The following is a 57,671-nucleotide window of genomic DNA, read 5'->3' as shown; positions in this document are numbered from 1 at the left end:
ACCGAGAAGCGCAGGCGCAGCGGGCGCTCGACGGTGATGCGCCGGTAGCCGAAGTCGGTGGTGGCGAAGATCTTGCTGTTCGGGCCTTCCCCGAAGGCTTCGTGCAGCTTGGCGATCTCGGCGATCTGCTCGTCGGACAGGTACTTGCGCTTGCTGCCCAGGCTCTTGCGCATCGGCGCATGCATGGCACTGGCGTCGATCAGCTGGACCTTGCCCTTGCGCAGCGCGTCCTTGTGGTTGGAGAGAATCCACACGTAGGTGCCGATGCCGGTGTTGTAGAACAGGTCGGTGGGCAGCGCGATGATTGCCTCCAGCCAGTCGTTCTCCAGAATCCAGCGGCGGATCTCCGACTCGCCGGAGCCAGCGCCGCCGTTGAACAGCGGCGAGCCGGACAACACGATGCCGATGCGGGTGCCGCCCTGCTCGGCCGGCTTACGCTTGGACAGCAGGTGCATCAGGAACAGCAGCGAGCCGTCGCCGACCCGTGGCAGGCCGGGACCGAAGCGGCCAGCGAAGCCCTGCTGGGTGTGCTCGTCCTGCACCTGCTTCTGCACCTTCTCCCACTTCACGCCGAACGGCGGGTTGGCCAGGCAGTAGTCGAACTGCTCATGGGGCAGCTGGTCGTTGGACAGGGTGTTGCCGAGCTTGATGTTCTGCGTCGAGAAGCCCTGGATCAGCTTGTCGGCCACAGAGATGGCGTAGGTCTCGGGGTTCAGCTCCTGGGCGTAGGGCACCAGCCGGGCATTGGGGTTCCACTCGCTGACCTGCTCGATGGCCGAGGACAGGAAGCCGCCGGTGCCGGCCGCGCAGTCGTAGACGGTGCGCACTACGCCTTCGCCATTGAGTGCCTGGTGGTCGGGGGCGAACACCAGGGTGGTGGCCAGGCGCACCACGTCGCGCGGGGTGAAGAACTCCCCGGCGGTGTCGTTGGCCGACTCGGCGAACTTGCGGATCAGGTGCTCGAACACCAGGCCCATCTCGTGGTTGCTGATGGCGTCCGGGTGCAGGTCGATGGCGGCGAACTTCTGGGTCACCAGGTACAGCAGGTTGGCCTTGTCCAGTTTCTCTAGCCAACCGTCGAAGGCGAAGTGCTCGAACACCTGGCGTGCGTTGGCAGAGAACTTGGCGATGTAGTCCTCCAGGTTGGCCCGCGTGCTGGTGGAGCCGAGGCTAGCCAGGGAGAACTGCGAGACGTTGTAGAAGGTCGCGCCGGCGGTGCCGGGCAGCAGCAGGTCGAGATCCACGCCGCTGTCCTTGAGCAGGCTGTGCTGGGTGCGTACCGACTCGCGGGTTGGCTCCAGCACGCACTCCAGGCGACGCAGTACGGTGAACGGCAGGATGATGCGGCCGAACTCGGACTGCTTGAAGTCGCCACGCAGCACGTCGGCCACGTTCCAGATGAAGTCGGCGAGGGTTTGCTGGTTCACAGGCGGATCCTTACGGAAATCGGGAACGCGCCTGAATGCCGCGTCCCTGCAGGGTGTCTTGATAGGTTGAGAACCTTAACTGCTTGGCCAAGCAGGAGCCAGTAGCCGGCCGTGCCTACACCGCCTTGGCACGGCTCCGGGCAGTTTCGGGGAGGCTACCTGGAGCGCGCGACAAGATGTGTCGCAGCCGAATTTATGCTCGCTTTTCGATCAGTTCAGGAGGGCCAAGCGTATCCGCTGCTTCCAGTCGAACACCCTGGCATGGTTGACCCCAGATGAGCTTTCTTTAGGGTGATGCACAGAGTGCAAAGGCTCACAGTACTTCGCCATGGTGCCTGGCCAGCGCAACGAGCCTTTCACTGTCTCCCTCAAGATCCTGTCTATGCATTTTTCTGCCTCAACACCGGCTTTGAAGCCCATGATCCGCGTTGACATGGTCTTCCGGTTGTCTGAGGTATCTATTTCTAGAAGGTAGCGTTGATCGCCGTTTTGTAGTTTGAACCTTGCCAGCAGATAACAGCGTGATTTTTCGTGATCGATCATGTGGTAGCTGCAACGTGGAACGGGCGGCAGAGGCCTCACCTCCAGTGCTACCAGCGCAACTCCAGACTCTTGGGTGATTTGTTCAAGAATCTCTCGGAGTAGCGAGAAACGATCTGCAAGCCGTTCATGCTCGTCCCCATCACGCTCTCCCTCACCCAATTGTTGGAATTCTCCTGACGCTATGCTGCCCTCGCTCACAGGATCAGCCACGCCGAAGAGTTGTCTTTCTCTGCTCGGGCATTGCTCGTCGTCGACCTTCTTGCCATGACCGTTGGCACGCTCCCCGTTGTAGGCGATCTTGGTGCGCAGCTGAGCATCAAACGTGATCCCCTCAACAGGCAGATGAATCAACCTCTGCTCCTTGGCAGCAGTCGGCTCTTCGTCAGCATCCACCTCCACTTCTTCTGCTCCCGATGGCACAGATACACAGCCTGTTTTTTCACCCCTGACGGGTAACTTGAGAGCAGGGTGATGGAAAAAAATATCACCGCGATGGCTAAACCGGAGCCCCTGAAGCTTTTCGATCTCCCAGGCCAGCAATTCGTTGCTTTCCGGATCAAAGGGGCCTCGCACATCCATGGTGCTACCCGCGAGGGAAGGGGGTGCCATGAAGTCGAACTGCCACCTTGCATACGCCGAACCTTGCGGTACCTGCTCTTGCCCTTGGTTGAGGCTTTGCCAGATTGACTCGAAGGATCGCTTCACATCCTGATTCAGCAGCAGCCAACTGAAATGGTCTCTGTATCCCTTGATTTTGAGAAGCTGACTTGGCGCACCTGTCTTCGGGGGCGTATGGATATGAACAACATCGCCCTCTCTGTAGACCGTGAAGGCCATGTCCAAGCCATTCGGTGCGAAGGCTGCACGGACGATGAAGGCAGCGTGGAAGAACATTTTTCGCGCCAGCTCGAATTTCGGCAGCCAGACGGTCAGACCATCGACCTCGAACACAACGCATCGCTGTCCAGATATCTCAGGATTTGCAGCAAGCCTTCTGGCCAGACGTGGGCACTCACCCAACTGCCGTTCCCGCCAGGTATCTATTGCAGGAAGCACCACCGTCTTCTTGAAACCACTGGGACGATAAGGAGCCCCTTCTTCGCCAAGAAACTCGCGACCAACGGCCAAGACACACGACATCTCCTGTGCGAACCGCTGCAGCTGCAGCTGACCGTTACGCTCAAAGAGAGCCGCCAAGCGCCACTCGGCTGCCGGAGTCGGAGCCCTGAAAAAATTTCCAACGGCCAGCAACCTGGATCCGTTCGGGATCTGACGAAATACTGTCCTATTCAATCCATCTTCCTATCAATCGAATGAACGCAGTGGTCAGTGGTGCCATCCTGCTTTTTTCCAATCCACAACGCCTTTCCAGCTCCCAGCGCCTGGACGTTATGCCTGTCTGTACATCCTCCAGCATCGCTGCAGTCAGGCGACGGATCTGATACTCGCCGACGGACTCGGCATAGCGATCCAGGAAGGTGTGGCACAGAGGCAGTTGATCGAGATGGTGCTCGACTGATGCCCGATGGGGTAGCTGCTGCAGGAACCAGTTGCGGCTCCTGCGCGGAAGGCCCAGGTCTTCTTCGCTACCTCTGCCAATCCGGATCAGTAGGCGCACCAGCTTCCTGTCACGCACTCGCCAGTCGACGTGGCTGTTGTTGCCCTGTCGGTGCTGCCTGGCCTGGTTCGCAGCCATCAGCCAGTGTCGGTCATGACGATAGAGCCAGGCGTAACATGCCCCCCCTCCGTTTTGCCTGGCTGCCTTAGCGCCACCGTGATTAGCCAGTGCTTGCAGCCAAACGGCTCGGTATTGCTGCTTTTGTTCAAACTCAGCGGGGAGCAACTGTACTGACCGGTCGGAGGCAAGGTCGACCTGGCGAGTCTTCGCCTCGCTGATCAGCTCGCCAGCAGGCTGGCCAGGGCGCAGGCTGGTCCAGACGATCAGATGCTGCAGCGCACTGAATCCCTTGCGGTGCTTCCTGAACATTGCCAACAGCCAGGGCGGAGGCTCCCAGGATGTCAGCAGACCGTTCGCAGCAAGCCAATCCCTGCGATGGGATGCCAGGATCTTCTCCCAGATGACTTCAGCCCTGACCTGCCGGCCGCGCCTGGCGCCGTACTCTGTAGCCAGGTACCGGTACAAATTGGTCCAGCGTCCGTAGCCAGGCGATTGCACCTCTTCGCACGCCAGCAGCTGCATGGCAGCCTTGGCGAGCCTGATAGCCTCTTCGCCCACGGGACTCACGCGAAGATCGCGAGGCAGAAACAGTGGCGAGGCTGGATGAAACTCATGCCGCTGCGCTCGACGAAACGGGATGGGTGAGTCCAAGAGCTGGCAGCCATGCTCTGGGCAGGCATCTATCCCTTGGATCTGCCAGCTACGCTGCCAGTAGGGCTCACCGAAACGATCCGCCATGTCCTCGAAGCAGACCGGGCAGTAACGCAGCCACTCGGGCCATTTGACCAAGGCCGTCGATGCCCCAGACAGGCCAATCGTCGGCCGGTCGGAAGCGAGCATGGCCTGAAAAAGTTCGGTACGACGCTCCGGCGGAATGAAAGGGGCATAGAGCGGGAACAGCGTGTGATTCAGGATCATGCCTTCCGCATCCAAGCCCGTGTTGTTCGCCAACGCAGTCAGGTGTGTGGGCAGATCGGTGATCGCGGCAACCTTGCTGTCACCGAACAGCATGTGCAGCAAGGTCTTGTGGTTGCCTATCCCCAGATGTACCCGGCACCGGGCAATACCGCTGTAAAGCAGTTCGTCCGGGTAGAGCCTGGGGAAGTACATGTCAGCTCGCTCTCAGCAGAGGCCGCAGATCGAGGATCAAGCCAGCCTGCTTGAATCTGTCATAGGCCTCGCTTTCAGGCCCATCGGCATAACGTCGGCGCAGATCCTCCTCGGATAGGCACCCCCACTCCGTCCGCTTAACTCTGGAAATGCCGGGCCTCTTGGGAGCGTCCTGCGCGAGGTAGGCCGTGGCCTTGTGAATCAGGGCCGCCAGCGGGATGTCCGGATTCTCCGCCAACAATTCATCGGCCATGGGAATGGCGATGTCCCTCGGGATTTCCATACCTTCGAGCAGGGCGGCCAGCCTCTTCGCCTTGTCATCAGCCGGAGGGGCCGGCGGTTTCGGTTGGGCGACGCTATCCAGAGAGCGAGTCAGGGTCAGCAACCGTCCCTCGATCTCTGGCATAAGCAGGTCGTCATATTTGGCGATCAGCTCGGACCTACCGCTCCGCAAGGCCGCCAGCATCGGATGGACCGGTTTGAACTCGTCCTCGAAAACCCTGCGCAGCAACAGCGGCTTGATGCACTCGACGCCCGTCACTATCGCCCGGATCTGCGCCAGCGCGAACAGCTTGATGACGATGTCCATGACCCCTTGGGTGAGGTCGTACATCGTAGCCTCCAGTTCGTCATCCAATGGCGCCGCATTTCGCAGCCACTGGTACTTCCAGAGCCGCTTCAACAGACGCTTCCAATGCTCGTCCCGAGGCAACCTATCCCAGCGGATGCTGCCCAACCCGGAGACCCGCCGAGCAGCCCGGAACGTGCGCTGGAAGAACTTGCTGGCCCGGTGGGTGCCGACCTGAATGATCGGAACACCGATGGTGTTCACCAGCGACACGAAGAAATTGTGCATTTTCTCGGCACCACCGGAGCGTGCCTCGTTGAGGTTCTGAACCTCGTCGATGATCAGCACTCCGAGCGCGTGCAGATTGGCCACCTGGCACATGGATGCCAGCAGACGTTTGGTACCCAGCTTCTTGCGTCCGTGGCTACGGCTGTAGTGGGTACCCAGGATCTTGTCTACTTCGTTGAAGAAGCTCAGGCACAGCTCATCCAAATCACCATCAATTGGGCAGTCGATCTTCAGGTAGACCAGTTGGGTGATGTTGTAATCAGGGTGATGGAGAGCTTGGGGGTACATGCCCAGAATCCGCTCCAGCGTGCGCGTCTTGCCGCAACCGGAGCAGCCGAACAGCGACAGGCTGTTGGCCGTAGAGGAGACACTCTGGTACACCGCCGCATCCAGATCCTCCTCCTCGACACGGCGATAGCCATTCTGCAGGTGCGCATACCAGGCACCGCTGGCCGGATTCCGACCGATGTACCCTTGACGGATCATCAGGCTGATCTTGCTCTCCAGCTCCAAGTGATGGCTCAGCGGCTGGAAGAAGCCGTGCAACAGGCGGGCAATCGCATGTGCCCTGAGCCGACCATCCAGAAGCGCCTCCTGCGGCTCGAAACCGGGAAGCTGCTGCAATAGACCGACCACCTCCTGCAGATCAGGAATCGGAGGCAATGCGCCGATGAGCGGATTGTCCTGATACTCGGGAAGCTGCTGCTCCTGGTAACGCGCCAGGGGAATGACTCCACGCTGGAATTCTTCAGTCATCCTCTTCCTCCTTGAATATCAGGTCACTGAGATCTGGGAAGGCATAATCTTCCTGCTTCTCGCCCCGCAGTGGGATCACCTCGGCTGGCTTTTCCTGCTGTTCTTTCTCCGGTTTGAATGCTGTTTTCTGGCGTTCCTGGCGCTTTTCCTGCTGCTTGTTCTCGCGGATCTGGGTTCCCAGATCCTTCGTGGTCATACCCGTTTTGACCGGACTGGCATCCTCTGCCTGGGCAACGATGGACTCGATTTGCTTCAGAAGATTGCCTCTCTCTACCAAGGCTTCCGCCGCCGCGTTGGTATCGCTACGCCGTTCCTCTCTGGACAGCAGCCAGACATCCCAGAAGGTCATCCCCCTGAAGCGTCGACTGCGGTCGGCAAGCTCGCAAACCCAGTAGTCCTTGAGACTATTGGACGGCCGCAGGTAGATGTGGTCGGCGCTACGCGGATCGTATGCGACCGTTACCCCTGTCGGCCGGCGCCCCTGGCCTCGGTGAAACCAACCCTCCCTGATTGCTTCCTGGCAGGTGTAGAAGCAGCCGAACAGCCTGATTCCCAGCTCCGAAACCGTGGCCGACTCATGGGGCAAAAGATTGATCCGCACCAGCTCCTCGGGCGCAGTACGTAACCGGCCGGTCAGGTTGGCCAAGCCCCAGTTCCATAGCATGACTGGGATGGCTGGCAGATCGCCTGGCATACCAGAGGTCCTGTCGTATTTGCTCAAGGTGTGAAAGTTGTTGTGGTAGAGGATGCCGGCAATGATGATCTGGGTGAACTCGGGCAAGGTCAGACTGGCATCAAGCCTGTAGTCGTGGCCACCCCGCTTCCGGCTGGTGGCGTGCTCGACCACACCGCTGGCATAGGGCTTGAAACGCTCCTGCACCGTCCGGAAATAACGTTCGACGATCCCCTTGGCATCTCCTCGCCTGGCCGGTGCATTCTCGATGCGAACGCCGAAGGCTTGGGAAAATGCTTCCACCTTGGTGCCATTCAGTTCGCCCTTATCAGCCAGCACCACATCCGGCAAGCCTTTGACCGGCCAGTCGCTGGCATCGATCTCCACGCCATACTGACGGCAATACTCAACCTTGTCGGCGACCGTATTGGCCAATGCCACCATGGCACTGACCCAGGAAGGCCCCTCAAATCCGACGTACATACCAACGACCATGCGGCTGAACACGTCGATCACCATGTAAACGACAGGCCTGCCGACGATGAGGCTGCGATCATGCTCTGAAACCAGATAGATATCGGCGATGGTGGCATCTATCTGGTAGCGGTATCCGGGCCCCAGTGCCTCGGTCGTCGATGTACTGCTGAGCGGTCGGAAGTCCTTGGCAAAATCCACTGCGGACACCCTGCATGGCAAGGTGTCGGTGAAGTGATATTCGCGCCCATAGAAGTAACGGAACTGACCCAATGTAGGCAGTTCGGAGGTCGGCAGCTCCGGCAGAACAGCACGGAGCAAGTTCAGCCCGGAGGCGTAGGCATCAGGAATGGACGGATGCTTTTCCTTGAGCAAGCGTTTCTCGATGACCCGGCGAAAAATGCGCTCGATGTCCGGCGTGACATTGCTCCCTTTCCCCTCCATCACCACTCTGGGCCTGCCCAGCTTGGCCTGGTTCGGCTTTCTGCGCTTGCCACGGGCGCCCGAGTTGACATAGTCCGGCAAGAGAGCATTCCTGCACATGCCCCGCTGCCAGTAGCGCCTCAGTAACCTGTACACCGTCTGATTGGTGACACCATGGCGCTCCATGATGCCTCTGACAATGAGCCCTCTGGGGTGCCGCACGTAAAGCTGGGGATCGTGCACAAAATCCGCCAGCATTGCCCAAGCTTCATCACGCTTCTGCTGATCAAGAGAACCTTCCTCAACCTCCCGTAGGACTGTCTCCTCGAAGGGATCGGCAATGCTCTCCAGCTCCCGCTCCATGAGCAGACGCTCCAGCTCTGCAACCGATATCGGTTCGGGCAACGCCGTGTCCGAATCGATATCGATCCAGATGGCCTGCTCGGTACCGGACCAGAGCAGGCGCTTTCGCAGTTCCCCCATCCGGAACACCTGATTAACGGGCAACACTGCTCAGCTCCTGATGCATTTGATGAGCGTTGGCAACCAGGTCTTTCGGCTTCAGCTCCCGGTAAGGAGTGTCAAGATCGAACAGGAAACAGTGCCGGGCCAGCAACTGGCGTAGCCAATAGAGCGCCTGACCGGCCTCCAGCTGGCCGGAGGTATCCAGTCCTTGGGCAATAGCGGTCAGCTTCTGGTCTGGGTGACGCTGAAACTCGAGCATAAACAGCTGCTGGTAATGGGCGAGATCGTCCTGAGCGATGTCGTCTTCAGCATGGGCAGGATAGAGCCATTGGATATTGGCAAATGCCTCCCTGGATACCTCACGTTCCGTGACGATGACCCAGGGAATACCTTTTTCCTGCCAGTAGCGCCTTTCAAGCTCAAGCCTCTCGATGACTTCTGGCTTCTGCAGGTCGGCACTGTACTTGGCCTGAATCGCGATGCTCGGGCGCTGAGGATCTTCGAAATCCACCAGGAAGTCGCTGGTCAGTACCTGCGGAGTACCCTTGTAACGCCCGTGGGGCAGGCCAAGCTCCTCTGCGATGCGCACCGTATCTTCGACCCGCATCGGGAACTGTTCACGGATATCGGTGACATGGGGAGACCGATCCAAGGTCAGGAAGATGGCCAGTTCAAGATCGGATAGAAGATGGTGTAAACGCCGGGTCTTGCTGCCAGGCAGACGGTGGGAGCGCCCCAGCGAGGATACGTCCCTGGTGTAGATGAACGGCTTGTAGTCCGATCCCTGGCCTTGGCCACGCCCGTCCTTGAGCCTTCTATCGATCTGGGCTTGGGTCAGCCCCTTGAATGCTCCAGACATGAGAAAGCCTGCCCCCTGTGTCGATGACCTCAACATAGCGGATGCAGGCTCAGGATGAAACTTTATTTGTAAGGATGATACTTTATTTGTACGGATGAAACTTTATTTGCATCCCACACACGCGCGAAGCACTCCCCGCACCATCATTCCACCGTCACACTTTTCGCAAGATTACGGGGCTGATCGACGTCCGTGCCCTTGAGCACCGCCACATGGTAGGACAACAGCTGCAGCGGCACGGTGTAGAGGATCGGCGCCAACAGCGGGTGGATATGCGGCACCTGCACCACATGCACGCCCTCGCCGTTCTCAAGCCCCGCCTCGCGATCGGCAAACACCACCAGCTGCCCGCCACGCGCGCGCACTTCCTGCAGGTTGGACTTGAGCTTTTCCAGCAGGGCATTGTTCGGCGCCACGGTCACCACCGGCATGTCGCTGTCCACCAGCGCCAGCGGGCCATGCTTGAGCTCACCGGCCGGATAGGCCTCGGCGTGAATGTAGGAAATTTCCTTGAGCTTGAGCGCCCCCTCCATCGCCACCGGGTACTGCGCACCGCGCCCCAGGAACAGGGTGTGATGCTTTTCCGCGAACAGCGCCGAGATCTGCTCCACGGCCTTGTCCATGCCCAGCACCGCCTGCAGATCCCCCGGCAGCGCGCGCAGCGCGGCAACCAGTTCGGCCTCACGCGCAGGATCCAGGGTGCCGCGAGCCCGACCCAGCGCCAGCGTCAGCAGCAGCAGGGCAACCAGCTGGGTGGTGAAGGCCTTGGTCGAGGCCACCCCGATCTCCGGGCCGGCATTGGTCAGCAACACCAGATCCGACTCCCGCACCAGCGAGCTGGTACCGACGTTGCAGATCGCCAGGCTGGCCAGATAGCCGCTGGAGCGGGCGTCGCGCAGCGCCGCCAGGGTATCGGCGGTTTCACCGGACTGGGAAATGGTCACGAACAGGCTGTCCGGATGCACCGCCACCGTGCGATAGCGGAACTCGCTGGCCACCTCGACCTGGCAGGGAATCCCGGTCAGCTCCTCCAGCCAGTAACGAGCAACCATCCCGGCGTGATAACTGGTGCCACAGGCCACAATCTGCACCTGGCGCACCCGGGCAAACAGCTCGACCGCTTGCGGACCGAACGCCGCCACCAGCACCTGCGTCGCGCCCAGACGCCCTTCCAGGGTGCGCTGCACCACACGGGGCTGCTCGAAGATTTCTTTGAGCATGTAATGACGGTACTCACCCTTTTCGGCCGCCTCGGCGCTTTCGTGGAACTGCACCGTCTCGCGCTGCACCGTCGTACCGGCGGCATTCCAGATCTGCAAGCTGTCGCGGCGAATGTCGGCAATATCGCCTTCTTCCAGGTAGATGAAACGATCCGTCACCTGACGCAGCGCCAGCGGGTCGGAGGCAATGAAGTTCTCGCCAAGCCCCAGGCCCACCACCAGCGGACTGCCGCTGCGCGCTGCGAGAATGCGATCCGGCTGCGCGCGGCTGATCACCGCCAGCCCATAGGCACCATGCAGCTCGCCCACCACGGCCTTGAGCGCATCTGCGAGGTCCGGCAGGCGCTTGAGGGTATGGTGCAGCAGATGGACGATGGTCTCGGTATCGGTCTGCGAGGTGAACACATACCCCAGCCGCTCCAGACGCTGACGCAGCTCGTCATGGTTCTCGATGATGCCGTTGTGCACCACCGCCAGGCTTTCTCCGGAGAAGTGTGGATGGGCGTTGGCCTCGCTGGGCACGCCGTGGGTCGCCCAGCGCGTGTGGGCAATGCCCAGATGCCCCGGTAGCGGCTCCTCGCCCAGCGCCTGCTCAAGGGCCGCCACCTTGCCGATCCGCCGGCTACGGCGCAGCTCGCCGGCCAGGTTACAGATCGCCACGCCCGCACTGTCATACCCGCGGTATTCCAGACGCTTGAGCCCCTCGATGAGGATGGCGCTGACATTACGCTCGGCAATCGCGCCGACAATTCCACACATGGGATTCTCCTTGTTCGGTTCAGGCACCGACCGCCACACAGATCAGCCGCACGCCGTGCGCCTCGATCCGTGCACGCGCCTCGGCCTCGAGGCGCTCGTCAGTGATCAGGGTATGAATGCTGTGCCACGGCAGCTCGAGATTGGGCATACGCCGGCCGACCTTGTCCGCTTCTGCCATGACGATCACCTCCCGGGCCACTTCTGCCATGACCCGGGACAGCCCCAGCAGCTCATTGAAGGTGGTGGTGCCACGCGCCAGATCGATGCCGTCGGCACCGATGAACAGCTGATCGAAATCATAGGAGCGCAGCACCTGCTCGGCGACCTGGCCCTGGAAGGATTCCGAATGCGGATCCCAGGTGCCGCCGGTCATCAGCAGCACAGGCTCCTGCTCCAGCTCGCGCAAGGCGTTGGCCACCTCCAGCGAGTTGGTCATCACCACCAGGCCCGGGCGGCGATCCAGCTCGGGAATCAGCGCGGCGGTGGTGCTGCCACTGTCGATCAGGATGCGCGCATGTTCGCGCAGGCACGCAGCAGCCGCACGGGCAATCGCCTGCTTGTAGGGGGAAATCAGCGGCGCAGGCTCGGCCACCAGCTCCTGCGGCACCGGTACTGCGCCACCATAGCGGCGTAGCAGCAGGCCATTGCTCTCCAGGGCGGCCAGATCCTTGCGGATGGTCACCTCCGAGGTCTCGAAGCGGCGGGCCAGCGCCTCGACCTGCACCTCGCCCTGCTCGGCCAGCAGCGCAAGGATGGCGTGGCGACGCTGCGGGGTATTGCGTTTGGACATGCGCAAGTTTCGATTCGTAAGTTACAGAAGGCGAATCAAAACCCAGTACAACAGCGACGTCAAGCTGACAGGGCCAAAACGATTCACAGCCTCCGTCCATGCCGGGCAATACCGCTGTGGATAATGCTCATCTGCGGTTATTCACAGGCCGGGCTGCCGCCAGAACCACAACGCTCTGTGGATAACGGAAACTCGCCATTATCCACAGAGCGTACGGCTACTTTTATCCACAGCGGCCGGAGACTCAGCCCTTGGGCTGCTTCAGCGGACGCTGCCAGCCGTCGATGTTGCGCTGGCGCGCGCGGCCAACGGCCAAGGCCCGCTCCGGCACTGCGCTGGTGATCACCGAGCCGGCGGCGGTGGTCGCTCCGTCGCCGATGCTGACCGGCGCGACCAGCGAGTTGTTGGTACCGATGAAGGCATCCGCGCCGATCAGCGTGCGGTGCTTGTTGGCCCCATCGTAGTTGCAGGTGATCACCCCGGCGCCGATATTGCTCTGCGCACCGATCTCGGCATCCCCCAGATAGCTCAGGTGGCCAGCCTTGGCGCCCGCACCCAGCACCGCGTTCTTCAGCTCCACGAAGTTGCCAACGTGCGCACCAGCGCCCAGCACACTGCCGGGGCGCAGACGGGCGAACGGCCCGCAGTCGGCCCCCTCGCCCAGCTCGGCGCCCTCCAGGTGGCTGTTGGCCTTGACCACCGCGCCGCGGCGCAGGGTGCTGTTGCGGATCACGCAGTTCGGGCCGATCTCGACACCGTCCTCGATCACCACCCGGCCCTCGAGGATCACGTTGATGTCGATCAGCACATCGCGGCCCACCGTGACCTCGCCGCGCACGTCAAAGCGCGCCGGATCGAGCAGGGTCACGCCCTGGGCCATCAGCCGGCGGGCGGCACGCTGCTGGTAGTGGCGCTCGAGCTGGGACAGCTGCAGGCGGTCGTTGGCACCCTGCACCTCCATGGCCTCCTCGGGGTGCGCGGTGGCAATCCGCAGACCGTCGTTCACCGCCATGGCGATCACATCGGTCAGGTAGTACTCGCCCTGGGCATTGCTATTCGATAGCCGGCCCAGCCAATCGGCCAGACGCGCGCCGGGCAGGGCGAGGATGCCGGTATTACCTTCGCGGATCGCCCGCTGTTCGGCGCTCGCATCCTTCTGCTCGACAATCGCCTGCACCTCGCCCGCCGCATTGCGCACGATCCGCCCGTAGCCGGTGGGATCGTCCAGCTCGACGGTCAACAGAGCCAGCTGCGTCGGCGTGGCCTGCTCCAGCAGACGCTGCAAGGTCGGCGCCTCGATCAGCGGCACATCGCCGTAGAGCACCAGCACCCGTTCAGCCTGGATGAACGGCAGCGCCTGGGCCAGCGCATGACCGGTGCCAAGCTGCTGCTCCTGCAGCACGAAATTCAGATCATCCGCCGCCAGGCGCTCGCGTACCACCTCGGCGCCGTGGCCGATCACCACATGAATGCGCTGCGGCTGCAAGGCGCGGGCGGTATCGATGACATGCGCCAGCATCGGCTTGCCGGCGACGGGATGAAGAACCTTGGGCAGGGCCGAGCGCATGCGCATGCCCTGACCGGCGGCAAGAATGACGACTTCCAGACTCATCAGAAAACTTCCCTTGCAGTGGCGCGCACCCGGGGCGGCGCCATGATCGTTCTGCCCGCAGCCCAAGGCGCGGTTCTGCAGATGCAAAAAAGGGGCAGCCCGCAAGGCCGCCCCTTTCCAACGTGAACCCCTCCAGTGAATGCCTTGGCACTCAGTGGATAGGGCCACCAAACTTCTTGCGCAGCTCCTGGATGGTCCGCAGCTGAGCAGCCGCTTCGGCCAGACGGGCCGCCGCGGTGGTGTAGTCGAACTCGGCACCCTTCTCGTTGATCGCCTTCTCGGCGGCCTTCTTGGCCTCGAGCGCAGCGGCTTCATCGAGATCGGCGGCACGCACAGCGGTATCCGCCAGCACCTTGACCATGTTCGGCTGCACTTCGAGGAAACCGCCGGAGATGTAATACACCTCCTCCTCGCCACCCTGCTTGATCACGCGCACAGGACCCGGCTTGAGGTCGGTCAGCAGCGGGGTGTGCCCCATCAGGATCCCCAGGTCACCCTGGTTACCGTGAGCCACGACCATTTCCACCAGCCCCGAGAACAGCTCTTCTTCTGCACTGACGATATCGCAATGGACTGTCATAGCCATATTCACGCCTCGGTTGTCAGCTCAGGCGGGAAGCACTCCCGCCCTAGCCGGGTAACGCCCGCAAGCGGGCGCACCAGTTACAGTTTCTTGGCTTTCTCGATGGCTTCGTCGATGCTGCCGACCATGTAGAACGCCTGCTCCGGCAGGTGATCGAAGTCACCGTTGAGGATACCGGCGAAACCACGGATGGTTTCTTTCAGCGGCACGTACTTGCCCGGAGCGCCGGTGAAGACTTCGGCGACGAAGAACGGCTGGGACAGGAAGCGCTGGATCTTACGGGCGCGGGACACCAGCTGCTTGTCGGACTCGGACAGCTCGTCCATACCGAGGATCGCGATGATGTCCTTCAGCTCCTTGTAGCGCTGCAGCACATACTGCACGCCGCGTGCGGTGTCGTAGTGCTCCTGGCCGATCACCAGCGGATCCAGCTGACGGGAGGTGGAGTCCAGCGGATCGACGGCCGGGTAGATACCCAGGGAGGCGATGTCACGGGACAGAACCACGGTGGCATCAAGGTGGGCGAAGGTGGTCGCCGGGCTCGGGTCGGTCAGGTCGTCCGCGGGAACGTAGACAGCCTGCACCGAGGTGATCGAGCCATTCTTGGTGGAGGTGATGCGCTCCTGCAGGACACCCATCTCCTCGGCCAGGGTCGGCTGGTAGCCCACCGCAGACGGCATACGACCCAGCAGCGCGGACACTTCGGTACCGGCCAGGGTGTAACGGTAGATGTTGTCGACGAACAGCAGCACGTCGCGGCCTTCATCACGGAACTTCTCAGCCATGGTCAGGCCGGTCAGGGCCACGCGCAGACGGTTACCCGGCGGCTCGTTCATCTGGCCGTAGACCAGAGCAACCTTGTCCAGAACGTTGGAGTCCTTCATCTCGTGATAGAAGTCGTTACCTTCACGAGTACGCTCACCCACGCCAGCAAACACGGAGTAACCGCTGTGCTCCATGGCGATGTTGCGGATCAGCTCCATCATGTTCACGGTCTTGCCGACGCCGGCGCCGCCGAACAGGCCGACCTTACCGCCTTTGGCGAACGGGCAGACCAGGTCGATCACCTTGATGCCGGTTTCCAGCAGATCGTTACCGCCCGCCTGCTCGGCGTAGGACGGTGCAGCGCGGTGGATGGTCCAGCGCTCTTCTTCGCCGATCGGGCCGGCTTCGTCGATCGGGTTACCCAGCACGTCCATGATACGGCCGAGGGTGGCCTTGCCGACCGGCACGGCGATGCCGGCACCGGTGTTGTTCACGGTCAGGCCACGCTTGAGGCCTTCGGTGGAACCCATGGCGATGGTACGGACAATGCCGTCGCCCAGCTGCTGCTGGACTTCCAGGGTGGTCTCGGCGCCTTCGACTTTCAGCGCGTCATAGACGTTCGGCACCTGATCGCGCGGGAATTCCACGTCGATAACGGCGCCGATGATTTGAACGATACGTCCGCTACTCATATCTGGTTCCTCTGAATATTTGAACCGGTCTTAAACCGCGGCAGCGCCGCCGACGATTTCCGAGATTTCCTGGGTGATCGCAGCCTGACGCGCCTTGTTGTAGATCAGCTGCAGATCCTTGATCAGCTGACCGGCGTTGTCGGTGGCGTTCTTCATGGCGATCATCCGCGCCGCCTGTTCGCAGGCGTTGTTCTCGACCACGGACTGGTAGACCTGCGATTCGACATAGCGAACCAGCAGGGCATCCAGCAGCTGCTGGGCGTCGGGTTCGTACAGGTAGTCCCAGGTCCCCTGCTTGGCGCCACTTTGCGCCTCGGCAGACGGGGCCAGGGGAAGCAATTGCTCGACCACCGGCTTCTGGGTCATGGTGTTGACGAACTGGTTGGAGGCCACATAGAGGCGATCCAGCTTGCCTTCGTCGAAACGATCCAGCATGACCTTGACGCTACCGACCAGGTCAGTGACCGACGGTGCTTCGCCCAGGTGGCTGACAGCGGCGATGACATTGCCACCGTAGCTGCGGAAGAAGCTGGCGCCCTTGCTGCCGATGACGCAGAAATCCGCCTCGACGCCGGCATCGCGCCAGTCCTTCATGTTTTTGATCAGGGCCTTGAACAGGTTGATGTTCAGACCGCCGCAGAGGCCACGATCACTGGAGACCAGGATGTAACCGACACGCTTGACCGGACGCTCCACCATGTACGGGTGGCGATATTCCGGGTTGGCTTTGGCCAGGTGACCGATCACTTCACGGATACGCACGGCGTAGGGACGGCTGGCTGCCATGCGCTGCTGTGCCTTGCGCATCTTGCTGACCGCGACCTTTTCCATGGCGCTGGTGATCTTCTGCGTGCTCTTGATGCTCGCAATCTTGCTGCGAATCTCTTTTGCGCCTGCCATTTGACACCTTCCGGGTTAGCAGGCGGGAGCCTTGCGGCTCCCGCTGCGGCTTACCAGCTCTGAGTGGCCTTGAACTTCTCGATACCGGCCTTGAGGCCTGCATCGATCTCGTCGTTGAAATCGCCCTTCACGTTGATTTTCGCCATCAGGTCGGCGTATTCACGGTTGAAGAAGGCGATCAGGGCCTGCTCGAAGGCGCCCACCTTGGCCACTTCCACATCGGTCAGGAAGCCACGCTCGGCGGCGTACAGCGATACCGACATGTCCGCGATGGACATCGGCGCATACTGCTTCTGCTTCATCAGCTCGGTGACGCGCTGACCATGCTCGAGCTGCTTGCGGGTGGCTTCGTCCAGGTCCGAGGCGAACTGGGCGAAGGCTGCCAGTTCACGGTACTGGGCCAGCGCGGTACGGATACCGCCGGAGAGCTTCTTGATGATCTTGGTCTGGGCCGCACCACCGACGCGGGATACCGAGATACCGGCGTTGACCGCCGGACGGATGCCCGAGTTGAACATGGCGGATTCCAAGAAGATCTGGCCGTCAGTGATCGAGATCACGTTGGTCGGAACGAACGCGGACACGTCGCCGGCCTGGGTCTCGATGATCGGCAGCGCGGTCAGCGAACCGGTCTTGCCCTTCACTTCGCCCTTGGTGAACTGCTCCACGTACTCTTCGGAAACGCGCGAGGCACGCTCCAGCAGACGGCTGTGGAGATAGAACACGTCGCCCGGGTAGGCTTCACGGCCCGGCGGACGGCGCAGCAGCAGGGAGATCTGGCGGTAGGCGACGGCCTGCTTGGACAGGTCGTCATAGACGATCAGCGCGTCTTCACCACGGTCACGGAAGTACTCACCCATGGTGCAGCCGGCATAGGGTGCCAGGAACTGCAGGGCAGCCGACTCGGAAGCCGAGGCAGCGACCACGATGGTGTTGGCCAGCGCACCGGCCTCTTCCAGCTTGCGCACCACGTTGGCGATGGTCGACTGCTTCTGACCAACGGCGACGTAAACGCAGCGGATGCCGCTGTTCTTCTGGTTGATGATGGCGTCGATGGCCATCGCGGTCTTGCCGATCTGACGGTCGCCGATGATCAGCTCGCGCTGACCACGACCAACCGGGATCATGGCATCGACCGACTTGTAACCGGTCTGCACCGGTTGGTCGACCGACTTACGCCAGATCACGCCCGGCGCGACCTTTTCGACCGCATCGGTCAGCTTGGCATCGACCGGGCCTTTGCCATCGATCGGGTTGCCCAGCGCATCGACCACACGACCCAGGAGTTCCGGACCGACCGGCACTTCCAGGATACGGCCGGTGCACTTGGCACTCATGCCTTCGGTCAGGCCCTGGTAACCGCCCAGGATCACTGCACCGACGGAGTCCTGCTCCAGGTTCAGCGCCATACCATAGACGCCGCCCGGGAACTCGATCATTTCACCGTACATCACATCGGCCAGACCGAAGATGCGCACGATGCCGTCAGAGACGCTGACGACGGTGCCTTCGTTACGGGCCTGAGCGGTTACATCAAGCTTGGCGATACGCTGCTTGATGATTTCGCTAATTTCGGAAGGATTCAGTTGCTGCATGCCATGCCCCTCAAATCAGGATTTCAACGCTTCGGCCAACTGGTTCAGTTTGCCGCGGACCGAACCGTCGATGACCAGGTCACCCGCGCGAATGATCAAGCCGCCGATCAGGGCGGGGTTGACGATCGGGGTGGGCTGTACAGTTCGATCGAGCCGCTTCGACAAGGCGGCGGCCAGCGTCTGGAGTTGTTCCGCGTTCAGTTCGTGAGCCGTTTCGATCTGGACCTCGAGCGCACGGTCAGCCTCGGCCTTCAGTGCGTCGAACTGTTCGCGTACAGTCGGAAGCAGTTCCAGGCGATCGTTTTCGCTCAAGGCCACCAGGAAGTTGCGGAACGACTCGTCGATGCGCTCTGCGCACAGCTCCGCCACGAACGCACACTTGCGCGCGGTGGTCAGGGCCGGGTTACGCAGCTGTGCGGTGACCTCGGGGGACTCCACGAAGCTTGCGGCCAGCGCCAGCATGTTCACCCAGGCATCAGTCTGTGCGACCGCGCAAGCGTGCTCGAAGGCTGCTTTCGCGTAAGGCCGTGCAAGCGTATTGATAGTAGCCATCGCTTGCCTCGCTTAGAGTTGGGAGGCCAGTTTTGCGACCAGATCGTTGTGTGCCTTGGCGTCCACGGAGGACTCCAGGATCTTCTCGGCACCCGCCACGGCGAGGGCCGCAACCTGTGCACGCAGCTGATCCTTGGCGCGATTCACTTCGACATCGATTTCGGCCTTGGCACTGGCGAGCAGACGCTCACCTTCGCTGCGGGCCTGCTGCTTGGCTTCCTCGACGATTGCATTGGCGGTCTTGTTCGCCTTGTCGAGGATCTCGGCAGCCTGCTCCTTGGTTTCACGGAGCATCTGGGCGGCTTTTTCCTGGGCGAGTTGCAGATCGCGCTGGGCACGACCGGCGGCATCCAGGCCTTCGGCAATTTTCTTCTGGCGGGCTTGCATGGCGGCCGTCAGCGGCGGCCATACGAACTTCATGCAGAACCAGACGAAAATAGCGAAGGCAATCGTTTGACCGAACAGCGTCAGATTAATGTTCACTGATCTACCTCATGCTATTTCGTTGTTTCCCGGGCGATATCGCCATGAGCGACAGGGCGCTCGCCCTGTCGCGGCGACATCATCAGATCAACCAGCCATACCAGGGGCGACAACGAAGATGAGGTACATGGCGATACCAACACCGATCATCGGGACGGCGTCGAGCAGACCGGCCATGATGAAGGTCTTGGTCTGCAGCTGCGGGCCCAGCTCCGGCTGACGGGCAGTGGATTCCAGCAGCTTGCCACCCAGCAGGGAGAAGCCGATACCGGTGGCCAGGGCGCCCAGACCGATGATGATGGCGGCAGCGATGATGACGAGTTCCATGGTTACTCCTAGAGTTTCAAGGGTTTGAGTTGCGATTAACGTTACTGGTTACGGTCGGTTTTCCGTCAGTGCTCTTCGTGGGCTGCGCTCAGGTAGACGATACTCAGCACCATGAAGATGAAGGCCTGCAGCGGAATCACCAGGATATGGAAGATTGCCCAAGGCACATTCAGGGTCCACTGCACGTAGAACGGCAGCAGGGCAATGAGGATGAACACCACCTCACCGGCATACATGTTGCCGAACAGACGCAGTGCCAGGCTCAGCGGCTTGGTCAAAAGACCCAGGATTTCGAGGAACAGGTTGAACGGCACCAGCGACCAGTGGTTGAACGGTGTGAAGGCCAGCTCCTTGCTGAAGCCGCCCAGACCCTTGACCTTGACGCTGTAGAACAGAATCAGGAAGAACACGCCGATCGAGACACCGAAGGTGCCGTTCGGATCAGCAGTCGGCACGATCTTGAAGGCCGGCAGGCCCGCCAGATGCGCGATGCCAGGGATGTAGTCGACCGGGATCCACTTCAGGCTGTTCATCAGCAGGATCCACATGAAGATGGTCAGCGCCAGCGGTGCGATCACCGGGTTACGGCCATGGAAGGTGTCCTTGACCATGCCCTCGACGAACTCGACGATCATCTCGACCATGTTCTGCAGCTTGCCGGGCACGCCGACGGTAGCCGCCTTGGCCGCCATGCTGAAGATGGCAATGAACAGGAAACCTGCGAACAGTGACCAGCCCAGCGTATCCAGGTGCACAGCCATGAAACCCATCGACTGGGCCTCGGCAGCGTTCTGTGCAATGGTCCAGGTGGCCTGATCCAGCACGCTGCCATCGGCGCGCACAGTACCTGCCGGCAGCTTGCCGTAGGTCAGGTTTTGCAGGTGGTGCTGAATATACTCAGCCGGTGTATTAGCCATAGACGCCTCAATGCTCAATGCCTTGGAAAGCCTTTTACCAGCAGGAGCGCACTGGCTGCGGTACACAGTACCAGCACGTAACCGACGAACAAGGCCGGCACGCTTACCTGCTCAACTCCTGCGAACACCAGCGCAAACAACGCTGCCGTCAGAATCAGTTTGCCCATGGCTCCCGACCAGAAGGACTGGACGATGGCCTTGACCGAACGGGCTCCAAAATACCGGAACGCCTTGTAGGTGAAGTACACGTTCGGTAATAACGCGATCATGCCGCCCAGCAGCGCCGAGTACCCCGCCTGCGGGCCTTTCCACCCCCACGCCACCAGCGCGGTCACCAGACTGACGACCAACTGCCATTGCAGCAACGGGAATACTGCCAAACGGTATAGCGGAAGTTTGTTGCGGATGTTCACCGCGACCTTCCTGCCGCGTGGCTGGCCGACATGCCGTGCAAACGCCATGCCGGGAAAAGAGCGCCGGGAGTATAGGGGCAGGGGCACGCTGCTTCAACTGTAAGGCGCTGAATTAAGACCATCCGCTACCCCTCCCCCGCTCTTCAACGGATATGCGCCAGCACACCCTGCAATTCATCCAGCGAACTGTAGCGGATCACCAGCTGGCCTTTGCCCTGCTGGCCATGCCGGATCTCGACCGCCGCGCCCAGACGCTCGGCCAGACGCTGCTCCAGACGCTGGATATCCGCATCCGCGGCAGCCGGTTCGACCGCGGGCTTATTGCTGACCCACTGGCGCACCAGCGCCTCGGTCTGGCGCACGGTCAGCCCGCGTGCGACGACCTGTCGCGCCCCCTCGATCTGCCGCTCGGCGGGCAAGCCGAGCAGTGCCCGGGCATGGCCCATTTCCAGATCACCATGCGCCAGCAGGGTCTTGATCTCGTCCGGCAGGGCCATCAGGCGCAGCAGATTGGCCACGCTGACCCGCGACTTGCCAACCGCATCGGCCACCTGCTGCTGCGTCAGGTGGAACTCCTGCTGCAGACGCTGCAACGCCGCCGCTTCTTCCACCGGGTTGAGGTCTTCGCGCTGAATGTTCTCGATCAGCGCCATGGCGATGGCCGCCTCGTCGCTGACCTCGCGCACCAGCGCCGGAATCCGCTCAAGCCCCGCCAGCTGACAGGCGCGCCAGCGCCGCTCACCGGCAATGATTTCATAGCGCTCACTGTCGAGCGGACGCACCACCACCGGCTGCATCAGCCCTTGGCTGCGAATCGACTGGGCCAGCTCCTCGAGCGCCTGCGGGTCCATGTCACGGCGTGGCTGGTATTTGCCACGCTGCAGCCACTCGACCGGCAGTTCCTGCAGTTCCTGCCCACCGGCACGCACCGCCTGCTCTTGCAGGGCCTTGACGGTGGTGCCGCCCAGCAGGGCATCAAGCCCGCGGCCCAGTCCGCGCTTCTTCACAGCCATGTGCGAGTCCTCATGCGGTTGCCGCGCGCGGACTGCGGCGCTGGCGGGTGACCAGTTCTTTGGCCAGATCCAGATAGGCACGCGCACCGCGAGAGCCTTTGTCATACATCAGTGCCGGCATGCCGTGGCTCGGCGCCTCGGCCAGACGCACATTGCGCGGAATGGTGGTGTCGTAGAGGGCATCCGCAAAGTGCGCCTGCAGCTGAGCGGTCACATCCTGAGTCAGACCGATGCGCCCATCGTACATGGTGCGCAGGATCCCCTCGATGCGCAGCGCAGGATTGAGCAGCGCCCCGATGCGCTGGATGCTGTTGACCAGATCGGACAGCCCCTCCAGGGCGTAGTACTCGCATTGCATCGGGATGATCACCCCGTCAGCTGCCACTAGGGCGTTGACGGTGAGCATCGACAAGGCCGGCGGGCAGTCGATCAGAATGAAGTCGTAATTGTCGCGCACCGGCGCCAGCGCCTGACGCAGACGCTGCTCCTTGTTCGGTAGCTCCAGCAGGGTCACTTCAGCGGCGGTAAGGTCACGGTTGGCCGGCAGCAGCTGGTAGCCGCCGTGCTCGGAGACCTGCATGGCATCACGCAGGTCGCAGTTGCCGACCAGCACATCGTAGACCGAGTGCTCGAGTGTGAGCTTGTCGATGCCGCTGCCGGTGGTGGCATTGCCCTGGGGATCCAGATCGATCAGCAGCACCCGGCGCTGGGTCGCCACCAGCGAGGCGGCCAGGTTGACGCAAGTGGTGGTCTTGCCGACGCCGCCCTTCTGGTTGGCGATCGCGAATACTTTGGCCATGCGTGGCACTCTCCTCAGGCGCAGCGGCGCAGTATCAGCAGATGGCGCTGGCCCTGACAACCGGGGACCTCCAGCGCGTGTTCGGACTCGACGACAAAATCGGCCGGCAGAGCCGCCAGTTCCTCGCGCGGATACTGGCCCTTCATTGCCAGCCAGCAAGTGTGCGGATCGCCCAAGTGGCGAGTCCACTGCACGAAATCTTCCAGAGCGCTGAACGCGCGCGACACGATGCCCTCGAACGGCTGTGCCGGCTGCAGCTGCTCGACCCGGCTGTGTACCACTTCAAGGTTATTCAGCCCCAGCTCCAGCTTGACCTGGGTCTGGAAACGGGTCTTCTTGCCGTTGGAATCCAGGGTGGTGAACTGGCGCTCGGGGAACAGGATGGCCAGTGGAATGCCCGGCATGCCCCCGCCACTGCCCACATCCAGCCAGCGCCCTCCCCTCTCGCGCACGAAAGGCACGATGCTCAGGCTGTCCAGCAGATGGCGCGAAACCATCTCGTCAGGATCGCGTACCGCGGTGAGGTTGTAGGCCTTGTTCCACTTGATCAGCAGGCCCAGATAGGCGAGCAGTTGCTGCTGCTGATGCGCATCGAGGACCACGCCCAGCGCGGCAGCACCAGCAGCCAGTTCGGCGGCATGGCCTTGGGTAACCAGAGACATCAGGCGTTGCGCTCCAGCTGGCGACCGGCGTCGCGTTTTTTCAGGTGGATCAGCAGCAGCGACACCGCCGCCGGCGTGACCCCCGGGATGCGCGAGGCTTGTCCGAGGGTCTGCGGGCGAGCGGCACTGAGCTTGGCCTGGATTTCCCGCGACAGCCCGCCAATCACGCTGTAGTCCAGCTCCGGCGGCAGTGGGGTGTCTTCGCTGGCGCGCAGGCGCTCGATCTCTTCCTGCTGGCGGGCGATGTAACCGGCGTACTTGATGCGAATTTCCACCTGCTCGGCCACCTGCGGATTATCCACAGGGCTGGTAACGATTTCCGCAAGACCGGGGTAATCGATTTCCGGGCGCGCCAGCAGATTATGCAGGTTGTATTCATGGGCCAGCGGCGTGCCAAAGCGGGCGGCAATCGCGTCGCCTTCGGCGGTGCCCGGGCGTACCCAGGTGCTCTTCAGACGCTGCTCCTCGCGCTCGATGCCCTCGCGCTTGGCGCAGAAGGCCGCCCAGCGGCGCTCATCGACCAGGCCCAGCTCGCGGCCCTTCTCGGTCAGGCGCAGGTCGGCATTGTCTTCGCGCAGAATCAGCCGGTACTCGGCGCGCGAGGTGAACATGCGGTACGGCTCCTGAGTGCCGAGGGTGATCAGATCATCCACCAACACGCCAAGGTAGGCTTCATCACGACGCGGGCACCAGGCCTCGTGACCCTGGGCGCGCAGCGCGGCGTTGGTGCCAGCCAGCAGCCCTTGGGCGCCAGCTTCTTCATAACCGGTGGTGCCGTTGATCTGCCCGGCAAAGAACAGCCCACCGATCACCTTGGTTTCCAGCGAATACTTGAGGTCGCGCGGATCGAAGAAGTCGTACTCGATGGCGTAGCCGGGGCGCACGATGTGGGCGTTTTCCATGCCACGGATCGAGCGCACGATCTCGAGCTGCACATCGAAGGGCAGCGAGGTGGAAATGCCATTGGGGTACAGCTCATGGGTGCTCAGGCCTTCCGGCTCGATGAACACCTGATGGCTGTCCTTGTCGGCAAAGCGGTGGATCTTGTCCTCGATCGACGGGCAATAGCGCGGCCCGATTCCTTCGATGACCCCCGAGTACATCGGCGAGCGATCCAGGTTGCTGGCGATGATCTCGTGAGTGCGGGCGTTGGTGTGGGTGATCCAGCAACTGACTTGACGCGGATGCTGCGCCTGATTACCCAGGAATGACATCACCGGGGTCGGGGTATCCCCCGGCTGCTCGCTCATCTTGGAGAAATCCACCGAGCGCGCATCGATGCGCGGCGGGGTGCCGGTCTTCAGGCGTCCGACCCGCAGCGGCAGTTCTCGCAGACGCTGCGCCAGCGCGATGGACGGCGGGTCACCGGCGCGCCCTCCGGAATGATTCTGCAGGCCGACATGAATCAGTCCACCCAGGAAGGTGCCGGCGGTCAGCACCACATTGTCGGCGTGAAAACGCAGCCCGATCTGGGTAACTACGCCGCGTACCTGCTCGCCTTCGACGATCAGGTCATCGCAGGCCTGCTGAAATATCCACAGGTTCGGCTGGTTTTCCAGAGTATGGCGGATGGCAGCCTTGTACAGCACCCGGTCGGCCTGCGCGCGTGTCGCGCGCACCGCGGGCCCTTTGCGGCTATTGAGGACACGGAACTGGATGCCACCGCGATCCGTAGCTTCGGCCATGGCGCCGCCCAGGGCGTCGATTTCCTTGACCAGATGACTTTTGCCGATCCCGCCGATGGCCGGGTTGCAACTCATCTGCCCGAGGGTTTCCACGTTGTGGGTAAGCAGCAGGGTTTTCACGCCCATGCGTGCAGCTGCCAGTGCCGCTTCGGTACCGGCATGGCCGCCACCGATGACGATCACATCAAAACGGGAAGGGAAATCCACCACGCACCTCGTGCCTGTCGGGAAGGGGTTATCTGCAAGGCCGCGCAGTATAGAGACATCGGCAGTGTGAATGAAGCTGTGTGGACAAAAAGTAGCCAACGCTCGGGGTAGGCCGGACACCTTGCTGGTTAACAGAAGAAATCAGCATAAATGTTTAAAAAACCTGTTTTAGAGCTTGTTTATGGTGTGCACAGTTTTTGTGGATATCTGGACAAAGTCCATATATATCAACAGCTTGAGCGTTGGAAAAGGTTGTGTGCAGTGTTTCGGGAGGTCTCTGGAAAACCTACTGGGAGCTGTGCGTGAATCCATTATTTATCCACAGCCCTGTTTGTCCACAGCTCAGGCGCAGGGTTGTCAAAAGTGCTCTGTGGCGTTTATCCACAATGCTTACGGACAGGCGAGTCGGCAGAATTTCAGGAACGACAGGCAGCCGCCGACCGTCCACCGCCGGTAGCGGTGGACAATGTCGGGATTGAGAGGGGCTTTGCCACGCGCCGTGGCAAGATTGGGAGGGCGGCGTTATTTGCCGATGCAGAAGCTGGAGAAGATCCGCCCGAGCAGGTCGTCAGGGGTGAAGGTACCGGTGATCGCGCCGAGTGCCTGATGGGCCAGGCGCAGGTCTTCAGCCAGCAGCTCACCAGCGCCGCTGCCCAGCAGCTGGGCGCGGCCATGGCTCAGGCAGGCAGATGCCTGCCGCAGTGCCTCTAGGTGCCGGCGCCGGGCGCTGAAGCTGCCCTCACCGGTCTGGGCAAAGCCCATGCAGGCCTTGAGGTGCTCGCGCAGCAGCACCAGTCCGTCACCGCTACGCGCCGACAGGCTCAGGCTGACATGCCCATCGGCACAGGTCTGCAGGCGTACCGGCTCGCCGGAGAGGTCCGCCTTGTTGCGGATCAGGGTGATCTTGGCCGGATCCGGGCGCTGCTCAAGAAACTCCGGCCACAGCGCAAACGGATCCGCCGCCTCGGGCGCAGTGGCATCGACCACCAGCAGGATCCGGTCGGCTTCCGCGATGGCCTCTAGGGCACGCGTCACACCGATCTGTTCGACCTGATCGCCGGTGGTGCGCAACCCGGCGGTGTCGATGACGTGCAGTGGCATGCCGTCGATGTGGATATGTTCGCGCAGTACATCACGGGTGGTGCCGGCGATATCGGTGACGATCGCCGCCTCGCGCCCGGCCAGGGCGTTGAGCAGGCTGGACTTGCCGGCATTCGGCCGTCCGGCAATCACCACGCTCATGCCATCGCGCAGCAGGGCGCCCTGCCCGGCTTCGTGCTCGACAGCGGCCAGCTCGGCACAGACGCCGTCCAGACGGCTCAGCACATGGCCATCGGCAAGAAAATCGATCTCCTCCTCGGGAAAGTCGATGGCGGCCTCGACGTACATGCGCAGCTCGATCAGCCGCTCGGACAGCGCACTCACCCGGCGTGAGAACTCGCCCTGCAGCGAGCGCAGGGCATTGCGCGCGGCCTGCTCGCTGCTGGCCTCGATCAGGTCGGCAATCGCCTCGGCCTGGGCCAGATCGAGCTTGTCGTTGAGAAACGCCCGCTCGCTGAACTCCCCCGGGCGCGCCGGACGGGCACCCAGCTCGAAGCAGCGGCGCAGCAGCATGTCGAGCACCACCGGGCCGCCATGGCCCTGTAGCTCCAGCACGTCTTCGCCGGTGAACGAGTGTGGCGCACGAAAGAACAGCAGCAGACCCTCGTCGATCACCTCGCCATCGTTGGCGAAGAAGCCCCCGTAATGGGCATGCCGGGGGACAGGCTCGCGACCGCTCAGGGTGATGGCGATCGGCAGGGCACGCGGCCCGGAAATCCGCACGATACCCACCCCACCCCGGCCGGGAGCAGTGGCGACGGCGGCGATGGTGTCACGGGAGGTCGGATGCATGGAGGTCTCCGCAGGGCAGACAGCAAGACGCCCCACGAGGGGGCGTCTGCAGGCAGTGGTGAGGGGTCAGGCCTTGTGGGCCGCCGCTTCGATCTGGCGGGTAATGTACCACTGCTGACCGATCGAGAGGATGTTGTTGACCACCCAGTACAGCACCAGGCCAGCCGGGAACCACAGGAAGAAGAAGGTGAAGACGATCGGCATCAGCTTCAGCACGCGCGCCTGCATTGGATCCGGCGGGGTCGGGTTGAGGGTCTGCTGGAAGAACATGGTGGCGCCCATGATGATCGGCAGGATGAAGTACGGGTCCTTGATCGACAGGTCAACGATCCAGCCCAGCCACGGTGCCTGACGGATCTCCACGCTTTCCAGCAGGACCCAGTACAGGGCCAGGAACACCGGCATCTGCACGAGGATCGGCAGGCAGCCGCCCAGCGGATTGATCTTCTCCTTCTTGTACAGCTCCATCATCGCCTGGGACATCTTCTGGCGATCCTCACCGTGCTGCTCCTTGAGGGCCTGCAGCTTAGGCGCCATGGCGCGCATGCGGGCCATCGAGCGGTAACCGGCACCGGAGAGCGGGAAGAAGGCCAGCTTGATCAATACGGTGAGCAGGATGATCGACCAGCCCCAGTTGCCGAGCAGGCTGTGGATAACTTGCAGCAGCCAGAAGATCGGCTGGGCGATGAACCACAGGAAGCCGTAGTCGACTGTCAGCTCAAGACCCGGCGACAGCGCTTTGAGGTCATCCTGAATCTTCGGACCGGCATACAGAGTGGCGCGGGTTTCGGCGCTGCTGCCAGTCGGGATGTTCAGCTGCGGGCCGACCAGGCCGATGATGTAGTTGCCTTGGCCATCCTTGCGGGTCGTGACCTGGTGGGTGTCATCACTGCTCGGCACCCAGGCGGTGACAAAGTAGTGTTGCAGCCAGGCGATCCAGCCGCCCTGCACGGTTTCGCGCAGGTTCTTGTCGTCCATGTCACCCAGTGAAACCTTCTTGTACGGCTCATCGTGGGTCCAGAGGGCGGCGCCCAGATAGGTGGCCATGCCGGTGGCGCTGTTCTGCGACGGGTCACCGCTGTTGTCGCGCTTGAGCTGGGCAAAGACGTTACCGCTCCAGGTGCGGTCGCTGCCGTTGACGATGCGATGGCCCACCTCGACGGTGTAGACACCGCGCTGGAACACGAACTGCTTGAGGTAATCAACACCGCCTTCACTGAAGGTCAGCTCGACGACCAGCCGGTCTTCGCCATCGCGCAGCTGGTATTCACGGCTGGTAGCCGAATACAGCGGGCGACCGCTGCTGCGTGCATCCGGGCCATCTCCTACCAGACCGCTCTGCGCCACATAGGTGCGCTCAGTGCCGTTGTCGAACAGGCTGAAGGGCACGTCACGGTTCTGCAGGCTGCGCGGATACTGCGGCAGCTTGAGCTGGACGATGTCGCCGCCTTGCGGGTCGATGTCCAGTTCAAGGACATCGGTGCGGACACGGATCAGATTGTCAGCCGTAGAGGTCGTAATGGCGGGTGCAACCGGGGCATTACCCTGCGAGCTGGCGCTGGGGATATCGGCGTTGGCGGTTGGTGCCTCGCCTGCCGGCAGTGCCGGAACACTGCTGGCCACAGCGGCCGGCGGGACAACCGGCTGTCCATAATCCTGGTTCCATTGCAGCACCAGCAGGTAAGACACGACTGCCAGGGCGACGAACAGTATCGAGCGTTGAATGTCCATGGTGTTATTCGGCCATCAGAAGGATCGGAGCAAGCGGGAAAGCACAGCAGCATACCTGCCGGAGGGTCGCCACGGGGAGCGCGACAAGAGTCGCAGGCAGACCGGCCCGTCTGTCGGGAAGGAAACTGGGCAGTGGGCAAGTACGACAACGCGCGTGATCGCGCGCGGCGCTGTCACGAAGCATTGGGCGTTGTGTGCGATGCAGATGCGACATCACTGGCGAGAGTCGCGGACGGTGACGTCGGGGCATTCTGGCGGGCCAGACGTCGCCAGAGTTTGGCGAACTGTGCATGCAGCTGGGGATTATCCAGCTCGGCGAGCCCCTTGCGGGCGATCACCACGATATCTAGACCGCTCAAGAAATCCTGATGCAGGCGAAACGAGTCGCGGATCAGACGCTTGATGCGATTGCGTTCGACCGCCAGCTTGACGCTCTTCTTGCCAATCACCAGCCCCAGACGCGGGTGATCAAGTCCGTTGTTACGGACCAGAAGCAGCACCGATCTGCCGGGCGCCTTGCCGGTGGGAGAGTCGAAGACTGCCGAAAACTGTCGGGACGTCAGCAAGCGCTTGTCCCGGCCGTAACTCCGACTCACCACCCGGTCCGGGCAATCAGACGGTGGTCAGACGCTTGCGGCCCTTGGCGCGGCGACGCGACAGGACAGCACGACCGTTCTTGGTGGCCATACGTGCGCGGAAACCGTGGGTACGGGCGCGCTTCAGATTGCTGGGCTGAAAAGTGCGTTTCATCGTTCATCTACCTAGTGATCACGGCAGCCCGGAGGGGGCTGCCCTGTTTGAGAGATCGCGGATTCTAGAGAAAGGGATCCGATAGGTCAATTTCCAACCAGTGTCTGCACTGATTCATCCACAGCGCTTTAGCAACAGGTGCTGCGGGTTTTCCCGATTCACAGGGGACTGCGTGGCTATGCGGAACGGTGGGTCAGAAAAATTTGTACACAGCTCAAGAACAAACACAGATAAGAAGATTTTAAAAAGATCGTGATGGTAATGCTTTATGGCAAAGCGGTTTTCTGTGAATAACTGCTCAAAGCCATACAGCACGGGCCTTTGCAGCACGGCAAAGTGTGTCGAGAAACCGTGCAGGGCGTGTGTTAGTTATGCGCAGAAGCTGGGGATGAATCGATGCTTTATCCACAGGGCAGTTATCCAGCGCGTTTTCCAGCGACCTTACGGGCGTTCGCTGACTGGCTTATCCACAACACTTCTGAGCCATTGGATTGCACCTTCGCGGGCTCAATACGGCAGGGATGTGGATAACTTCTTGCAGGCTGAGTACAATCTCCCCCCTGTCTTTTCCATCCAGATGCCATCGAGTGAGGGGAACCGAGTGTCCGTGGAACTGTGGCAACAGTGCGTGGAAGTCCTGCGCGATGAGCTGTCCTCTCAGCTGTTCAACACCTGGATCCGCCCGTTGCAGGCCGAAATGCATGGCGACGAGCTGCGCGTCTATGCGCCAAACCGCTTCGTCGTTGAGTTCGTCAACGAGCGCTACATCAATCGCCTGCTGGAACTGATGAATGAGCGCAGTGATGGACAGTCGCCGGCCCTGAACCTGCTGGTGGGCAGCAAGCGCCCGGCCGCACCCCGTGTGCCGGTTGCGCCGCCTGCCCCACCCGCGGCCGTCAATACGCCCGTTATAGCTGCGCTGCCCCTGGAAGAACCGCCCCAGCCCTCGGTGGAGCCAGTCCCTGCCGCACGCACCGAGCGCACGGTGCAGGTGGAGGGCGGCCTCAAGCACACCAGCTACCTGAACCGCAGCTTCACCTTCGAGAACTTTGTCGAGGGCAAGTCCAACCAGCTGGCGCGCGCCGCGGCCTGGCAGGTGGCCGATAACCCCAAGCACGGCTACAACCCGCTGTTCCTGTATGGCGGCGTTGGCCTCGGCAAGACCCACCTGATGCACGCGGTGGGCAACCACCTGTTGAAGAAGAACCCGAATGCCAAGGTGGTCTACCTGCATTCCGAGCGCTTCGTCGCCGACATGGTCAAGGCCCTGCAGCTCAACGCTATCAACGACTTCAAGCGCTTCTACCGCTCGGTGGACGCCCTCTTGATCGACGACATCCAGTTCTTCGCTCGCAAGGAGCGCTCCCAGGAGGAGTTTTTCCACACCTTCAACGCTCTGCTCGAGGGTGGCCAGCAGGTGATCCTCACCAGCGACCGCTACCCCAAGGAGATCGAGGGGCTGGAGGAGCGTCTGAAGTCGCGCTTCGGCTGGGGCCTGACCGTAGCGGTCGAACCGCCGGAGCTGGAAACCCGGGTGGCGATCCTGATGAAGAAGGCCGAGCAGGCCAAGGTTGAGCTGCCGCATGATGCCGCTTTCTTCATCGCCCAGCGCATCCGCTCCAACGTGCGCGAGCTGGAAGGCTCGCTGAAGCGGGTGATCGCCCACGCCCACTTCACTGGCAGCGAGATCAGCATCGAGCTGGTCCGTGAGTCGCTGAAGGACCTGCTCGCCCTGCAGGACAAGCTGGTCAGCATCGACAATATCCAGCGTACCGTGGCCGAGTACTACAAGATCAAGATTGCCGACCTGCTGTCCAAGCGCCGCTCGCGCTCGGTGGCGCGGCCGCGCCAGGTGGCCATGGCCCTGTCCAAGGAGCTGACCAACCACAGCCTGCCGGAAATCGGCGATGCCTTTGGCGGTCGCGATCACACTACGGTGCTGCATGCCTGTCGTAAGATCGCCGAACTTCGCGAGGAGGATGCGGATATTCGCGAAGATTACAAGAACCTTTTGCGCACCCTGACCACCTGACAGGAGCGCCTCTCGAGGCCAAGGATTCAAGATGCACTTCACCATCTCACGCGAAGCCCTGCTCAAACCCCTGCAACTGGTCGCCGGGGTCGTTGAGCGTCGTCAGACCCTGCCGGTGCTGTCCAATGTCCTGCTGGAGGTGCGCGGGCAGCAGTTGTCACTGACAGGTACCGATCTTGAGGTCGAGCTGATCGGCCGGGTGATGCTGGATGATCGAGCCGTTGATGGCGAGATCACTGTGCCAGCCCGCAAGCTGATGGATATCTGCAAGAGCCTGCCCAGTGATGCGCTGATCGATATCCGTCTCGATGAGCAGAAACTGCTGGTCAAGGCCGGGCGCAGCCGCTTCAGTCTGTCCACCCTGCCGGCCCGTGATTTCCCGATGGTCGAGGAAAGCCACGGTTCGCTGAATTTCTCGCTGGCCCAGGCACGCCTGCGTCGGCTGATCGAGCGCACCAGCTTCGCGATGGCTCAGCAGGATGTGCGTTATTACCTCAACGGCATGTTGCTGGAAGTCAGCGCCGGGCAGCTACGTGCTGTGGCGACTGATGGGCATCGTCTGGCGATGTGCGTGCTGGAGAGCAGCATTGAGGCGCAGGAGCGCCATCAGGTCATCGTCCCGCGCAAGGGGATTCTGGAATTGCAGCGCCTGCTGACCGAGCCTGACGAGCTGGTCGGCATTGTGCTCAGCCCCAACCACATCCGCGCCACCGCGGGTGACTTCACCTTCACCTCCAAGCTGGTGGATGGCAAATTCCCGGATTATCAGCGCGTATTGCCACGTAATGGCGACAAGCTGGTTGTGGCTGACCGTCAGGCCCTGCGCGAGGCACTGAGCCGTACGGCGATCCTCTCCAATGAAAAGTACCGTGGTATCCGCCTGCTGCTGGCCAGCGGGCTGCTGAAGATCCAGGCGAACAACCCCGAGCAGGAAGAAGCTGAGGAAGAGCTGCAGGCCGACTATTTCGGCGAGGCGCTGGAGGTCGGCTTCAACGTCAGCTACCTGTTGGATGTGCTCGGCGTGATGACCACCGAACAGGTCCGCATCACGTTGGCCGATGCCAACAGCAGTGCTCTGTTGCAGGAAGCTGGCAACGACGACTCCACCTATGTCGTGATGCCGATGCGCTTGTAAGAAGCGGCATGAGCAGTGCGAGGCGGGCAGTGTCGAGCGTGAAGCATAAGGCGGTGAGCCCATCCGTGCTGGCGCGGTGCATCGGGTGTATGTATGGCGAGTCGGGGGCTGCGTGTCCCTGAAGCGCCTTGCCATCCGGGCGGTACGCAACCTGCAGCCGCTGGAGCTTGAGCCCTCGCCGCGGATCAATCTGCTGGCCGGAGCAAACGGCAGCGGCAAGACCAGTGTCCTGGAAGCGATTCATCTGCTCGGGCTGGCCCGCTCGTTTCGCAGCACCCGCCTGACACCGGTGATCCAGCAAGGAGCCGATCAGGTGCTGGTGTTCGGGGCAGTACGTCTGGCGGACGGGCGCCTCAGTCAGCTGGGGGTGGCCCGTGAGCGGGAGGGGGACTGGCAGATTCGTATCGATGGCCAGAATGCGCGCAGCGCTGCTCAGCTCGCCGAGCTGCTGCCATTGCAGCTGATCAACCCGGACAGTTTTCGCCTGCTCGAGGGCGCCCCGAAGATCCGTCGACAGTTTCTCGACTGGGGCGTATTCCATGGCGAACCACGCTTTCTCAGCGCCTGGCAGCGCCTGCAGGCCGCGCTGCGTCAACGGAACTCCTGGCTGCGGCATGCTAAAATCGACGCGGTGGCGCAAATGGCGTGGGATCGTGAGCTGTGCCTCGCCAGCCAGGCGATTGATGAGTATCGGCGCACCTATATTCAGGCGTTGAAACCGGTCTTCGAGACGACCTTGGCCCAGCTGATCAGTCTGCCTGAGCTGACTCTCAGCTACTACCGGGGCTGGGATCGTGAGCGTGACCTCGACGCAGTGCTTGCAACCAGCCTGCTGCGTGACCAGCAGCTCGGCCACACCCAGTATGGCCCCCAGCGTGCCGATCTGCGCCTGCGCATCGGCAGCCATAATGCCGCGGATATTCTCTCGCGTGGCCAGCAGAAGCTGGTGGTCTGTGCCCTGCGTATTGCCCAAGGGCATCTGCTCAACCGGGCCAAGCATGGGCAATGCGTCTATCTGGTCGATGACCTGCCCTCTGAGCTCGACACACAACATCGCCACGCCCTGTGCCGCCTGCTCGAAGAGCTCGACTGTCAGGTATTCATCACCGGCGTTGATAGCGAAATCCTACAAGACGGCTGGCGTACGGACACGCCGGTCGCCATGTTCCACGTGGAACATGGCCGTATTGAATCCTCGGGAGTGAAGGCATGAGCGAGAACCCAACGTATGACTCTTCCAGCATCAAGGTGCTGAAGGGGCTGGATGCTGTACGCAAGCGTCCTGGCATGTATATCGGCGATACCGATGATGGTACCGGTCTGCACCACATGGTCTTTGAGGTGGTGGATAACTCCATCGACGAAGCGCTGGCCGGTCACTGTGATGACATCAGCATCACCATCCATACCGATGAGTCCATCACCGTGCGTGACAACGGTCGCGGCATCCCGGTGGATATCCACAAGGAAGAAGGCGTCTCTGCCGCCGAGGTCATCATGACCGTGCTGCACGCCGGCGGTAAGTTCGACGACAACAGCTACAAAGTCTCCGGCGGCCTGCACGGTGTGGGCGTCTCGGTGGTCAACGCGCTGTCCGAACAGCTGGTGCTGACCATCCGCCGCAGCGGCAAGGTCTGGGAGCAGACCTATGTGCACGGTGTGCCGCAGGCCCCGCTGGCGCCGGTCGGCGATACTGAAGGCAGCGGCACGCAGATCCACTTCAAGCCCTCCGCCGAGACCTTCCGCAACATCCACTTCAGCTGGGACATCCTCGCCAAGCGTTTGCGTGAGCTGTCGTTCCTCAACTCCGGGGTCGGCATCCTGCTGCGCGACGAGCGCAGCGGCAAGGAGGAGCTGTTCAAGTACGAGGGCGGCCTCAAGGCCTTCGTCGATTACCTGAACCAGCACAAGAGTGCGATCAACCAGGTCTTCCACTTCAACATCCAGCGCGAGGAAGACGGCGTCGGTGTCGAGGTGGCGTTGCAGTGGAACGACAGCTTCAACGAGAACATCCTCTGCTTCACCAACAACATCCCGCAGCGTGACGGCGGTACCCACCTGGCCGGCTTCCGCTCGGCGCTGACCCGCCACCTGAACAACTACATCGAGGCCGAAGGCCTGGCCAAGAAGCACAAGGTCAGCACCACCGGTGACGATGCCCGCGAAGGCCTCACCGCGATCATCTCGGTCAAGGTACCCGATCCCAAGTTCAGCTCGCAGACCAAGGACAAGTTGGTCTCCTCCGAGGTGAAGACCGCTGTCGAGCAGGAGATGGGCAAATACTTCGGCGACTACCTGCTGGAGAACCCCAACGAGGCTAAGGCAGTGGTCGGCAAGATGCTCGACGCCGCACGAGCCCGCGAGGCGGCGCGCAAGGCCCGCGAGATGACCCGCCGCAAGGGCGCGCTGGACATCGCCGGCCTGCCCGGCAAGCTGGCTGACTGCCAGGAGAAAGACCCGGCGCTGTCTGAGCTGTACATCGTCGAGGGTGATTCGGCCGGCGGCTCGGCCAAGCAGGGCCGCAACCGCAAAACCCAGGCGATCCTGCCGCTCAAGGGCAAGATCCTCAACGTCGAGAAGGCGCGCTTCGACAAGATGCTCTCCTCCCAGGAGGTCGGCACTCTGATCACCGCGCTGGGCTGCGGGATCGGCCGCGAGGAGTACAACATCGACAAGCTGCGCTACCACAACATCATCATCATGACCGATGCCGACGTTGACGGTTCGCACATCCGCACCCTGCTGCTGACCTTCTTCTTCCGCCAGCTGCCCGAGCTGATCGAGCGCGGCTACGTGTATATCGCCCAGCCGCCGCTGTACAAGGTCAAGAAGGGCAAGCAGGAGCAGTACATCAAGGACGACGAGGCCATGGAGGAATACATGACCCAGTCGGCCCTCGAGGACGCCAGCCTGCACGTCACTGAGCACGCCCCGGGTCTGTCCGGTGCGGCGCTGGAGAGGCTGGTCGGTGAATACCGCACCGTGATGAAGACCCTGGCCCGCCTGTCGCGGCTCTATCCGCAGGAGCTCACCGAGCACTTCGTCTACCTGCCGCGCGTCAGCCTTGAGCAGCTCGCTGACCAGGCTGCCATGCAGGCCTGGATCGGGCAGCTCGACACGCGCCTCAAGGCTGTGGAGAAATCCGGACAGAGCTACCAGGTCAGTCTGCGCGAGGACCGTGAGCGCCACCTGTGGCTGCCCGAGGTGCAGACCGTCGCCCACGGCCTGTCCAGCTACGTCACCTTCAACCGTGATTTCTTTGCCAGCAACGACTACCGCACCGTCACCGATCTGGGCAGCCAGCTCAACAACCTGCTGGAAGATGGCGCCTACGTGCAGCGTGGCGAGCGCAAGAAAGCCGTGGCCAGCTTCAAGGAAGCGCTCGACTGGCTGATGAGCGAAACCGCCAAGCGTCACAGCATCCAGCGCTACAAGGGCCTTGGCGAGATGAACCCCGAGCAGCTGTGGGAAACCACTATGGACCCGGCGGTACGCCGCATGCTCAAGGTCACCATTGAGGACGCTATTGCGGCCGACCAGATCTTCAACACCCTGATGGGCGATGCCGTGGAGCCGCGCCGCGACTTCATCGAGAGCAACGCGCTGGCGGTGTCGAACCTGGATGTGTGATCGGTCTGGCGGGGAATAATCCGTTGTTCACTTACTATGGCAGGTGACACCCGGCAGCTTTCCTCCGATACTGATGTGCAAACCGGCAGGGTCTCCCCTGCCGGTTTTTTTATGCGGCCCCTCTGCCGCCGTGGCGTATATCCGTCCCGTGCTGAAGGGGCCGGTATGCCATCTTTCGCATTCGGGGGGGGTTGTCGATCATGTGGAGTAAACGAGTTCTCTGCGGGCTGAGCCTGTGGTGTGCTGCAACAGCAATATGGCCGCTGGATCAGGTGCAGGCAGCTCCGGCCGTGCCTGCGCGTCAGGCCAGTGCTCAGCAGGGCCTGGAGCTGGCCTCCACCAGCGTCATGGTGCTCGATCTGCAGAGCGGGCGTGAGCTGTTTGCTAGCAACGCCGATGTGCGCTTGCCGATTGCCTCGATCACCAAGCTGATGACCGCGCTGGTTGTGCTGGATGCCCGCCAGTCCCTGGGTGAGCGCCTGCCTGTGACCATCCGTGACACCCGTGAACTGCAGGGCGTGTTCTCGCGGGTCCGGGTTGACAGTCAGGCGACACGTCGCGAGCTGCTGCATATTGCCCTGATGTCCTCGGAGAATCGTGCTTCGGCCGCCCTCGCCCACCATTACCCGGGTGGCCATGCCGCGTTCGTCCGGGCGATGAACGACAAGGCCCGCGCACTGGGCATGCACAAAACTCGCTTTACCGAGCCGACAGGCCTGTCCAGTGGCAATATCTCCACGGCTCGCGAGCTGGTGCTGCTGCTCAAGGCGGCCCAGCGCTATCCGCTGATCCGTGAGCTGAGTACTCGCGAGCGCGGCGACGTGCAGTTCCGCAATCCGGCCTATGTGCTGGGCTTCGCCAACACCAACCCGCTGGTCCGCAAAAGCGACTGGGATATCCAGCTGAGCAAGACGGGCTACACCGATGAGGCCGGTAACTGCCTGGTGATGATCGCCCGTCTGCAGGGCCGCCAGACTGCCGTGGTGCTGCTGGATTCCTTCGGCAAGCTGACTCGGATCGCTGATGCCAACCGCCTGCGCCACTGGCTGCAGACCGGTCAGAGCAAGCCGATTCCCGAGGCGGCCCGTCAGTACAAGCGTCAGAAACTTGAGCAGTTCCGCGCGCTGCAGACCGCGCTCGAGCGCCCCTGAGGGCGGCATGGTCAGACTTCGGTAGCACAGAGGCTGCGTGCTAGGCTCGCAGCTTTCCTGTCCATGTCCGGAGTCCTGCCATGCGTATCGGTGTCCCCCGCGAGATCAAGAACCATGAATACCGGGTCGGTCTGATCCCCTCGGCTGTGGCCGAGCTGTGCGCCCATGACCATCAGGTGCGGGTCGAATGTGCGGCCGGGGCGGCCATTGGTTTCACCGATGCCGACTACCAGGCCGCCGGTGCGCAGCTGGTCAGCGAGGCTGCCGAGCTGTTTGCCAGCAGCGAGCTGATCATCAAGGTCAAGGAGCCACTGGCCAGTGAGCGCCGCTTGCTCGGACCGCAGCACACTCTGTTTACCTACCTGCATCTGGCTGCGGACCGTGCCCAGACCGAGGAACTGTTGGCCAGCGGTGCCCTGTGCATTGCCTACGAGACGGTCAGTGATGCCCAGGGCCGCCTGCCGCTGCTGGCGCCGATGTCCGAAGTCGCCGGGCGCATGGCAATCCAGGTCGGCGCTCGCTGTCTGGAGAAGGCCCAGGGAGGGCGTGGCGTCCTGCTCGGTGGGGTGCCGGGCGTGGCGCCGGGTAAGGTGGTGATCCTCGGCGGTGGCGTGGTTGGCTCCCAAGCGGCGGCCATGGCGGTAGGTCTTGGGGCTGATGTCACGGTGCTGGATCGCAGCATCGACGCCTTGCGTCGTCTGGATGCCCAGTACGGCAACCGCATCACCACCCTCTACTCAACCGGTGCGGCCCTGCGAGAGCAGGTGCTGGCTGCCGACCTGCTGATCGGCAGTGTGCTGATCCCCGGCGCTGCGGCGCCACGTCTGGTGAGTGCCGAGATGGTGCGGCAGATGAAGGCAGGAGCGGTGCTGGTCGATGTGGCGATTGATCAGGGAGGCTGTGCTGAAACATCGCGCCCGACCACGCACGCCGAGCCAACCTATGTGGTCGACGAGGTGGTGCATTATTGCGTGACCAACATGCCTGGCGGTGTGGCGCGTACTTCCACCCAGGCGCTCAATAACGCCACCCTGCCCTTCGTGCTGGCATTGGCCAATAAGGGCAGCCATCAGGCCCTGCGTGATGATATGCACCTGCGCAATGGCCTGAATATCGCTGCCGGGCAGCTCTGTAACCGTGGTGTGGCTGAAGCGCATGGTTTGCCATGGCAAACCGCCGAGCAGGTGTTGGCACTGCCCTGAGCGTCCTGTCTGCCTTGTAACAGAAAGCCCGGCTTGCCGGGCTTTCGTGTTTCTGAAAAGGACCGATCAGATCATCTGGGTGTTCCACGTGAAACACCAGTCCGCTCAGAAGTTATCCCATGTTATCCATAGAGTTATCCACAAGGCGTCGATTCCATACGACAGGTCATTCCCCCACCCTGCACGGCACCTGATGGCCTGATCCGACCCGTAGGTAGCGCTGACGCTGCCAGTTCCTGCCCATTGAACCACACTGCGCTAGCGCCACTGCTGGCGCAGAGCCTCGGCGCGTGCGGACAGTCGATACTGCTGGCGGCTGCTTTTGGGCTTGTCGGGAATGGTCATCTCCAGCAAGCCAGCTTCCAGTGCAGGGACCAGATAGAGGTTGCGGAAGTTGGCATCACTGCGCAGCCCCAGAGCATCCTGTAGGGCCTTGCGGCTCATGATGCCTTGGCAAGCCATGAGCAGGCGGCGTACTTCACTGCTCACATGGCCTGTCGATAAGTGCCTTTCTTCACCTGTAACTTTTTTGGTGACTTCAACTGTTTTGTGCATAGCTTCACTCTTCTTTCCTGAGTACATGTAAGTCCTTTCAGCAGGTGAAGTATGCGAAGCCATGCCGGGTTCCGATGTCGTGCGCCGCATGGGCTGGCGGGGGGCTGGCAACAGGCTGAACTCAACCCACAGGCCCTGTTGCTCCTGGCGCAGCAGCGGCGTTTCCAGGCCCTGACGGCGACAGGCGTCGATCATCCGCTCGATCCCGGTACCCCAACCGCTGATCAGCCCGGCACGCTGGAAGACATGGGCTATATCGGGATTGGCCGGGCGTGGCAGCAGGCGGCTCTTGGGGCGCTCCAGGCTCCAGTTTTCAGGCAGACGCGCGGGATTCCAGAGCAGAATACGGTCACTCTGCAGGCGCAGCTGAATCGGTATGCCGCAGGCGTAATCCTTGTGTACCAGGGCGTTGAGCAGTGCTTCACGCAGGGCATGTCGTAGTTCATCAGCATCACCTGTAAAGCGCCCTTCATGACCTGCCTTTGCACGTAGTATATGTTGATCAAGCAGGTCAAGTGTAGCATTTAACTGAGCGAACAAGTGACCACCCAACAGGTGATGTTCAAGCAGTTGATGTTGAGCATCGAAGTGGCCTACCCGCAGATAGGCACCGGCAATCAGCTTGTCGGCAGTGGGGTGAAATAGCAGGGCGGCTGCACGCTTGAGGTGTACCAGTTGCAGGTGTTCGAGCAGTGCCGCATCGCCCTCCTCGCCAGTCGCCATGTGCGGACGCAGGCTGGCTAGGGCGGCCGGATCCAGGTCACTCAGACGCACGTGCGCGATCGGCTGCCCATCCCAGCTGCCCAGCTCGGTGGCTGGACGCTCAGGTGGGTTGTGGGAGGGCGATTGGGGGTCTTTCCAGTCGAGGTCTGCTTGCTCTGTCATCCGGGTAACCAGGCTGCGCTGAAGGGAGGGGCGCCAGCATGTTAACCAAATGTCCTGCCGGCTGTGTGCTCCGGCATAGCGTTATCGCCCGGACTGGGCAGCAGCCTGTGGATAAAGAGCGGGAGGTGGCGCGTCAGCGACGCGCCGTACCGTTGAGGCGCTGCATGGTGGTCGTCATCCAGTCTTCCACCTGCTGGTTGAGGGCGGCGATGGCGCGTGGCCCCTCGCCTTCCGCGTGCATGGGGGTACCGATGACCACCTTGATGGTACCCGGGTACTTGGCCCAGCCGTCACGTGGCCAGCATTCCCCGGCGTTATGGGCGATCGGCAGGACGGGCAGGTTGGCGGTGACGGCCAGTGACGCGCCACTGCGCGAGAACTTGCCCATTTCGCCGGCCGGCACCCGGGTGCCCTCGGGAAACACTATCAGCCAGAAACCCTGCTGCAGACGCTCCTGGCCAATGCTGGCGACCTGTTTGAGGGCCTGTTTGGGGTTGCTGCGATCAATGGCAATCGGACGTACCAGGCGCATGGCCCAGCCGAAGAACGGGATGTTGAGCAGCTCGCGCTTGAGCACCAGCGCCAGCGGGGCGAACAATCCGGTCAGGTAGAAGGTTTCCCAGGTGCTCTGGTGCTTGGCCAGCACCACACAGGGCTTGGCCGGGATGTTCTCCAGGCCTTCGACCTCGTAGCGAATGCCGACCATCACCCGGGCCAGCCATACGGCGAAGCGGCACCAGCTACGGGCGATCAACACATAGCGAGCGCGCAGCGGCAGGAAGATACCGATCAGCAGGCTGAGCGGGCACCAGATCACGACACTGAGGGCCAGCAGGAAATAGAAGAGAACGGTGCGCAGCGCCTGCATGATCGGTTCAGGCCTCCTCGGCCAGCAGATGGGCGGCAACCGCCGCCAGGTTGTCGAAGACTTTCACACCGTCCGGCAAGCCTTGAGCCAGGGTGCGTTCACCCTTGCCGCTGCGCACCAGCACCGGCTGGCAGGCCACTGCTTGGGCGGCACTGATGTCGCCGGCGCTGTCACCGACGAACCAGACGCCGTTGAGGGCGACGACGTAGTGCGCGGCGATCTGCTGCAGCAGGCCTGGCAGCGGCTTGCGGCAGATGCAGCCATCATCCGGGCCATGTGGGCAGTGGACGATCAGACCGAGCTCGCCGCCCTGCTCGGCGACCAGCTGGCGCAGGCGCGCGTGCATGGCCTCCAGCGTCGCTTCGTCGTAGTAACCGCGGGCCAGACCGGACTGGTTGGTGGCTACCGCCACGGTCCAGCCAGCGCGGCTGAGGCGGGCGATGGCCTCGATCGAGCCGGGAATCGGGACCCATTCGGCGAGCGATTTGATGTAGGCGTCGGAGTCCTCGTTGATGACTCCGTCGCGGTCGAGAATCAGCAGTTTCATGGTCGGGCCTTATGCGGCAGGTCTGTGGGTAAGTTCAGGGCTTTATCCACAGAGGGCTGTCAGTGGCAGCCTGTGGATAACGAGCGGTATCGTTATCCACAGGTGGATGGCCTTAGCCCAGCAGCGAGATGTCCGCCACGCCGAGGAACAGGCCGCGCAGTTGGCTCAGCAGCGCGTAGCGGTTGGCGCGCACCGCGGCGTCGTCGGCGTTGACCAGCACTTCCTCGAAGAACGCATCCACCGGCGCGCGCAGGGCGGCCAGGCGTTGCAGCGCGGCGTTGTAGTTGCGCGCCGCGGCCAGCGGGGCGACCGCCTCGGCGGCCTGGCTGATCGCCAGGGCCAGGGTCTGCTCGGCCGGCTCGACCAGCAGGCTGCTGCTCGGCTCGTGCGGCACCTCGCCCTCGGCCTTGGCCAGCAGGTTGGAGACGCGCTTGTTGGCGGCGGCCAGGGTGGCGGCTTCGGCCAGCTGGCGGAACGCCTGCACGGCCTGCACGCGCTGGTCGAAGTCCAGCGGCGCGGAAGGCGCCAGGGCACGCACCGCCTGGTACACGGCGACCTCGATGCCTTCGTCCTCGTATCGGGCGCGCAGGCGGTCGAAGATGAAGTCCTGCACCTGGGCGGCCAGGCCGTCGGCCTTGACCTTATCGCCGTACTGCGCGACGGCGAAGGCCACCGCCTCGACCAGATCCAGATCCAGCTGCTTCTCGATCAGGATGCGCAGCACGCCCAGCGCGGCGCGGCGCAGTGCGTAGGGATCCTTGGAGCCGGTGGGCAGCATGCCGATGCCGAAAATGCCGACCAGGGTGTCGAGCTTGTCGGCCACCGCCACGGCAGCGCCGGTCAGGGTGGACGGCAGCTCGGCGCCGGCGCCGCGCGGCATGTACTGCTCGTTCAGCGCCAGCGCCACGTCAGCCGGTTCGCCGTCGTGCAGCGCGTAGTAGTAGCCGGCGATGCCCTGCATCTCCGGGAACTCGCCGACCATCTCGCTGGCCAGGTCGCACTTGGACAGGATGCCGGCACGCGCAGCGCGCTCGGCGTCGCCGCCGATCCGTGCGGCGATGAATGCCGCCAGTTTCGATACGCGCTCGGCTTTGTCGAACACGCTGCCCAGCTGGGCCTGGAACACCACGTTGGCCAGGCGCTGGTTGTTGTCCTCGAGAGCGTGCTTCTTGTCCTGCTTGAAGAAGAACTCGGCGTCGGTCAGACGCGGGCGCACCACCTTCTCGTTGCCGGAAACGATCTGCGCCGGGTCCTTTGACTCGATGTTGGCCACAGTGATAAAGCGCGGCAGCAGCTTGCCATCGGCGTCGACCAGGCAGAAGTACTTCTGGTTGTCCTGCATGGTGGCGATCAGCGCCTCCTGCGGCACCTCGAGGAAGCGTTCTTCGAAGGAGCAGACCAGCGGCACCGGCCACTCGACCAGCGCGGTCACCTCGTCCAGCAGCGCCGGCGGCACGATGGCGCTACCGCCCTGCTCGGCAGCCAGTTCGGCGACGCGGGCGTCGATACTGGCGCGGCGCTCGGCGAAGTCGGCCACCACGTAGGCGCTGCGCAGGTCCTCGGCGTAGCTGGCCGGGTTGCTGATGCGCACGTCATGGTTGGCGTGGAAGCGGTGGCCACGTGAGACGCGCCCGGCTTTGCGGGTCAGGATCTCGCAGTCGACCACCTCGTCGCCCAGCAGCATCACCAGCCACTGGGTCGGACGCACGAACTCCTCACGACGAGCACCCCAGCGCATGCGCTTGGGGATCGGCAGCTCGTTCAGCGAGGCCTCGACGATGCCTGGCAGCAGGCTGGCGGCCGGCTGGCCGGCGATGGACTGGACGAACTTGAGTTTCGGGCCGGAGATGTCGACCTCGCTCAGCTCGACGCCGCACTTCTTGGCGAAGCCCAGCGCGGCCTGGGTCGGCTTGCCGTCCTTGTCGAAGGCGGCCTGCAGTGGCGGGCCATCCAGACGCACCTCGCGGTCCGGCTGCTGGGTGGCCAGCTGCTCGACGAAGAGGGCCAGACGACGCGGCGCGGCGTAGTAGCGCGCGTTGGCGTACTCCAGACCGGCGGCCTTCAGGCCCTTCTCCACGCCGGCGAGGAAGGCTTCGGCCAGCGACTTCAGCGCCTTGGGGGGCAGCTCTTCGGTGCCCAGTTCGACCAGGAAATCTTGAGCGCTCATTATTCGGCCTCCTTCAGCTTGGCCAGGACTTCATCACGCAGTTCGGGGGTGGCCATCGGGAAGCCGAGCTTGGCGCGCGCCTGCAGGTAGCTCTGCGCCACGGCGCGGGCCAGGGTGCGCACGCGCAGGATGTACTGCTGGCGCGCGGTCACCGAGATGGCGCGACGGGCGTCGAGCAGGTTGAAGGTGTGCGAGGCCTTGACCACCATCTCGTAGCTCGGCAGCGGCAGCTCGAGGGCCATCAGGCGGCTGGCCTCGCCCTCGTAGAAATCGAACAACTCGAACAGCTTGTCGACGTTGGCGTGCTCGAAGTTGTAGGTCGACTGCTCCACCTCGTTCTGGTGGAACACATCGCCGTAGGTGACCTTGCCGAACGGGCCGTCGGAGTAGACCAGGTCGTACACCGAGTCGACGCCCTGCAGGTACATGGCCAGACGCTCGAGACCGTAGGTGATCTCACCGGTCACCGGATAGCACTCGACGCCGCCGACCTGCTGGAAGTAGGTGAACTGGGTGACTTCCATGCCGTTGAGCCAGACTTCCCAGCCCAGGCCCCAAGCGCCGAGGGTCGGCGACTCCCAGTTGTCTTCGACGAAACGGATGTCGTGGACGCTGGTGTCGATGCCGATGGCGCGCAGTGAGCCGAGGTACAGATCCTGGATATTGTCCGGGTTCGGCTTCAGCACCACCTGGAACTGGTAGTAATGCTGCAGGCGGTTGGGGTTCTCGCCGTAGCGGCCGTCGGCCGGGCGGCGCGAGGGCTGCACGTAGGCGGCGTTCCAGGTCTCGGGACCGATGGCACGCAGGAAGGTTGCGGTATGGAAGGTGCCGGCACCCATTTCCATGTCGTAGGGCTGCAATACCACGCAGCCCTGCTCGGCCCAGTAACTTTGCAGGGCGAGGATCAGGTCCTGGAAGGTGCGCACGGCAGGCGTAGTCTGGCTCACGAAATCACCTGTTCTGAGGCTTGCATAAAGCGGGCGAGTATAACCGATGGCGAAAGCACTGGCGGGGCAGCATTGCGTATCGTCGGCGTGGCAAGGGCTGGGTGTGTTCCACGTGGAACATCCATGGTTCAGCAGTCGGCGCACGGAACGGGACCGTGATCGGCGCGCTACAATGCCCGCTCAATCCAACCGCCGGAGAACCCCGTGGAGAAAATCAAAGGCGCCCTGGTGGTGGGCGCGCTGCGGCTGGTCGCCGCCCTGCCCTGGTCCGCCGTGCAGCGCCTCGGCGCGACGATCGGCTGGTTGCTGTGGAAGCTGCCTAACCGCTCGCGCGAGGTGGTGCGCATCAACCAGGCCCGCTGTTTCCCCGAGCTGAGCGCGGCCGAGCGCGAGGATCTGCTCCGGCGCACCCTGCGCGATATCGGCAAGACCTTTGCCGAAAGTGCCTGCGCTTGGATCTGGCCAGCGCAGAAATCGCTGGCGCTGGTCAAGGAAGTCGAGGGGCTGGAGGTGCTCGAAGCCGCGCTGGCCAGCGGCAAAGGCGTGGTCGGCATCACCAGCCATCTGGGCAACTGGGAAGTGCTCAACCACTTCTATTGCAACCAGTGCAAACCGATCATCTTCTACCGTCCGCCCAAGCAGAAGGTGGTGGACGAGCTGCTGCAGCAGCAGCGGGTGCAGATGGGCAACCGCGTGGCGCCGTCGACCAAGGAGGGCATTCTCAGCGTGATCAAGGAGGTGCGCCGCGGTGGTGCGGTAGGGATTCCCGCCGACCCGGAGCCGAGCGAGGGCAGCGGCATCTTCGTGCCATTTTTTGCCGTGCAGGCGCTGACCAGCAAGTTTGTGCCGGGCATGCTCGCCGGGCACAAGGCAGTTGGCGTGTTCCTGCATGCGATCCGCTTGGAGGATGGCAGCGGCTTCAAGGTGATCCTCGAGGCCGCGCCGGAGGCGATGTACAGCAAGGATCCGGAAGTCGGCGTGGCGGCGATGAGCCAGATGATTGAAAGCTACGTGCGCCGCTGGCCAAGCCAGTACATGTGGAGCATGAAGCGCTTCAAGAAGCGCCCGCCGGGTGAGCCGCGCTGGTATTGAGCGGATCGTCCGCAGGAGTTCTGATCATGACCGCTGATTCACCGCGCGAAGCCCTGCCTCTGCTGCGTCTGCAGGATGCACAAGGCCATGTCCCTGCCCTGCGCCATCGCCCGCCCACGGTGGCGCTGGAAACCGAGCGGCGCACGCCGCAGGCACTGGCGCGGGGTGCACAGCTGCAACAGGTGGAGGCGGCCATCGCGGCGCTGCAGAGAGCCCGCGCGCAGCTGGCGCACATCGATGAATACCTGCAGCGCTTGCAGGAGCTGGCCCGTCGGGCGGCGGACGGTGTGCTGAGTGCCGAGGTGCGTGAGGCGCTGCAGTGGGCGGTCGACTGCCAGCTGCGGGCCATCCAGCGCGAAGGTGCGGCCGAACCCTGTTACAGCCCGGCGCCCACCCAGCAGGCGCGGGCGCAGCTGGTCCTGCAACTGGCCGACGATCCGGCCGAGCCACCGAGCAGGGTCTGGCTGGGGCCGCTGGATCTGCTCAGTCTCGATCTGGAGCCCTTCTCGCTGTACGGCGATCCGCCGCTGGAGGTGGAACAGCTGAGCCGCGAGCTGGGCGCGTGCCTCAAGGTGACACTCTACGGTCGCGCCGCCGAGCGCTGCGAGCTGCAGGCCGATGGCCGGGTGCTTCGCGAGGGGAGGCCGCTGTATGTCGATATGGAGGGGCGCCTGACCCCTCTCGCCGAGCAGCCCCATGTGCCGCTGGAGGCGGACTGGGTCCGTGCCCACTGGCCAGCCGAGCAGCATGCCGCGCCGCTTCTGGGCATCACGGATGTGCTGGCCGATGCCCGTCAGCATCCCAAGGGGGAGCCGGGCTACTGGCACGCCGAGCGAGAGCCCGGTGAGCCCCTCAGTGCCGCCCATGTGCAGGTCGAGTGGACCCCCGGGGCTTGGCAAACCTGTGCGGCCGGGCAGTGTCATGGCGGGTATTGCTACGAAATCGATGGAGAGCGCTACCTAGCGGTGATCGGTCAGGAGGGCCAGCTGCTGGGAGTCTATGGCGGGCCGCTGTTCCTGGAGCCCCTGCAGGGGGGGCTGTATCGCTACGCGGTCGGGGATTACCGCCGCCAGCCCCAGCGCCTGGCTGTCGATGCGGCCGGCAACGGGCGTTATCGTCTGCTGCTGGACGGGCAGCTCTACCAGGCGCACATCGCTGGTCTGGGCAGTACGTTAGCCGCGTCGCTGGAGGTCACCGATGCGCAGGGCGAGCCGGTGATCCTCTACCGGCATACGGATGGACGTACCCGCCGTGAAGCCATGCAGGCGCGCTGTGATGCCGATGGCAACGGGGTCTATCGCGCGCAGGTGGCGGGCATCGAGTGCCGGGCCTCTATCCGTGCTGCCCAGGCGGGCCGTGGCGGCATACTGGAGGTCGATGATCTGCACGGTCGCCGGCTGGCGCTCTACCTGGATGCGGCGCAGCAGCCAACCTTTGCTCCGCAGCAGCCTCATCCACCGGTGCAGGCTGCCGATCTGCAGGCGGCGGGCTGGCAGGTGCTGGCCCGGCGCTATCACATTGCTCACGGGGAGCTGGCGGGCGACTATCTGGTGGGCCGTGATGGCCGGGTGCACCGCGCCGCTGAGCGTGAGGCGCTGTTTAGCTGTCGTCAGGAGGATGGGAGTTTGCGGCCGCTGGATGAGGCATTGCGCCGTCTGCCTACCGTGCAGCCGCTGACCGTGCTGGCTGCTGCCCGCCTGCAACTCGATGCTCAGGACAGCGCGCTGCAGGCTTTGCTGGAGCGCTGTGCGGGGGTACTCGAGAGGCTGAGCAGCACTTACGCCGCACCGATCGATCGCACGGCGCAGCGCCTGCTGATCGAGCGTTTGCGCGCGCTGCCGGGGCGGGCCTTGCGGGCGCAGGCCGGGCAATCTGCCCATGATGTCCTGCTGCTGCTGGGCTGAGCCACGGCGTTTTTCAGGCAACAAAAAACCCGCTTGCGCGGGTTTTTTTCTGACCACCCCAACCTCCTGTCGGGCTGCCATCAGGGGCTGTGGTCGATCTTCCTTGATCCTGCAGTCATCCGTAACTGCAGTAGATGGCGCCATTATGGGCTGGTACTCACCGCTGGCGAAGCGCCAATCGGCCCTGCTTCGTGTAAGCCTTTTGCTATAGCGACGGATTCAGTAGCGCCAGAACGCTGGTGAGAGCAGCACCACCAGCGAGAACACCTCCAGCCGCCCCAGAATCATCGCCACACTGAGCAGCCCCTTGGCGCTGTCCGGCAGCGTGCCATAGTGAGCGGCGGCCTCGCCCAGCGCCGGGCCGAGGTTGTTCATGCACGAGGCGAGGCTGGAGAAGGCGGTAATCGGATCCAGACCGGTGCCGAGCAGCAGCAGCATCAAGCCGAAGAAGGTCACCAGATACACCGCACAGAAGCCCCATACCGACTCGATCACCCGGTCCGGTACCCGGCGCTTGCCCAGCTTCACGCCAAACACCCCGCTGGGATGCAGCAGCCGCAGGATCTCCCGCTGGCCCTGGCGCACCACCAGCATGGCGCGCATCACCTTCATGCCGCCCCCGGTGGAGCCGGCACAGGCGCCGATGAACGCGGTGTACAGCAGCAGGAAGGGCAGAAAGCTCGGCCAGGCGCTGAAATCATCGACTCCAAAGCCGGTGGTGGTGAACACCGAGACCACCTGGAAGGCCGCATAGCGCAGTGAGTCCAGTGGGCTGTCGTGATGGCCGTAGAACACCAGCACCAGCGTGGTGATCGCAAAGACCGAGGCCAGCAGCTTGAGGTAGGCCATGCACTCGGGGTCCTGCAGATAGGTCTTCAGCGAGCGGCTGCGCAGGGCGAGAAAATGCAGGGCGAAGTTCATCCCCGAAGCGGCCATGAAGAAGATGCAGAGCGCCTCGATCAGCGGGCTGTCGAAGTAGCCGATGCTGGCATCGTGGGTCGAGAAGCCGCCGATGGCGATAGTCGCAAAGCTGTGGCCGATGGCATCGAACAGTCCCATGCCGGCCATCCAGTAAGCCAGTGTGCAGAGCACGGTGAGCCCGCAGTAGATCAGCCAGAGGGTCTTGGCGGTATCGGCGATGCGTGCCGAGAGCTTGTTGTCCTTGAGCGGGCCGGGCATCTCCGCGCGGTACAGCTGCATGCCACCGATGCCGAGCATCGGCATCACCGCCACCGCCAGCACCACGATCCCCATGCCGCCCAGCCACTGCAGCTGCTGGCGGTAGTAGAGAATCGCGTGGGGCAGCGTATCGAGCCCGGTGAGCACTGTGGCCCCGGTGGTGCTGAGGCCCGAGAAGGCCTCGAACAACGCATCGGAGGCGCTCATCGCCGGTTTGTCACCCAGCAGGAACGGGATCGCCGAGAACAGCCCGAGCACGCTCCAGAACAGCGCGGTGATCAGGTAACCGTCGCGGGCGCGCAGCTCGCCACGCGCCTTGCGTACCGGCAGCCAGATCGCCGCCCCGCTGCACAGGGTGATGGTGAAGGCCCAGATGAAGCTCTGCCAGGTGCCTTCCTGATAGTAGAGATCGATCAGCAGCGGCGGCAGATGGCTGATGCTGAACAGCATCAGCAGGATGCCGAGAATCCGGGAAATGACAGCGTAATGCATGGAATCCACCAGAGCCGATGGGCGGTCACGGCCAGCCCGGTGGATGACCGGGCCACGCACGCGCGCCCTGTGGGGTCAGAAGAAGGTCAGGCCGGGCTGGAACAGCCGCTCGACATCGCGTACGTATTTCTTGTCGACCAGAAACAGCAGCACATGGTCACCGTCCTCGATCTGCGTGGTGCCATGCGCAATCAGCACCTGCTCGTCGCGCACGATGGCGCCGATGGTGGTGCCCGGCGGCAGTGGCACATCGGCGACCTTGCGCCCCACCACCTTGCTGGCGCGCGCATCGCCGTGGGCGATCGCCTCGATTGCCTCGGCGGCCCCGCGGCGCAGCGAATGCACGGCGACAATATCGCCGCGGCGCACATGGGTCAGCAGTGTACCGATGGTCGCCTGCTGCGGGCTGATGGCGATGTCGATCTCCCCGCCCTGGATCAGATCGACGTAGGCCGGGTTGTTGATCAGGCTCATCACCTTGCGCGCGCCCAAGCGTTTGGCCAGCAGCGAGGACATGATGTTGGCCTCGTCGTCGTTGGTCAGGGCAAGGAACAGGTCGGCCTCGTTGATGTTCTCCTCGATCAGCAAGTCGCGGTCGCTGGCGCTGCCGTGCAGGACGATGGCGCTCTCCAGAGTGTCGGACAGCTGGCGGCAGCGCGAGGCGTTCATCTCGATGATCTTCACCTGATAGCGGCTCTCGATGGCCTCTGCCAGCCGCTCGCCGATATGCCCGCCGCCGGCAATCACCACCCGCTGATAGCCCTGATCAAGGCGGCGCATCTCGCTCATCACTGCGCGGATATGGTTGCGGGCGGCGATGAAGAACACCTCATCATCGGCCTCGATCACCGTATCGCCCTCGGGGAGGATCGCCCGGTCACGGCGGTAGATGGCGGCGACTCGCGCATCGATGTGCGGCATGTGCTGGCGGATCTGCTTGAGCTGCTGGCCGACCAGCGGCCCGCCGTAATAGGCGCGCACCCCGACCAGCTGCACCTTGCCGTCGGCAAAGTCGAGCACCTGCAGGGCGCCGGGGTATTCGATCAGCCGCTTGATGTAGTTGGTCACCACCTGTTCCGGGCTGATCAGCACATCGATGGGGATCGATTCGTTGCAGAACAGCCCGCTGCGGGTCAGGTAGGCCGACTCGCGCACCCGGGCGATCTTGGTCGGGGTGTTGAACAGGCTGTAGGCGACCTGGCAGGCGATCATGTTGGTTTCATCGCTGTTGGTCACCGCCACCAGCATGTCGGCATCGTCGGCGCCGGCCTGGCGCATGACGGTCGGGTGCGAGCCTTTGCCCTGGATGGTGCGGATGTCCAGACGATCGCCCAGATCGCGCAGCCGCTCGCTGTCGGTGTCGATCACGGTGATGTCGTTGGCCTCATTGGCCAGGTGTTCGGCAAGGCTGCCACCGACCTGGCCTGCGCCGAGAATGATGATCTTCATCCAGCTGCTCCTCTGGCGTGGGGATCACCCGCCGCCTTGATTATGGTCGGGACGGTCAGCCCCGGGATGCCTCAGCCGCGCGGGACGGCGGCGATCTTGATCAGTTTGGCGTAATAGAAGCCGTCGTGACCGTCCACCTGCGCCAGCAGCTGGCGGCCGTGGGGCTGTTTCACGCCGAACGGGCCTGGGATGTCCAGCTCGCGGGCGCCGGGGGTGCGGGCGAGGAAGGCGCCGATCACGTCGGTGTTCTCGGTCGGCAGGCTCGAGCAGGTGGCGTAAAGCAGCACCCCGCCGACCTCCAGCGCCGGCCACAGCGCATCGAGCAGCTCGCCCTGCAGCGCGGCCAGCGCGGCGATGTCGCTGGCCTGACGAGTCAGCTTGATGTCCGGGTGGCGACGGATCACTCCGGTTGCCGAGCAGGGTGCATCGAGAAGAATGCGCTGGAATGGCTGGCCATCCCACCACTGCCCCACCGCACGGGCGTCGGCGGCGATCAGCCGGGCATCGAGCTGGAGACGCTGCAGATTTTCGCGCACCCGCTGCAGGCGGCTGTCTTCCAGGTCCACCGCGGTGACGGCAAGGCTCGGCTCGGCTTCCAGCAGGTGGCAGGTCTTGCCACCGGGGGCGCAGCAGGCATCCAGCACGCACAGGTTCGGCTTGAGTTCGAGTAGCTCGGCAGCCAGCTGGGCGGCCTCGTCCTGCACGCTGACCCGCCCTTCGGCAAAGCCCGGCAGGGTCGTCACATCGCAGGGCACGGCCAGCTGTACGCCATCGCGGCTGAACGGGCAGGCCTGCGCGTCGAGGCCGGCGGCGGCCAGCTCGGCGAGATACGCCTCGCGCGAGCCGTGGCGGCGATTGACCCTGAGGGTCAGCGGCGGATGGCTGTTGTTGGCCGCGCAGATCGCTTCCCAGTGCTCCGGCCAGTGGGCCTTGAGCGCCTTCTGCAGCCAGCGCGGGTGGGCGGTGCGTGCGGCCGGATCGCGCTCCAGTTCGGCGAGCAGCGCCTCACCTTCGCGCTGGGCGCGGCGCAGCACGGCGTTGATCAGGCCCTTGGCTGAGGATTTTTTCAGCTTGTCGACGCAGCCGACCGTCTCTCCGATCGCCGCGTGCGCGGGGATGCGGGTGTAGAACAGCTGGTAGAGGCCGACCAGCAGCAGTGCCTCAAGATCCCGGTCGGCAGCCTTGAAGGGCTTTTGCAGCAGCTTGTCAGCGAGGAGAGACAGGCGCGGCTGCCAGCGGGCGGTGCCGAAGGCCAGCTCCTGGGTCAGACCTCGATCACGCGGCTCGACGCGCTCCAGCTGCGCGGGCAGGGCACTGCCCAGCGAGGCCTTGCCGGCGAGTACGGCACCCAGCGCGCGGGCCGCGGCGAGGCGCGGATTGACGGCCATCAGACCAGCACCTGGCCGGGGGCGAACTGCTCGCGGCGGCTGTTGTACAGATCACTGAAGCCCAGCGGCTTGCCGCCCGGCAACTGCAGGCGGGTCAGGCGCAGTGCGCCACTGCCGCAGGCCACGGTCAGGCCGTCGCGGCTGGCGTCGAGTATTTTCCCCGGTGCGCCCTGCCCGTCGGTCACTTCAGCCGCGTAGACCTTGAGGGCCGCGCCGCCGAGCGTGGTGTGGCAGATCGGCCATGGGGTGAAGGCGCGCACCCGGCGCTCCAGCTCCTCAGCCGGGTGGCTCCAGTCGAGGCGCGCCTCGTCCTTGTTCAGCTTGTGGGCGTAGGTAGCCAGCGCCTCGTCCTGCCGCTCGCCTTTGAGCGTGCCGGCGACCAGCAGCGGAATGGCCTCGACCACCGCCGCGGCGCCGAGTGCGGCCAGACGGTCATGCAGGCTGCCGCCGGTGTCCTCAGCGCTAATCGGCGTGCTGACCTTGAGCAGCATCGGCCCGGTGTCCAGGCCAGCCTCCATCTGCATCACCGTGACCCCGCTTTCGGCATCACCGGCCTCCACGGCGCGCTGGATCGGCGCGGCACCGCGCCAGCGGGGCAGCAAGGAGGCGTGGCTGTTGATGCAGCCAAGGTGCGGGATATCCAGCACCACCTGCGGCAGGATCAGCCCATAGGCCACCACCACCAGCAGATCAGGCGCCAGCGCGGCCAGCTCCGCCTGGGCCGCGGCATCGCGCAGCGTGGCCGGCTGCAGCACCGGGATGCCGTGGGCAACAGCCAGCTGCTTGACTGGGCTTGCCATCAGCTTCTGGCCGCGGCCGGCGGGGCGGTCGGGCTGGGTGTAGACCGCCACCGGGGTGAGGCCGGCCTCGAGCAGGGCTTCAAGGTGGCGGGCGGCAAATTCCGGGGTGCCGGCAAAGACGATGCGCAGGGGCTGGGTCATGGGACTCGCTCAAGAAAAAAGGCTTGCCGTGGCAAGCCTTCAGGTCAGTCAGGATTTTTGCAGACGGTGCTGTTTTTCCAGCTTCTTCTTGATGCGATCACGCTTGAGGCTGGAGAGGTAATCGACGAACAGCTTGCCGTTGAGATGGTCGCATTCATGCTGGATGCACACCGCCAGCAGGCCCTCGGCGATTTCCTCGAACGGCTGCCCGTCACGATTCAGCGCGCGGATCCGTATCCGCAGCGGGCGATCGACGCTTTCATAGAAACCCGGCACCGACAGGCAGCCCTCCTGATAGGGGGCCAGATCGTCGCTGAGCGGCTCAAGCTCGGGGTTGATGAACACCCGCGGCTCGTTCTGTTCCTCGGAGAGGTCCATCACCACTACACGTTTGTGCACATTGACCTGAGTGGCAGCCAGGCCGATGCCCGGCGCGGCGTACATGGTGTCGAACATGTCGTCGATCAGCTGGCGCAGGGCGTCATCGACCACATCGACCGGCTGGGCGAGGGTGCGCAGGCGCGGATCGGGGAATTCGAGAATGTTGAGGATCGCCATAGGCCTTTGTGATGCACTCGAGAAATTGCGGAGGGGGCCGGCGGTACCATCCGCTACGGTCTGCAGCGAGGCGCCCCGAAGGCAAGCCGGCGGTGTGATTCAAGAATGGCGACATCATAAAGGCATTAACCCATGAGGAAAACACTCTGCGCCCGGCTAGGCCGCGTCGCGAGCTGGCTGCTGCCGGGGCTGTTGGGTGGGGCGATCCCGCCGGCTGCGACGGCAGAGCACGCGCCGCCACCGGCCCGGGTCTTGTCCATCGAGGCAGGCCGGGCACTGGGTGGTATCGGTGATCGCCTGCAGGGGCGTGGCCACTTCCCCCAAGGCGTGCAGCACTACCTGCTCTATCGACTGCCCGAAGCGCCCCGTACTGCCGATGCCCTGAGCCTGCCGCTGGCCGGAGCCTTCGGGCAGGCCGAGCTGCTGGCGGTGCAGGAGGATCAAGCCGTACTGCGCGTCTTAAAAGCCCGCCATGAAGTGCGTCCGGGCGATCACCTGGTGCCGGTGATCCCCCAGACGTCTGCCCCCGCCCTGCCCTGAGGAGTTGCCATGCCCTGTCCTGCTCACCTCTGCGAGGCGGAGACCCGCGCCCGTCTCGCCCTGCTGTTGCTGCCGGAGATCGGTCCACGGCGCTGGCGCCGGCTGTTGCAGCATTTTGGCAGCGCCGAGGCGGCGCTGGCGGCCCCGGCCAGCGCGTGGCGTGCACTGGGCGCGCCGGCCGCGGCACTGGAGACGCGCCACGGCGCGCGGGTGCGTGATGCAGTAGCCGCCAGCCTGCCCTGGCTGGAGCAGGCCGCGCACCATCTGCTGTGCTTTGATGATCCACGCTACCCGGCGCTGCTCGGCGAGCTGTCCGATGCCCCGCCGCTGCTGTTTGTCGCCGGCGATCCGGCGCTGCTGGAGCGCCCGCAACTGGCGGTGGTGGGCAGTCGCCGCGCCAGCCGGCCGGGCCTGGACACCGCCCTGGCGTTTTCCCGCAGCCTGGCCGCCGGCGGCTTTGTCGTCACCAGCGGTCTGGCGTTGGGGATTGATGGTGCCGCCCATCAGGGCGCGCTGGAGGCACCGGGCGGTACGGTCGCGGTACTCGGTACCGGGCTTGAGCGTATTTATCCGGCCCGGCACAGCGCCCTGGCGCTGCGCATCGTGGCCGAAGGCGGTGCGCTGGTGTCTGAATTGCCGCTGCTGACCACGCCCCATGCCAGCAACTTTCCGCGGCGCAACCGGATCATCAGCGGCCTGTCGCTCGGGGTGCTGGTGGTGGAAGCCAGTCCGTCGAGTGGCTCGCTGATCACCGCGCGCCTGGCGGCCGAGCAGGGTCGTGAAGTCTTTGCCATCCCCGGCTCCATCCACCATCCCGGCTCGCGCGGCTGTCATCAGCTGATCCGCGAGGGTGCGCAGTTGGTCGAGTGCATCGAGGACATCCTCGAGGCCCTGCGTGGCTGGCAGCGGCCCGCACCGGCGATCGCTGCAAGACCGGCCCCCACGCACGCGCCGATGGCCACACCATCCCCTGCTGCGCCGCCACCGGCCCCCAGTCTGCCGTTGTTCCCCGCCAGTTCCAGCGAGGCCGAGGCCTTGCTGACTCTGCTGCGTGCCGCCCCGCTGAGCAGCGAAGCGCTGGCCCTGCACAGCGGACACCCCCTGCCGCAGACCCTCGCCCTGCTGACCGAGCTGGAACTCGATGAGCGGGTGATTTGCGAGCAGGGGCTCTGGGCCTACCGGGCGGGGTGAGCGCAGGCGGGATTCAGGGCGTCGCCGTCGGACGATTGCGCAGCATCAGGCTGATGCCATGACTGAGTGGGACGGCGTAATCATGCACAGCGATGATGGCACTGGTTTCCGGCTGCACCACCTTCAGACTGATGAAGGCATGGTTGCGGCTCTCGCCATACGTGCCGACCACAACCGCCTTGGCGGCATGCTGGCTGGCCGTTTCTTGCACGGCACGGGTCAGCACCATTTCCCCCTGATCGCGGTGCATATAGACGCTTTTGCCGAACTTCATCTCCACGATGCGGTAATCATGCTGCACGAAGCGCGAGGTGACCTGCTCGGAGATCACGCGCCCGAGTGTTGATGAAGTATCCAGATCATCGATGTTGACCAGCGTGGTGACCAGCAGCGGCCCGCTGCCGGCCGGCAGTCGGGCATCCAGATGCCGTATCAAGCGATCCACGGCGATCTGGTTGGTGGCGATGAAGGTGTTTTCGGAGAGCGTCAGCCGCTCACTCCGGTGCTGCAGCGAGTGCGAGCAGCCGGATAGCACGGCCACGGTCAGGGCGAGGACTGCAGGTGTCAGTTTCATCATCACTCCCCCTTCACCGGCAAGATGGCTGTTGGCCAGTTTTCGTACAGGCTGAGATCACCATCGGCGGTGTAATAGGCGCTGGTGGTTTGCAGGTAATACTGATCAGCGCTGGAAACACGGGTGTTGACGACCAGCTCCGTGCGGGGTGTCGGGCCACTGGCAAACTCCGAGCGCAGCCAGGTGGTGGCATCCACGGCGACGGCACCCGCGACCATCGCGGCTCCCGGGGAGACGTTATTGTAGATCTCGTGCAACACCCACAGCCCACTGCTCAGTGCGGTCAGTACGCCGGTGGTGCTGTACTGCTGACGATGCCGGGAGAAGCGCAGCGGTGTGGCGGAGACCTCTACCGTCAGTACATCGGGGCGCTGGGCGCGCTTCATCATCGGATAGCCCGCGCTGGCCAGTTCGCTGGCCAGTTGCTGCATGAATGCTTGTTCAAACGGGCTGTGTTGCCCTGAGGTGTGCACATACAGCGCGCGCTGGGTCGGCAACTGCGCCTTGATCTGGGCCGCCGTATCGCGGGCAATCAGTTGCCAATGCGCGGCTGACTGCAGCTTGTGCTGCTGCTGATAGGGGAAGTTGCTGGCAATAGGTGCTTCGGTATGTCGTGCGCAACCACCGATCACCACACTGCTGGCCAGCAGACCGAGGATGAGTCTGTTCATGAGATCGTCCCTTTCGACAAATGAAAATCCGCCGCTTCCGAGGTGCATACGCCGGATCAGTCCAAACCTCCGGGCACCGGCTTCTGCGGTCACCGTGCGGCAGCGCTGCGTCAACCGACGCCCCCGCCTTCTTGGAGTCTAGAAGTCGTTGCCCGATACCCCCTGGTATTGTTTTGCCTTTTGCTGGCACTGTTTTCCCCCATTGGCCGCTGATCCCGGCGGCTGCCGGCCTTCGGGCAAACCGCTACACTGCGCAGCATTTTTCGGCCAGCGGAGGCGGTGATGGTCAGTCAGTGGCAGTTACAGCGCGTGGCGCGAATCGTGAAGGCGGGTGGGGTGATCGCTTATCCCACCGAGGCAGTCTGGGGCGTGGGTTGTGACCCCTGGAATGCTGACGCGGTCGAGCGGCTACTGGCGCTCAAGCAGCGCCCGGTGGAAAAAGGCCTGATCCTGGTGGCGGCCGAGCGTGCGCAGTTCGATTTTCTGCTCGATGATCTGCCTGTCGATTGGCTGGCGCCGCTGGAGGACAGCTGGCCCGGCCCGAACACCTGGCTGGTGCCCCATCAGGGCCGCCTGCCGGCCTGGATCACCGGCCGGCACGACAGCGTGGCGCTGCGGGTCAGTGATCATCCGGGTGTGCAGGCCCTGTGCCGGCTGACCGGCCCGCTGGTCTCCACCTCGGCCAACCCGGCCGGACGTCCGGCGGCCCGCTCACGGCTGCGGATCGCACAGTATTTCGGCGCGCGGTTGGATGCGGTGCTGGGCGGTGAGCTGGGCGGGCGGCGTAATCCCAGCCTGATTCGCGACCTGCGCACCGGCGCGGTGCTGCGCCCTTCCTGAGGGGTGGTTTAGTCGACGGGCTGCTGGCGATTGAGGCAGTGCAGTCCCTTGACCAGCCGGTACACCGACCAGACAAACCAGACCAGCAGCACCAGATACCCCACCAGAATCAGCGACAGCA

General features: G+C 63.4%; 50 protein-coding genes (2 of these 50 running past the window's edge). 11 read left to right on the top strand and 39 right to left on the bottom strand.

Going from position 1 to position 57,671, the window contains the following annotated elements; genetic code table 11:
* The 26 genes from MXC11_RS01760 to rpmH all read right to left on the bottom strand — a co-directional run.
* Window positions 1-1,427, bottom strand: the 5' portion of a protein-coding gene (locus MXC11_RS01760; RefSeq protein ID WP_250004328.1) for a type I restriction-modification system subunit M. It extends 493 nt beyond the left edge of the window; 1,427 of the gene's 1,920 nt are visible here — the first part of the coding sequence; the start codon lies at window positions 1,425-1,427; its stop codon lies beyond the left edge, outside the window.
* A gap of 210 nt (window positions 1,428-1,637) precedes the next feature.
* Window positions 1,638-3,263: a Tn7-like element transposition protein TnsE gene (locus MXC11_RS01755; protein ID WP_349665485.1), complete on the bottom strand. Its 1,626-nt coding sequence runs from the start codon at window positions 3,261-3,263 to the stop codon at window positions 1,638-1,640.
* Window positions 3,256-4,758, bottom strand: coding sequence for a TnsD family Tn7-like transposition protein (locus MXC11_RS01750; RefSeq protein WP_250004313.1), 1,503 nt, complete (start codon window positions 4,756-4,758; stop codon window positions 3,256-3,258). Before MXC11_RS01750 ends, MXC11_RS01755 begins: the two co-directional genes overlap by 8 nt.
* Window position 4,759: 1 nt before the next feature.
* A complete protein-coding gene (locus tag MXC11_RS01745; RefSeq protein ID WP_250004311.1) occupies window positions 4,760-6,370 on the bottom strand; it encodes an ATP-binding protein in 1,611 nt (536 codons plus the stop codon).
* Window positions 6,363-8,423 carry a Mu transposase C-terminal domain-containing protein gene (locus MXC11_RS01740; protein WP_284060328.1) on the bottom strand — a complete coding sequence of 687 codons (2,061 nt, stop codon included), beginning with the start codon at window positions 8,421-8,423 and terminating at the stop codon, window positions 6,363-6,365. Before MXC11_RS01740 ends, MXC11_RS01745 begins: the two co-directional genes overlap by 8 nt.
* A gap of 13 nt (window positions 8,424-8,436) precedes the next feature.
* On the bottom strand, window positions 8,437-9,264 hold the full coding sequence (locus tag MXC11_RS01735) for a TnsA endonuclease N-terminal domain-containing protein (protein WP_250004307.1): 828 nt from the start codon (window positions 9,262-9,264) through the stop codon (window positions 8,437-8,439).
* 143 nt (window positions 9,265-9,407) lie between these two features.
* Window positions 9,408-11,243: a glutamine--fructose-6-phosphate transaminase (isomerizing) gene (glmS, locus tag MXC11_RS01730; RefSeq protein ID WP_250004305.1), complete on the bottom strand. Its 1,836-nt coding sequence runs from the start codon at window positions 11,241-11,243 to the stop codon at window positions 9,408-9,410.
* Window positions 11,244-11,262: 19 nt separating this feature from the next.
* Window positions 11,263-12,033: a DeoR/GlpR family DNA-binding transcription regulator gene (locus MXC11_RS01725; RefSeq protein ID WP_250004303.1), complete on the bottom strand. Its 771-nt coding sequence runs from the start codon at window positions 12,031-12,033 to the stop codon at window positions 11,263-11,265.
* Between the two features lie 244 nt (window positions 12,034-12,277).
* Complete coding sequence (gene glmU / locus MXC11_RS01720; protein ID WP_250004300.1) at window positions 12,278-13,645, bottom strand: bifunctional UDP-N-acetylglucosamine diphosphorylase/glucosamine-1-phosphate N-acetyltransferase GlmU; 1,368 nt, start codon at window positions 13,643-13,645, stop codon at window positions 12,278-12,280.
* Window positions 13,646-13,796: 151 nt separating this feature from the next.
* Window positions 13,797-14,231 carry a F0F1 ATP synthase subunit epsilon gene (locus MXC11_RS01715; RefSeq protein ID WP_250004297.1) on the bottom strand — a complete coding sequence of 145 codons (435 nt, stop codon included), beginning with the start codon at window positions 14,229-14,231 and terminating at the stop codon, window positions 13,797-13,799.
* Window positions 14,232-14,308: 77 nt separating this feature from the next.
* Window positions 14,309-15,685, bottom strand: coding sequence for a F0F1 ATP synthase subunit beta (atpD, locus tag MXC11_RS01710; RefSeq protein WP_250004294.1), 1,377 nt, complete (start codon window positions 15,683-15,685; stop codon window positions 14,309-14,311).
* Window positions 15,686-15,715: 30 nt separating this feature from the next.
* Window positions 15,716-16,585, bottom strand: a complete 870-nt coding sequence (gene atpG / locus MXC11_RS01705; protein ID WP_250004292.1) for a F0F1 ATP synthase subunit gamma — start codon at window positions 16,583-16,585, stop codon at window positions 15,716-15,718.
* A 50-nt stretch (window positions 16,586-16,635) separates the two neighbouring features.
* Window positions 16,636-18,180 carry a F0F1 ATP synthase subunit alpha gene (gene atpA, locus MXC11_RS01700; RefSeq protein ID WP_250004290.1) on the bottom strand — a complete coding sequence of 515 codons (1,545 nt, stop codon included), beginning with the start codon at window positions 18,178-18,180 and terminating at the stop codon, window positions 16,636-16,638.
* 15 nt (window positions 18,181-18,195) lie between these two features.
* Window positions 18,196-18,732: a F0F1 ATP synthase subunit delta gene (locus MXC11_RS01695; protein ID WP_250004287.1), complete on the bottom strand. Its 537-nt coding sequence runs from the start codon at window positions 18,730-18,732 to the stop codon at window positions 18,196-18,198.
* A 12-nt stretch (window positions 18,733-18,744) separates the two neighbouring features.
* Window positions 18,745-19,215 carry a F0F1 ATP synthase subunit B gene (locus tag MXC11_RS01690; protein ID WP_250004285.1) on the bottom strand — a complete coding sequence of 157 codons (471 nt, stop codon included), beginning with the start codon at window positions 19,213-19,215 and terminating at the stop codon, window positions 18,745-18,747.
* Between the two features lie 87 nt (window positions 19,216-19,302).
* Window positions 19,303-19,542, bottom strand: coding sequence for a F0F1 ATP synthase subunit C (gene atpE / locus MXC11_RS01685; RefSeq protein ID WP_250004283.1), 240 nt, complete (start codon window positions 19,540-19,542; stop codon window positions 19,303-19,305).
* A gap of 65 nt (window positions 19,543-19,607) precedes the next feature.
* Window positions 19,608-20,459 (bottom strand): F0F1 ATP synthase subunit A, encoded by an 852-nt coding sequence (gene atpB / locus MXC11_RS01680; RefSeq protein ID WP_250004280.1) that lies wholly within the window; start codon window positions 20,457-20,459, stop codon window positions 19,608-19,610.
* Between the two features lie 14 nt (window positions 20,460-20,473).
* Window positions 20,474-20,920 carry a F0F1 ATP synthase subunit I gene (locus MXC11_RS01675; protein WP_250004349.1) on the bottom strand — a complete coding sequence of 149 codons (447 nt, stop codon included), beginning with the start codon at window positions 20,918-20,920 and terminating at the stop codon, window positions 20,474-20,476.
* Between the two features lie 95 nt (window positions 20,921-21,015).
* Window positions 21,016-21,885, bottom strand: a complete 870-nt coding sequence (locus tag MXC11_RS01670; protein WP_250004278.1) for a ParB/RepB/Spo0J family partition protein — start codon at window positions 21,883-21,885, stop codon at window positions 21,016-21,018.
* A gap of 10 nt (window positions 21,886-21,895) precedes the next feature.
* Window positions 21,896-22,684: a ParA family protein gene (locus tag MXC11_RS01665; protein ID WP_250004275.1), complete on the bottom strand. Its 789-nt coding sequence runs from the start codon at window positions 22,682-22,684 to the stop codon at window positions 21,896-21,898.
* 14 nt (window positions 22,685-22,698) lie between these two features.
* The gene (rsmG, locus tag MXC11_RS01660) at window positions 22,699-23,346 is read right to left on the bottom strand and encodes a 16S rRNA (guanine(527)-N(7))-methyltransferase RsmG (RefSeq protein ID WP_250004273.1); all 648 of its coding nucleotides are present in this window, start codon (window positions 23,344-23,346) and stop codon (window positions 22,699-22,701) included.
* Window positions 23,346-25,238, bottom strand: a complete 1,893-nt coding sequence (mnmG, locus tag MXC11_RS01655) for a tRNA uridine-5-carboxymethylaminomethyl(34) synthesis enzyme MnmG (protein WP_250004270.1) — start codon at window positions 25,236-25,238, stop codon at window positions 23,346-23,348. Before mnmG ends, rsmG begins: the two co-directional genes overlap by 1 nt.
* A gap of 522 nt (window positions 25,239-25,760) precedes the next feature.
* Entirely contained in the window at window positions 25,761-27,131 is a 1,371-nt protein-coding gene (mnmE, locus tag MXC11_RS01650; protein WP_250004268.1) for a tRNA uridine-5-carboxymethylaminomethyl(34) synthesis GTPase MnmE, read from the bottom strand.
* A gap of 66 nt (window positions 27,132-27,197) precedes the next feature.
* Window positions 27,198-28,862, bottom strand: a complete 1,665-nt coding sequence (gene yidC / locus MXC11_RS01645; RefSeq protein ID WP_250004265.1) for a membrane protein insertase YidC — start codon at window positions 28,860-28,862, stop codon at window positions 27,198-27,200.
* A 173-nt stretch (window positions 28,863-29,035) separates the two neighbouring features.
* Window positions 29,036-29,461, bottom strand: coding sequence for a ribonuclease P protein component (gene rnpA, locus MXC11_RS01640; protein WP_250004262.1), 426 nt, complete (start codon window positions 29,459-29,461; stop codon window positions 29,036-29,038).
* 13 nt (window positions 29,462-29,474) lie between these two features.
* The gene (rpmH, locus tag MXC11_RS01635) at window positions 29,475-29,612 is read right to left on the bottom strand and encodes a 50S ribosomal protein L34 (RefSeq protein ID WP_090313513.1); all 138 of its coding nucleotides are present in this window, start codon (window positions 29,610-29,612) and stop codon (window positions 29,475-29,477) included.
* 601 nt (window positions 29,613-30,213) lie between these two features.
* Between rpmH and dnaA the strand changes: the two genes are divergently transcribed.
* The 6 genes from dnaA to ald all read left to right on the top strand — a co-directional run bounded on the left by dnaA (window position 30,214) and on the right by ald (window position 38,762).
* Entirely contained in the window at window positions 30,214-31,644 is a 1,431-nt protein-coding gene (gene dnaA, locus MXC11_RS01630) for a chromosomal replication initiator protein DnaA (RefSeq protein WP_250004260.1), read from the top strand.
* A gap of 31 nt (window positions 31,645-31,675) precedes the next feature.
* Entirely contained in the window at window positions 31,676-32,779 is a 1,104-nt protein-coding gene (gene dnaN, locus MXC11_RS01625; protein WP_250004257.1) for a DNA polymerase III subunit beta, read from the top strand.
* A gap of 112 nt (window positions 32,780-32,891) precedes the next feature.
* A complete protein-coding gene (gene recF, locus MXC11_RS01620) occupies window positions 32,892-33,992 on the top strand; it encodes a DNA replication/repair protein RecF (RefSeq protein WP_250004255.1) in 1,101 nt (366 codons plus the stop codon).
* Entirely contained in the window at window positions 33,989-36,409 is a 2,421-nt protein-coding gene (gene gyrB, locus MXC11_RS01615) for a DNA topoisomerase (ATP-hydrolyzing) subunit B (protein ID WP_250004253.1), read from the top strand. Before recF ends, gyrB begins: the two co-directional genes overlap by 4 nt.
* 200 nt (window positions 36,410-36,609) lie before the next feature.
* Window positions 36,610-37,560, top strand: coding sequence for a D-alanyl-D-alanine endopeptidase (gene pbpG, locus MXC11_RS01610; RefSeq protein WP_250004250.1), 951 nt, complete (start codon window positions 36,610-36,612; stop codon window positions 37,558-37,560).
* An 80-nt stretch (window positions 37,561-37,640) separates the two neighbouring features.
* Complete coding sequence (gene ald, locus MXC11_RS01605) at window positions 37,641-38,762, top strand: alanine dehydrogenase (protein ID WP_250004248.1); 1,122 nt, start codon at window positions 37,641-37,643, stop codon at window positions 38,760-38,762.
* 258 nt (window positions 38,763-39,020) lie between these two features.
* On the opposite strand, the gene MXC11_RS01600 is transcribed toward ald, so the two are convergent.
* The 5 genes from MXC11_RS01600 to glyQ form a co-directional block, all read right to left on the bottom strand.
* On the bottom strand, window positions 39,021-40,202 hold the full coding sequence (locus tag MXC11_RS01600; protein ID WP_250004246.1) for a Fic family protein: 1,182 nt from the start codon (window positions 40,200-40,202) through the stop codon (window positions 39,021-39,023).
* A gap of 133 nt (window positions 40,203-40,335) precedes the next feature.
* Window positions 40,336-41,070, bottom strand: a complete 735-nt coding sequence (locus MXC11_RS01595) for a lysophospholipid acyltransferase family protein (protein WP_250004244.1) — start codon at window positions 41,068-41,070, stop codon at window positions 40,336-40,338.
* Between the two features lie 7 nt (window positions 41,071-41,077).
* Entirely contained in the window at window positions 41,078-41,617 is a 540-nt protein-coding gene (gene gmhB, locus MXC11_RS01590) for a D-glycero-beta-D-manno-heptose 1,7-bisphosphate 7-phosphatase (protein ID WP_250004242.1), read from the bottom strand.
* A 112-nt stretch (window positions 41,618-41,729) separates the two neighbouring features.
* Entirely contained in the window at window positions 41,730-43,784 is a 2,055-nt protein-coding gene (glyS, locus tag MXC11_RS01585) for a glycine--tRNA ligase subunit beta (protein ID WP_250004240.1), read from the bottom strand.
* Entirely contained in the window at window positions 43,784-44,731 is a 948-nt protein-coding gene (gene glyQ, locus MXC11_RS01580) for a glycine--tRNA ligase subunit alpha (protein ID WP_250004238.1), read from the bottom strand. Before glyQ ends, glyS begins: the two co-directional genes overlap by 1 nt.
* Before the next feature lie 204 nt (window positions 44,732-44,935).
* Between glyQ and MXC11_RS01575 the strand changes: the two genes are divergently transcribed.
* Entirely contained in the window at window positions 44,936-45,823 is an 888-nt protein-coding gene (locus MXC11_RS01575; RefSeq protein ID WP_250004236.1) for a lysophospholipid acyltransferase, read from the top strand.
* Between the two features lie 26 nt (window positions 45,824-45,849).
* A complete protein-coding gene (locus MXC11_RS01570; protein WP_250004234.1) occupies window positions 45,850-47,727 on the top strand; it encodes an ATP-binding protein in 1,878 nt (625 codons plus the stop codon).
* 219 nt (window positions 47,728-47,946) lie between these two features.
* Here MXC11_RS01570 and MXC11_RS01565 read toward each other — a convergent pair whose 3' ends face one another.
* The 5 genes from MXC11_RS01565 to def all read right to left on the bottom strand — a co-directional run bounded on the left by MXC11_RS01565 (window position 47,947) and on the right by def (window position 53,734).
* Window positions 47,947-49,398: a TrkH family potassium uptake protein gene (locus MXC11_RS01565; RefSeq protein WP_250004232.1), complete on the bottom strand. Its 1,452-nt coding sequence runs from the start codon at window positions 49,396-49,398 to the stop codon at window positions 47,947-47,949.
* Between the two features lie 75 nt (window positions 49,399-49,473).
* Window positions 49,474-50,847 carry a Trk system potassium transporter TrkA gene (gene trkA / locus MXC11_RS01560; protein ID WP_250004230.1) on the bottom strand — a complete coding sequence of 458 codons (1,374 nt, stop codon included), beginning with the start codon at window positions 50,845-50,847 and terminating at the stop codon, window positions 49,474-49,476.
* Between the two features lie 71 nt (window positions 50,848-50,918).
* On the bottom strand, window positions 50,919-52,235 hold the full coding sequence (gene rsmB / locus MXC11_RS01555; RefSeq protein WP_250004228.1) for a 16S rRNA (cytosine(967)-C(5))-methyltransferase RsmB: 1,317 nt from the start codon (window positions 52,233-52,235) through the stop codon (window positions 50,919-50,921).
* Entirely contained in the window at window positions 52,235-53,176 is a 942-nt protein-coding gene (gene fmt, locus MXC11_RS01550; protein WP_250004226.1) for a methionyl-tRNA formyltransferase, read from the bottom strand. Before fmt ends, rsmB begins: the two co-directional genes overlap by 1 nt.
* Before the next feature lie 48 nt (window positions 53,177-53,224).
* The gene (def, locus tag MXC11_RS01545) at window positions 53,225-53,734 is read right to left on the bottom strand and encodes a peptide deformylase (RefSeq protein WP_250004225.1); all 510 of its coding nucleotides are present in this window, start codon (window positions 53,732-53,734) and stop codon (window positions 53,225-53,227) included.
* A gap of 132 nt (window positions 53,735-53,866) precedes the next feature.
* Between def and MXC11_RS01540 the strand changes: the two genes are divergently transcribed.
* Both MXC11_RS01540 and dprA read left to right on the top strand, forming a co-directional pair.
* Window positions 53,867-54,274: a hypothetical protein gene (locus MXC11_RS01540; RefSeq protein ID WP_250004224.1), complete on the top strand. Its 408-nt coding sequence runs from the start codon at window positions 53,867-53,869 to the stop codon at window positions 54,272-54,274.
* A 9-nt stretch (window positions 54,275-54,283) separates the two neighbouring features.
* Window positions 54,284-55,465: a DNA-processing protein DprA gene (dprA, locus tag MXC11_RS01535; protein WP_250004223.1), complete on the top strand. Its 1,182-nt coding sequence runs from the start codon at window positions 54,284-54,286 to the stop codon at window positions 55,463-55,465.
* A 13-nt stretch (window positions 55,466-55,478) separates the two neighbouring features.
* Here the strand turns inward: dprA and MXC11_RS01530 are convergent, their stop codons facing one another.
* Both MXC11_RS01530 and MXC11_RS01525 read right to left on the bottom strand, forming a co-directional pair.
* Window positions 55,479-56,039 carry a FlgO family outer membrane protein gene (locus tag MXC11_RS01530; protein ID WP_250004222.1) on the bottom strand — a complete coding sequence of 187 codons (561 nt, stop codon included), beginning with the start codon at window positions 56,037-56,039 and terminating at the stop codon, window positions 55,479-55,481.
* A gap of 2 nt (window positions 56,040-56,041) precedes the next feature.
* Entirely contained in the window at window positions 56,042-56,710 is a 669-nt protein-coding gene (locus tag MXC11_RS01525) for a hypothetical protein (RefSeq protein WP_250004221.1), read from the bottom strand.
* Window positions 56,711-56,992: 282 nt separating this feature from the next.
* Here MXC11_RS01525 and tsaC point away from each other — a divergent pair, with 282 nt between their 5' ends.
* Window positions 56,993-57,550, top strand: a complete 558-nt coding sequence (tsaC, locus tag MXC11_RS01520) for an L-threonylcarbamoyladenylate synthase type 1 TsaC (RefSeq protein WP_250004220.1) — start codon at window positions 56,993-56,995, stop codon at window positions 57,548-57,550.
* An 8-nt stretch (window positions 57,551-57,558) separates the two neighbouring features.
* On the opposite strand, the gene MXC11_RS01515 is transcribed toward tsaC, so the two are convergent.
* A protein-coding gene (locus tag MXC11_RS01515; RefSeq protein ID WP_250004219.1) for a DUF4870 family protein crosses the window boundary here: on the bottom strand, window positions 57,559-57,671 show its 3' portion. 199 nt of this gene lie beyond the right edge of the window; only the last 113 of its 312 coding nucleotides appear in the window; its start codon lies beyond the right edge, outside the window; it ends in the stop codon at window positions 57,559-57,561.

This window comes from Pseudomonas eutrophicaquae (genome assembly GCF_023544715.1).
GTDB lineage: Bacteria > Pseudomonadota > Gammaproteobacteria > Pseudomonadales > Pseudomonadaceae > Geopseudomonas.
Note: the sequence above shows the minus strand (reverse complement) of the source record. Positions and strands in the feature narration are given on the sequence as shown.

Coding starts and splice junctions, on each gene's coding strand:
- MXC11_RS01750 (WP_250004313.1), bottom strand. CDS start 4,758: ATGTACTTCCCCAGGCTCTACCCGGACGAACTGCTTTACAGCGGTATT.
- MXC11_RS01745 (WP_250004311.1), bottom strand. CDS start 6,370: ATGACTGAAGAATTCCAGCGTGGAGTCATTCCCCTGGCGCGTTACCAG.
- MXC11_RS01740 (WP_284060328.1), bottom strand. CDS start 8,423: ATGGGGGAACTGCGAAAGCGCCTGCTCTGGTCCGGTACCGAGCAGGCC.
- MXC11_RS01735 (WP_250004307.1), bottom strand. CDS start 9,264: ATGTCTGGAGCATTCAAGGGGCTGACCCAAGCCCAGATCGATAGAAGG.
- glmS (WP_250004305.1), bottom strand. CDS start 11,243: ATGTGTGGAATTGTCGGCGCGATTGCCGAGCGTAATGTCAGCGCCATC.
- MXC11_RS01725 (WP_250004303.1), bottom strand. CDS start 12,033: ATGTCCAAACGCAATACCCCGCAGCGTCGCCACGCCATCCTTGCGCTG.
- glmU (WP_250004300.1), bottom strand. CDS start 13,645: ATGAGTCTGGAAGTCGTCATTCTTGCCGCCGGTCAGGGCATGCGCATG.
- MXC11_RS01715 (WP_250004297.1), bottom strand. CDS start 14,231: ATGGCTATGACAGTCCATTGCGATATCGTCAGTGCAGAAGAAGAGCTG.
- atpD (WP_250004294.1), bottom strand. CDS start 15,685: ATGAGTAGCGGACGTATCGTTCAAATCATCGGCGCCGTTATCGACGTG.
- atpG (WP_250004292.1), bottom strand. CDS start 16,585: ATGGCAGGCGCAAAAGAGATTCGCAGCAAGATTGCGAGCATCAAGAGC.
- atpA (WP_250004290.1), bottom strand. CDS start 18,180: ATGCAGCAACTGAATCCTTCCGAAATTAGCGAAATCATCAAGCAGCGT.
- MXC11_RS01695 (WP_250004287.1), bottom strand. CDS start 18,732: ATGGCTACTATCAATACGCTTGCACGGCCTTACGCGAAAGCAGCCTTC.
- atpE (WP_250004283.1), bottom strand. CDS start 19,542: ATGGAACTCGTCATCATCGCTGCCGCCATCATCATCGGTCTGGGCGCC.
- atpB (WP_250004280.1), bottom strand. CDS start 20,459: ATGGCTAATACACCGGCTGAGTATATTCAGCACCACCTGCAAAACCTG.
- MXC11_RS01675 (WP_250004349.1), bottom strand. CDS start 20,920: ATGGCGTTTGCACGGCATGTCGGCCAGCCACGCGGCAGGAAGGTCGCG.
- MXC11_RS01670 (WP_250004278.1), bottom strand. CDS start 21,885: ATGGCTGTGAAGAAGCGCGGACTGGGCCGCGGGCTTGATGCCCTGCTG.
- MXC11_RS01665 (WP_250004275.1), bottom strand. CDS start 22,684: ATGGCCAAAGTATTCGCGATCGCCAACCAGAAGGGCGGCGTCGGCAAG.
- rsmG (WP_250004273.1), bottom strand. CDS start 23,346: ATGTCTCTGGTTACCCAAGGCCATGCCGCCGAACTGGCTGCTGGTGCT.
- mnmE (WP_250004268.1), bottom strand. CDS start 27,131: ATGCATCCGACCTCCCGTGACACCATCGCCGCCGTCGCCACTGCTCCC.
- yidC (WP_250004265.1), bottom strand. CDS start 28,862: ATGGACATTCAACGCTCGATACTGTTCGTCGCCCTGGCAGTCGTGTCT.
- rpmH (WP_090313513.1), bottom strand. CDS start 29,612: ATGAAACGCACTTTTCAGCCCAGCAATCTGAAGCGCGCCCGTACCCAC.
- dnaN (WP_250004257.1), top strand. CDS start 31,676: ATGCACTTCACCATCTCACGCGAAGCCCTGCTCAAACCCCTGCAACTG.
- gyrB (WP_250004253.1), top strand. CDS start 33,989: ATGAGCGAGAACCCAACGTATGACTCTTCCAGCATCAAGGTGCTGAAG.
- pbpG (WP_250004250.1), top strand. CDS start 36,610: ATGTGGAGTAAACGAGTTCTCTGCGGGCTGAGCCTGTGGTGTGCTGCA.
- ald (WP_250004248.1), top strand. CDS start 37,641: ATGCGTATCGGTGTCCCCCGCGAGATCAAGAACCATGAATACCGGGTC.
- MXC11_RS01600 (WP_250004246.1), bottom strand. CDS start 40,202: ATGACAGAGCAAGCAGACCTCGACTGGAAAGACCCCCAATCGCCCTCC.
- MXC11_RS01595 (WP_250004244.1), bottom strand. CDS start 41,070: ATGCAGGCGCTGCGCACCGTTCTCTTCTATTTCCTGCTGGCCCTCAGT.
- gmhB (WP_250004242.1), bottom strand. CDS start 41,617: ATGAAACTGCTGATTCTCGACCGCGACGGAGTCATCAACGAGGACTCC.
- glyS (WP_250004240.1), bottom strand. CDS start 43,784: ATGAGCGCTCAAGATTTCCTGGTCGAACTGGGCACCGAAGAGCTGCCC.
- MXC11_RS01570 (WP_250004234.1), top strand. CDS start 45,850: ATGACCGCTGATTCACCGCGCGAAGCCCTGCCTCTGCTGCGTCTGCAG.
- MXC11_RS01565 (WP_250004232.1), bottom strand. CDS start 49,398: ATGCATTACGCTGTCATTTCCCGGATTCTCGGCATCCTGCTGATGCTG.
- trkA (WP_250004230.1), bottom strand. CDS start 50,847: ATGAAGATCATCATTCTCGGCGCAGGCCAGGTCGGTGGCAGCCTTGCC.
- rsmB (WP_250004228.1), bottom strand. CDS start 52,235: ATGGCCGTCAATCCGCGCCTCGCCGCGGCCCGCGCGCTGGGTGCCGTA.
- fmt (WP_250004226.1), bottom strand. CDS start 53,176: ATGACCCAGCCCCTGCGCATCGTCTTTGCCGGCACCCCGGAATTTGCC.
- def (WP_250004225.1), bottom strand. CDS start 53,734: ATGGCGATCCTCAACATTCTCGAATTCCCCGATCCGCGCCTGCGCACC.
- MXC11_RS01540 (WP_250004224.1), top strand. CDS start 53,867: ATGAGGAAAACACTCTGCGCCCGGCTAGGCCGCGTCGCGAGCTGGCTG.
- dprA (WP_250004223.1), top strand. CDS start 54,284: ATGCCCTGTCCTGCTCACCTCTGCGAGGCGGAGACCCGCGCCCGTCTC.
- MXC11_RS01530 (WP_250004222.1), bottom strand. CDS start 56,039: ATGAAACTGACACCTGCAGTCCTCGCCCTGACCGTGGCCGTGCTATCC.
- MXC11_RS01525 (WP_250004221.1), bottom strand. CDS start 56,710: ATGAACAGACTCATCCTCGGTCTGCTGGCCAGCAGTGTGGTGATCGGT.
- tsaC (WP_250004220.1), top strand. CDS start 56,993: ATGGTCAGTCAGTGGCAGTTACAGCGCGTGGCGCGAATCGTGAAGGCG.